The 57,671-nt window shown below is 49.1% G+C and carries 53 protein-coding genes (2 of these 53 cut by a window edge); 31 read left to right on the top strand and 22 right to left on the bottom strand.

The genetic code is table 11. The features are described from left to right. The 4 genes from EHO61_RS01690 to EHO61_RS01675 form a co-directional block, all read left to right on the top strand. Positions 1–847: the 3' portion of an imelysin family protein gene (locus EHO61_RS01690; RefSeq protein ID WP_246031951.1), read on the top strand. 230 nt of this gene lie to the left of the window's left edge; only the last 847 of its 1,077 coding nucleotides appear in the window; its start codon lies beyond the left edge, outside the window; it ends in the stop codon at positions 845–847. Next, positions 847–3,282, top strand: coding sequence for a TonB-dependent receptor family protein (locus EHO61_RS01685; protein WP_210415286.1), 2,436 nt, complete (start codon positions 847–849; stop codon positions 3,280–3,282). The genes EHO61_RS01690 and EHO61_RS01685 overlap by 1 nt, the downstream gene beginning before the upstream one ends. Before the next feature lie 124 nt (positions 3,283–3,406). Then, positions 3,407–5,917 (top strand): circularly permuted type 2 ATP-grasp protein, encoded by a 2,511-nt coding sequence (locus tag EHO61_RS01680; RefSeq protein WP_167884780.1) that lies wholly within the window; start codon positions 3,407–3,409, stop codon positions 5,915–5,917. Continuing rightward, positions 5,910–6,815: a transglutaminase family protein gene (locus EHO61_RS01675; protein ID WP_135811914.1), complete on the top strand. Its 906-nt coding sequence runs from the start codon at positions 5,910–5,912 to the stop codon at positions 6,813–6,815. Before EHO61_RS01680 ends, EHO61_RS01675 begins: the two co-directional genes overlap by 8 nt. A 97-nt stretch (positions 6,816–6,912) precedes the next feature. Here EHO61_RS01675 and EHO61_RS01670 read toward each other — a convergent pair whose 3' ends face one another. After that, positions 6,913–7,998, bottom strand: coding sequence for an acyl-CoA desaturase (locus EHO61_RS01670; protein WP_135811913.1), 1,086 nt, complete (start codon positions 7,996–7,998; stop codon positions 6,913–6,915). A gap of 218 nt (positions 7,999–8,216) precedes the next feature. Here EHO61_RS01670 and pyrE point away from each other — a divergent pair, with 218 nt between their 5' ends. Next, a complete protein-coding gene (gene pyrE, locus EHO61_RS01665) occupies positions 8,217–8,726 on the top strand; it encodes an orotate phosphoribosyltransferase (RefSeq protein ID WP_425460326.1) in 510 nt (169 codons plus the stop codon). A gap of 3 nt (positions 8,727–8,729) precedes the next feature. Continuing rightward, positions 8,730–9,440 (top strand): hypothetical protein, encoded by a 711-nt coding sequence (locus tag EHO61_RS01660; protein WP_135811911.1) that lies wholly within the window; start codon positions 8,730–8,732, stop codon positions 9,438–9,440. Here the strand turns inward: EHO61_RS01660 and EHO61_RS01655 are convergent. From EHO61_RS01655 to EHO61_RS01630, 6 genes are all read right to left on the bottom strand, one after another. After that, positions 9,437–10,387, bottom strand: a complete 951-nt coding sequence (locus tag EHO61_RS01655) for a hypothetical protein (protein ID WP_135811910.1) — start codon at positions 10,385–10,387, stop codon at positions 9,437–9,439. The genes EHO61_RS01660 and EHO61_RS01655 overlap by 4 nt on opposite strands. Positions 10,388–10,481: 94 nt before the next feature. Beyond that, positions 10,482–12,986: an FtsX-like permease family protein gene (locus EHO61_RS01650; RefSeq protein ID WP_135811909.1), complete on the bottom strand. Its 2,505-nt coding sequence runs from the start codon at positions 12,984–12,986 to the stop codon at positions 10,482–10,484. After that, the gene (locus tag EHO61_RS01645; RefSeq protein ID WP_135811908.1) at positions 12,983–13,681 is read right to left on the bottom strand and encodes an ABC transporter ATP-binding protein; all 699 of its coding nucleotides are present in this window, start codon (positions 13,679–13,681) and stop codon (positions 12,983–12,985) included. The genes EHO61_RS01650 and EHO61_RS01645 overlap by 4 nt, the downstream gene beginning before the upstream one ends. 101 nt (positions 13,682–13,782) lie before the next feature. Then, a complete protein-coding gene (locus EHO61_RS01640; RefSeq protein WP_135811907.1) occupies positions 13,783–14,901 on the bottom strand; it encodes a SpoIID/LytB domain-containing protein in 1,119 nt (372 codons plus the stop codon). A gap of 58 nt (positions 14,902–14,959) precedes the next feature. Beyond that, a complete protein-coding gene (locus tag EHO61_RS01635) occupies positions 14,960–16,336 on the bottom strand; it encodes a class I SAM-dependent RNA methyltransferase (protein WP_135811906.1) in 1,377 nt (458 codons plus the stop codon). After that, entirely contained in the window at positions 16,333–16,773 is a 441-nt protein-coding gene (locus EHO61_RS01630; protein ID WP_135811905.1) for a hypothetical protein, read from the bottom strand. The genes EHO61_RS01635 and EHO61_RS01630 overlap by 4 nt, the downstream gene beginning before the upstream one ends. 60 nt (positions 16,774–16,833) lie before the next feature. Here EHO61_RS01630 and EHO61_RS01625 point away from each other — a divergent pair, with 60 nt between their 5' ends. After that, on the top strand, positions 16,834–17,307 hold the full coding sequence (locus tag EHO61_RS01625; RefSeq protein WP_135811904.1) for a hypothetical protein: 474 nt from the start codon (positions 16,834–16,836) through the stop codon (positions 17,305–17,307). Between the two features lie 62 nt (positions 17,308–17,369). On the opposite strand, the gene EHO61_RS01620 is transcribed toward EHO61_RS01625, so the two are convergent. Together EHO61_RS01620 and EHO61_RS01615 are read right to left on the bottom strand one after the other, a co-directional pair. After that, positions 17,370–17,852, bottom strand: coding sequence for a DUF3015 family protein (locus tag EHO61_RS01620; protein ID WP_135811903.1), 483 nt, complete (start codon positions 17,850–17,852; stop codon positions 17,370–17,372). A 12-nt stretch (positions 17,853–17,864) separates the two neighbouring features. Further along, positions 17,865–18,359: a DUF3015 domain-containing protein gene (locus EHO61_RS01615; protein WP_135811902.1), complete on the bottom strand. Its 495-nt coding sequence runs from the start codon at positions 18,357–18,359 to the stop codon at positions 17,865–17,867. 252 nt (positions 18,360–18,611) lie between these two features. On the opposite strand from EHO61_RS01615, the gene EHO61_RS01610 reads away from it, so the two are divergent. The 4 genes from EHO61_RS01610 (at position 18,612) to EHO61_RS01595 (ending at position 22,717) form a co-directional block, all read left to right on the top strand. Beyond that, positions 18,612–19,115: a DUF3015 domain-containing protein gene (locus tag EHO61_RS01610; RefSeq protein ID WP_135811901.1), complete on the top strand. Its 504-nt coding sequence runs from the start codon at positions 18,612–18,614 to the stop codon at positions 19,113–19,115. 19 nt (positions 19,116–19,134) lie between these two features. Then, positions 19,135–19,626, top strand: a complete 492-nt coding sequence (locus EHO61_RS01605) for a DUF3015 domain-containing protein (protein WP_135811900.1) — start codon at positions 19,135–19,137, stop codon at positions 19,624–19,626. 231 nt (positions 19,627–19,857) lie between these two features. Next, entirely contained in the window at positions 19,858–21,873 is a 2,016-nt protein-coding gene (locus EHO61_RS01600) for an Lnb N-terminal periplasmic domain-containing protein (protein ID WP_246031950.1), read from the top strand. Continuing rightward, positions 21,836–22,717: an alpha/beta hydrolase gene (locus EHO61_RS01595; RefSeq protein WP_135811898.1), complete on the top strand. Its 882-nt coding sequence runs from the start codon at positions 21,836–21,838 to the stop codon at positions 22,715–22,717. Before EHO61_RS01600 ends, EHO61_RS01595 begins: the two co-directional genes overlap by 38 nt. Here EHO61_RS01595 and EHO61_RS01590 read toward each other — a convergent pair. Genes EHO61_RS01590 through EHO61_RS01580 form a run of 3 tightly spaced genes read right to left on the bottom strand, consistent with a single transcriptional unit; the run spans position 22,693 to position 25,006 of the window. Then, positions 22,693–23,226 (bottom strand): hypothetical protein, encoded by a 534-nt coding sequence (locus EHO61_RS01590; RefSeq protein ID WP_135811897.1) that lies wholly within the window; start codon positions 23,224–23,226, stop codon positions 22,693–22,695. The genes EHO61_RS01595 and EHO61_RS01590 overlap by 25 nt on opposite strands. Continuing rightward, entirely contained in the window at positions 23,227–23,868 is a 642-nt protein-coding gene (locus tag EHO61_RS01585; protein WP_135811896.1) for a hypothetical protein, read from the bottom strand. A gap of 31 nt (positions 23,869–23,899) precedes the next feature. After that, on the bottom strand, positions 23,900–25,006 hold the full coding sequence (locus EHO61_RS01580) for a tetratricopeptide repeat protein (RefSeq protein WP_342776029.1): 1,107 nt from the start codon (positions 25,004–25,006) through the stop codon (positions 23,900–23,902). Between the two features lie 208 nt (positions 25,007–25,214). On the opposite strand from EHO61_RS01580, the gene EHO61_RS01575 reads away from it, so the two are divergent. Together EHO61_RS01575 and EHO61_RS01570 are read left to right on the top strand one after the other, a co-directional pair. After that, on the top strand, positions 25,215–27,329 hold the full coding sequence (locus EHO61_RS01575; protein WP_135811894.1) for a sodium-translocating pyrophosphatase: 2,115 nt from the start codon (positions 25,215–25,217) through the stop codon (positions 27,327–27,329). 196 nt (positions 27,330–27,525) lie between these two features. Beyond that, on the top strand, positions 27,526–28,095 hold the full coding sequence (locus EHO61_RS01570; RefSeq protein WP_135811893.1) for a hypothetical protein: 570 nt from the start codon (positions 27,526–27,528) through the stop codon (positions 28,093–28,095). A gap of 49 nt (positions 28,096–28,144) precedes the next feature. Here the strand turns inward: EHO61_RS01570 and EHO61_RS01565 are convergent, their stop codons facing one another. Next, positions 28,145–29,434, bottom strand: a complete 1,290-nt coding sequence (locus tag EHO61_RS01565) for a hybrid sensor histidine kinase/response regulator (protein WP_135811892.1) — start codon at positions 29,432–29,434, stop codon at positions 28,145–28,147. Between the two features lie 241 nt (positions 29,435–29,675). Continuing rightward, positions 29,676–30,158 carry a GNAT family N-acetyltransferase gene (locus EHO61_RS01560; RefSeq protein WP_135811891.1) on the bottom strand — a complete coding sequence of 161 codons (483 nt, stop codon included), beginning with the start codon at positions 30,156–30,158 and terminating at the stop codon, positions 29,676–29,678. An 87-nt stretch (positions 30,159–30,245) separates the two neighbouring features. Between EHO61_RS01560 and EHO61_RS01555 the strand changes: the two genes are divergently transcribed. Continuing rightward, the gene (locus EHO61_RS01555) at positions 30,246–31,097 is read left to right on the top strand and encodes a zinc metalloprotease (protein ID WP_246031949.1); all 852 of its coding nucleotides are present in this window, start codon (positions 30,246–30,248) and stop codon (positions 31,095–31,097) included. Positions 31,098–31,112: 15 nt separating this feature from the next. Here EHO61_RS01555 and EHO61_RS01550 read toward each other — a convergent pair whose 3' ends face one another. Further along, positions 31,113–32,510, bottom strand: a complete 1,398-nt coding sequence (locus EHO61_RS01550; RefSeq protein WP_135811890.1) for a glycine--tRNA ligase — start codon at positions 32,508–32,510, stop codon at positions 31,113–31,115. A gap of 104 nt (positions 32,511–32,614) precedes the next feature. Here EHO61_RS01550 and EHO61_RS01545 point away from each other — a divergent pair, with 104 nt between their 5' ends. From EHO61_RS01545 to EHO61_RS01530, 4 genes are all read left to right on the top strand, one after another. Further along, positions 32,615–34,294, top strand: coding sequence for an energy transducer TonB (locus EHO61_RS01545; protein WP_135811889.1), 1,680 nt, complete (start codon positions 32,615–32,617; stop codon positions 34,292–34,294). Beyond that, the gene (locus EHO61_RS01540) at positions 34,291–35,064 is read left to right on the top strand and encodes a PrsW family glutamic-type intramembrane protease (RefSeq protein ID WP_135811888.1); all 774 of its coding nucleotides are present in this window, start codon (positions 34,291–34,293) and stop codon (positions 35,062–35,064) included. The genes EHO61_RS01545 and EHO61_RS01540 overlap by 4 nt, the downstream gene beginning before the upstream one ends. Further along, complete coding sequence (locus EHO61_RS01535) at positions 35,054–35,965, top strand: 50S ribosomal protein L11 methyltransferase (RefSeq protein ID WP_135811887.1); 912 nt, start codon at positions 35,054–35,056, stop codon at positions 35,963–35,965. The genes EHO61_RS01540 and EHO61_RS01535 overlap by 11 nt, the downstream gene beginning before the upstream one ends. An 81-nt stretch (positions 35,966–36,046) precedes the next feature. Then, positions 36,047–37,042, top strand: a complete 996-nt coding sequence (locus tag EHO61_RS01530; protein ID WP_135811886.1) for an adenosine kinase — start codon at positions 36,047–36,049, stop codon at positions 37,040–37,042. Positions 37,043–37,045: 3 nt separating this feature from the next. Here EHO61_RS01530 and EHO61_RS01525 read toward each other — a convergent pair whose 3' ends face one another. The 4 genes from EHO61_RS01525 to EHO61_RS01510 are packed head-to-tail and all read right to left on the bottom strand — an operon-like array spanning position 37,046 to position 40,930. Then, positions 37,046–38,347 (bottom strand): LIC11270 family surface protein, encoded by a 1,302-nt coding sequence (locus tag EHO61_RS01525; protein WP_135811885.1) that lies wholly within the window; start codon positions 38,345–38,347, stop codon positions 37,046–37,048. Then, positions 38,344–39,174, bottom strand: a complete 831-nt coding sequence (locus EHO61_RS01520) for a hypothetical protein (RefSeq protein ID WP_135811884.1) — start codon at positions 39,172–39,174, stop codon at positions 38,344–38,346. Before EHO61_RS01520 ends, EHO61_RS01525 begins: the two co-directional genes overlap by 4 nt. Further along, on the bottom strand, positions 39,168–40,004 hold the full coding sequence (gene truA, locus EHO61_RS01515; protein WP_135811883.1) for a tRNA pseudouridine(38-40) synthase TruA: 837 nt from the start codon (positions 40,002–40,004) through the stop codon (positions 39,168–39,170). Before truA ends, EHO61_RS01520 begins: the two co-directional genes overlap by 7 nt. 44 nt (positions 40,005–40,048) lie before the next feature. Next, complete coding sequence (locus EHO61_RS01510) at positions 40,049–40,930, bottom strand: DUF2225 domain-containing protein (RefSeq protein WP_135811882.1); 882 nt, start codon at positions 40,928–40,930, stop codon at positions 40,049–40,051. A gap of 137 nt (positions 40,931–41,067) precedes the next feature. On the opposite strand from EHO61_RS01510, the gene EHO61_RS01505 reads away from it, so the two are divergent. The 7 genes from EHO61_RS01505 (at position 41,068) to omp85 (EHO61_RS01475) (ending at position 49,115) form a co-directional block, all read left to right on the top strand. After that, positions 41,068–42,195: an LIC11274 family protein gene (locus tag EHO61_RS01505; protein ID WP_135811881.1), complete on the top strand. Its 1,128-nt coding sequence runs from the start codon at positions 41,068–41,070 to the stop codon at positions 42,193–42,195. 173 nt (positions 42,196–42,368) lie between these two features. Continuing rightward, positions 42,369–43,166 (top strand): lysophospholipid acyltransferase family protein, encoded by a 798-nt coding sequence (locus EHO61_RS01500; RefSeq protein ID WP_135811880.1) that lies wholly within the window; start codon positions 42,369–42,371, stop codon positions 43,164–43,166. Next, the gene (locus EHO61_RS01495) at positions 43,163–44,638 is read left to right on the top strand and encodes an acetyl-CoA carboxylase biotin carboxylase subunit (protein WP_135811879.1); all 1,476 of its coding nucleotides are present in this window, start codon (positions 43,163–43,165) and stop codon (positions 44,636–44,638) included. Before EHO61_RS01500 ends, EHO61_RS01495 begins: the two co-directional genes overlap by 4 nt. Next, a complete protein-coding gene (locus tag EHO61_RS01490; protein WP_135811878.1) occupies positions 44,620–45,123 on the top strand; it encodes an acyl-CoA carboxylase biotin carboxyl carrier protein subunit in 504 nt (167 codons plus the stop codon). The genes EHO61_RS01495 and EHO61_RS01490 overlap by 19 nt, the downstream gene beginning before the upstream one ends. Before the next feature lie 223 nt (positions 45,124–45,346). Beyond that, positions 45,347–46,867 (top strand): Omp85 family outer membrane protein, encoded by a 1,521-nt coding sequence (gene omp85, locus EHO61_RS01485; RefSeq protein WP_135811877.1) that lies wholly within the window; start codon positions 45,347–45,349, stop codon positions 46,865–46,867. Between the two features lie 13 nt (positions 46,868–46,880). Beyond that, entirely contained in the window at positions 46,881–47,570 is a 690-nt protein-coding gene (gene lsa25 / locus EHO61_RS01480) for a surface adhesin Lsa25 (protein ID WP_135811876.1), read from the top strand. A 21-nt stretch (positions 47,571–47,591) separates the two neighbouring features. Then, positions 47,592–49,115 carry an Omp85 family outer membrane protein gene (omp85, locus tag EHO61_RS01475; RefSeq protein WP_135811875.1) on the top strand — a complete coding sequence of 508 codons (1,524 nt, stop codon included), beginning with the start codon at positions 47,592–47,594 and terminating at the stop codon, positions 49,113–49,115. 6 nt (positions 49,116–49,121) lie between these two features. On the opposite strand, the gene nadB is transcribed toward omp85 (EHO61_RS01475), so the two are convergent. Then, complete coding sequence (gene nadB / locus EHO61_RS01470; RefSeq protein ID WP_135811874.1) at positions 49,122–50,723, bottom strand: L-aspartate oxidase; 1,602 nt, start codon at positions 50,721–50,723, stop codon at positions 49,122–49,124. 60 nt (positions 50,724–50,783) lie between these two features. Next, the gene (locus tag EHO61_RS01465) at positions 50,784–52,604 is read right to left on the bottom strand and encodes a S41 family peptidase (RefSeq protein ID WP_135811873.1); all 1,821 of its coding nucleotides are present in this window, start codon (positions 52,602–52,604) and stop codon (positions 50,784–50,786) included. Between the two features lie 123 nt (positions 52,605–52,727). On the opposite strand from EHO61_RS01465, the gene EHO61_RS01460 reads away from it, so the two are divergent. Beyond that, complete coding sequence (locus tag EHO61_RS01460) at positions 52,728–53,651, top strand: hypothetical protein (RefSeq protein WP_210415285.1); 924 nt, start codon at positions 52,728–52,730, stop codon at positions 53,649–53,651. Here the strand turns inward: EHO61_RS01460 and EHO61_RS01455 are convergent. Beyond that, positions 53,602–54,357 carry a pyridoxine 5'-phosphate synthase gene (locus EHO61_RS01455; RefSeq protein WP_135811872.1) on the bottom strand — a complete coding sequence of 252 codons (756 nt, stop codon included), beginning with the start codon at positions 54,355–54,357 and terminating at the stop codon, positions 53,602–53,604. The two genes, EHO61_RS01460 and EHO61_RS01455, sit on opposite strands and share 50 nt — an antisense overlap. A gap of 111 nt (positions 54,358–54,468) precedes the next feature. On the opposite strand from EHO61_RS01455, the gene EHO61_RS01450 reads away from it, so the two are divergent. The 5 genes in view from EHO61_RS01450 to EHO61_RS01430 are tightly spaced (at most 14 nt apart) and all read left to right on the top strand, a layout consistent with a single transcriptional unit that may run on beyond the window. Next, on the top strand, positions 54,469–54,915 hold the full coding sequence (locus EHO61_RS01450) for a TIGR02300 family protein (RefSeq protein WP_135811871.1): 447 nt from the start codon (positions 54,469–54,471) through the stop codon (positions 54,913–54,915). After that, positions 54,915–55,811, top strand: a complete 897-nt coding sequence (gene miaA / locus EHO61_RS01445; RefSeq protein ID WP_167884785.1) for a tRNA (adenosine(37)-N6)-dimethylallyltransferase MiaA — start codon at positions 54,915–54,917, stop codon at positions 55,809–55,811. The genes EHO61_RS01450 and miaA overlap by 1 nt, the downstream gene beginning before the upstream one ends. Before the next feature lie 14 nt (positions 55,812–55,825). Then, positions 55,826–56,077 (top strand): RNA chaperone Hfq, encoded by a 252-nt coding sequence (gene hfq, locus EHO61_RS01440; protein WP_010411443.1) that lies wholly within the window; start codon positions 55,826–55,828, stop codon positions 56,075–56,077. Then, positions 56,078–56,959 carry a hypothetical protein gene (locus EHO61_RS01435; protein ID WP_135811869.1) on the top strand — a complete coding sequence of 294 codons (882 nt, stop codon included), beginning with the start codon at positions 56,078–56,080 and terminating at the stop codon, positions 56,957–56,959. 2 nt (positions 56,960–56,961) lie between these two features. Beyond that, on the top strand, positions 56,962–57,671 hold the 5' portion of the coding sequence (locus EHO61_RS01430; RefSeq protein ID WP_135811868.1) for a mannose-1-phosphate guanylyltransferase. The gene runs 352 nt beyond the window's last position; only the first 710 of its 1,062 coding nucleotides appear in the window; its start codon is at positions 56,962–56,964; its stop codon lies beyond the right edge, outside the window.

The raw sequence follows: 57,671 nt of genomic DNA, 5'->3' as shown, positions 1-57,671 counted from the left end.
TTATCCGTTATTCGACGCCTGGCCGGGAGAAGCGATGAAGACCGTAAGTCCGGAATCTCCTCCCAGCGCGGGAGATATGGATAGTTTGGATTTCGATTATACCGGCACGTACGGTGCGTCCGTCGCGGGGGCGGCAAACTATCTGACTACTTTGGACAAGGATGCGAAGGGGCTGATCGCTATCGAATACGTGGCGTTTATCAAACCTGGGAGTTACGGCGCCAACCAGGAAGCCTGCAGCGATCTGACGAGCATTCGATTGAATCTTCTCCAAGCCCTTTTAGCGGATTATTCGGCAAACGCGACCGCACTCGCCAATGCATGGGATCCCGCGGGAACGACCCAGTACGGAGAGCAGCTGGCGACGGCGGGAAAGGGATCGACTACTTACTCTTATTCCGGAGCCGCTTTAAACGACGTATTTTCCGGTGCGTTACGCCAATTGAGCACGATGAAGGACGGTAAGTTGGAAAAACCGGCCGGTCTGTCCAGTGGCGGAAACGGCGTCATCAATTTAAGTCTTTCCGAATCAAGGCTCAGCGGTAACAGCGTCGTGAATCTTAGAAATAACCTTGCCAGCTTTAAGGCGGTGTATCTAGGCAACGGAGCCGTCGGACTTTCGGATTATATCAGATACTATTCCCCGTCGTTAGATACCAGGGCCAAGTCGGACATTACCCAACTGGAAACCGTCTTGAATTCCTTTTCCAGCATCAATTCCGCCAACATGTCCACCATCAGCCAATCGGTTTCATTGCTGAGCGATCTGTTGAACGTTTTGAACGTTCAGTTCCCGGCCGTTCTCGGAAACGGGCCCGTGAGTAGCAGCGGCGGAGACGGAGATTGATGGAGAAAAAATTCTATTTTTGGAATATTCTTTTTTTATTATGCGTAATTTTTTCCTCCGTTCCCTTGATGGGGCAACCGGAAAACAACGGGGGTGAGGCCGGAACGGAGAAGCCCAAAAACGGAAACGGGGGCGAGCCGAAGGAAGCGGATCAACCCGTCTCCAAAGAACAGGAAACGATCGCGGAGAAGAGACGCAAGTTTTTGGAAAGCGGACAGATCAACGTGATCGGCGCCAAAGACGACGATATGAAAAAGATTCCGGGCTCGGCCAACGTTGTCGGGAAAAAGATCCTGAAGGAAACGAACCCGATAGACTCTATGGAGGCCTTGCGTCGCGTTCCGGGCGCTACGATCCGGTACCAGGACGCCGTGGGATTGACTCCTAACATCGCTTTCCGCGGGGTAAGTAACGAAGAGTCCAGAAAGACTCTGATCCTCGAGGACGGGGTCTTTACGTCCTTGAGTCCCTACGGACAGCCGGAAAGTTATTTCATTCCTCAGATAGATAGAATGGAGCGTGTAGAGGTCGTAAAAGGTTCGGGTTCCATTCTGTTCGGGCCGACCACCTTGGGAGGGATCGTGAACTTCGTGACACGGAAACCTCCGGAAAAACCGACCTTGAATTTGAAGCTGATCGGCGGCACGAACGGATATGCCTCCAATCTTCTGCAATACGGAGGGACGGCCCAGAGTACGAATACCGCCTACGACGTTTCGTATCTGCACACCCAAGGAAACGGATTCCGGGATTACCAGGGATTCAACGTAAACGACTTCAACGTAAAATTGATGCAGAAGATCGGAGACAAGGATACCGTTTTTCTAAAATACCAGATGTACCAGCAGGACTCTCAGGCAACCTATCTGGGGTTGACCGAAGGGCTATACTGGAAAAACCCTAAGACGAATCCGGCTCGTTTCGACAGAAAGCATGTGGAAAGACAGGCCGCAGTGATCGGGCACGATCATTCTTTCAACGACAACTGGAAATTGATCACCCGTTCTTATTGGACCAACGTAGGCTTCCAGTTCAAGCAGGAATCCTATTCGTATAACAACGCGAACGAAATCGGATTGCCTACGCCTCCCACGAATAACGTGTTTGCGGTCTACGCTCCATCTCCTCTCGGAAACCGTCCCGGAGACGTGATCTATATGCAGAACACGACTCCGAATCGCCACCAATTCTTCCGGACGGGAGGGTTGGAGACGAAATTGGAAGGCAAATTCACTTTGCTCGGATTCGAAAACGAGATCTCCGTCGGAGCTCGGGCGCATTACGAAACCGTCAATGCGGCATACAATCAATTTCCGTATCCCACGATGGACCAGGGATTGACCACGCAGCAACAGACTCGGAACGCGAAGGCGTACGCGACCTATGTGCAGGATTCCATCAAGTTGACGGAAAGATTCAAAATGATTCCGGGAGTTCGATACGAATACATTTCCCAGGGAGTGTACACCCATCGTAAGTTCGCCACTTCGACCGACGTGGCCTACGGACTCGCATCCTCCGTGGGGCAGAATATATTGGTCAATCAGGCAAACGAAACGTACACGAAAGTGGTGCTTCCCGGATTCGGACTCACGTACGATCTTACGGAAAGATTCATGTGGTTCGCGGGAGCCCATACCGCTTTCTCTCCTCCGTCCTTTTCCACGATCCTGAATCCCTCCTTGGGATTGGGTTATAAGCTCAACGCGGAACGTTCCAATAATTACGAGACCGGGTTCCGGGGAAATATTACGAGATACTTCTATACTCAGGTCAGTACGTACGCTCTGTTTTTTTCCAATCAGATCGTGAATACGAACGAGGCGGGATCTTCCATCGGCGCCGTACCGATCAACGCGGGCAGGTCCGTTAACCGAGGCGTGGAAAGTAATTTCGTGTTCGACTTCGGAAAGTTCGCGGACTCGCGTTGGGAAGTTCCCTTAGAGGTGGCTTATTCCTATACTAGAGCGGTTTCCACCACTTACGTTCCCGTAGGGACCGTTCAGAATCCCGACGGTACCGTCAGCGTGACCAACCAGCCTTTGTTCAGCGTCAATTCGGCCGGCAATACGATCCGGGTAAACACAAACGGTAACTATCTTCCGTACGTTCCTATGCATACCTTTATCGGAGCGATCGGTTTTAAGAGTCCCCGCGGATTCTATGCCAGATTGGAATACCAATATTTCGATAAACAATACTCCGATCTTCAGAATACGAAAAACCAAAGTACCGACGGTAGCCAAGGAGTGGTTCCGAGCTACGGTATTTGGAATGCGGACTTCGGTTACGAGGCTCCGGGCGGCAGGTGGTCCGTTTTTATCAACGGAAAGAACCTGGAAGACCGTGTCTATATCTCCGGGCGGCTGCCTGTCGGAATCCAACAAGGGCCTTATCGTCAGATCAATATAGGTGCTACTCTGAAGCTGGACTAAAGTCCCCTCCGCTCCGTCAGTTTCGGCGGAGCGGAGATCGGTCCGAATTCGGCGTAAAAACGGCAGTTCTCCGTTCTAAAGGATGGAAAAAATCGGGACCGGAAGAGAAAATGACTTCCGGAAAATGGGCCAGCAAGCTTCCCAAAACGACGGCCTCTTGGCGGGATATTCCCCTTTGTCGGGCATTTTCGACGAGGTCTGCTCTCGCGCGGGAAACCCGAGGGATAAATACGATTTTCTGCTTCGCTCCTTCGAGCGCTTGGGACCGAGCGAGCTAAAGAGGAGAAAAGAAGACAGTCTCCGTATCTTAAGGGAAAACGGGGTCACTTACAACGTATACGGAGACGAGAGGGAACGTATCTGGTCCCTGGACCTGTTTCCTCTCCTGATGGAAAGCGAGGAATGGGACCAGGTGGAGAGAGGTCTCATCCAGAGGTCCGAATTGCTGGACGAAATCCTGAAGGATGTTTACGGCCCCCGAAAGCTCCTTTACGAGAAAAAAATTCCTCCGCAGTTGCTTTTCCATTCCGGCGGATTTCTAAGAGCTTGCGCTCCGATCTACGACGCCTCCACTTTTCGACTGGCGTTCGTGGCTACGGATATCAGTCGGGATGTTACGGGAAAATTCTTCGTGATCGGAGATCGGATCCAGGCGCCCTCCGGATCCGGATATGCCCTGGAAAATAGGATCGTACTTTCCCGCGTATTTCCTTCGGTTTACCGGGACTCCCAGGTGCACAGAGTCGCTCTCTATTTCAGATCCTTAAGAAAAACATTATATACTCTTTCCCCTTCCAAGGATAGGGATCCTTTGATCGTGTTGTTGACTCCCGGTCCGGGAAACGAAACCTATTTCGAGCACGCCTACTTGGCCGGATATTTGGGATTCGTACTGGCTCAGGCGGAAGATCTGACAGTGCGGGAAAACAAAGTATTTCTTAAAACCGTGGAAGGCCTCCAGCAAGTGGACGTCATTTTCCGTCGTGTGGACGATTGGTTCATGGATCCGTTGGAACTGAAAGGGGATTCCCTTTTGGGGGTCCCCGGAATACTCGGAGCCGTGCGTGCGGGAACGGTACTCGTCGCGAATCCTATCGGTTCCGGTTTTCTGGAAAATCGGGCCCTCCATGCGTACCTTTCCACGCTCTGCAAATTTTATCTGGGAGAGGAACTGATCATTCCGAATGTTCCCACTCATTGGATGGGAGATCCTGCCGCATTGGAAGAGGTGTTCAGCGAGCCGGAAAAATTCGTTCTCAAGCCGGCGGTCCGAAATCCTTTCGAACCATCCGTTTTTCTCTCCCTTCTTTCCAAGTCCGAGCGGGAAGAGTGGAGAAAGAAATTGCTCGCGAGACCGGAACGTTACGTCGCGCAGGAAATATTGAGCGGTTCCACTTGTCCCGTTTTTTCCGCCTCGGGAGAGCCCGTCTTAGGCAAGGCTGTGTTCCGTACGTTCACTTGCCTTTCCGAAAACGGGTATACCACCATGCCAGGGGGATTGGTTCGAGTCTCTCCGAAGCATGACGAACTGATCGTTACGAATCAAAGAGGCGCGGTTTCCAAGGATCTTTGGATCCTCTCTTCGGAAGAGAAAAAAGACGTGAGTCTGCTACCCGGACAAGTGGAGCATATTCCGTTGCGGCGAAAAGGTGGAGGAGTTCCGAGTCGGGTTGCCGACAATATGTTCTGGATGGGACGTTATGCGGAACGGGCCGAGAATACGGCGCGCCTCGTCCGGGAATGTCTGAACAAATTGCTGGAATCGGAGGAGTCGTACGAGCGGGAACAATCTTCCGTTCTTCTGGGAATCATATCCCGAGTGTCGTATAATAACGGAGGATTCGGCGAATTGTCCTCGAAGGAATCCTTGGAATTGACGCGGGATAAGATCTACGAAACGGTCGCCTCCCAGTATTCTTCCGGAAGCATACGGCATGATTTGGATTTCTTCATCCGTACCACTAAGGCCGTCCGAGACCGGATTTCCGACGATACCAGATATTTGATCTCTCAGATCGAAAGCGAATCCCCTCGGAATAATTCCTACGGGGAGATACTGGAGTATCTGCAAAAGTTGATCCATTTACTCGCTTCCCTGTCCGGACTCTCTTCCGAGAACATGAGCCGGGAGACGGGATACTATTTTCTGGATTTAGGAAAACGTCTGGAAAGAGCCCAATTCCTTTCCAGAATCATGCTTTCCTTGGTGGATCTGACCACTCTTTACAACAAGGGAGTGTTCGAAAGTCTTTTAAACGTAAACGATATCCGTATCACATACAGGAGAAGGTACAAGTACAGGATCGATGCGCAATCCGTGATCGACATTCTTCTCTTCGACGATACGAATCCCCGTTCTTTCGCATACCAACTCTCCAGAATTCAGGAAAACGCCCTGATGTTGCCCGGCTCCGGCGGGGAAAACCCGGACGAGGTCCGGATTTTCTACGAACTCGTCGCCCGATTTAAAGAGGAGGATGCGAAGCGACTATTCGAATACGCCGATCCGGCTGGCGGTTTGCGGCGCTGGAGCGGTGATATATTAGAACTTCTGAAAGCGACTTCCGACTCGCTGGCCAAAAAGTACTTCAGATATGTGGAAAATCAGTTTCGCTTGGGAGGTCCTTATGGCTGAGTATTCGGTGAGGCACCTGACTCATTATACCTACGAAAAACCGGTCTCCCATTGTTTGAATCTGGCGCACCTATGCCCCGATTCCGACGACAGGCAGACTTGTAGAGAACTCAGGATCACGGTGGAGCCCAAGCCTAAATTGACCGAGTTCCGGAGGGACTATTTCGGAAATACGGTGTATTCCTTTTCCGTAGAGGATCCTCACACGGCATTGTCCGTTCTCGCCGAGGCCAAGGTTCTCACCACTTCGTCCGGACAGGATTTCGGAAATTCCCCCACCGGATACGAGGTTCTGGATCGGCTCCGGAAACCTTCCTCGAATTCCGATCTTGAGGCGGTGGAATTTCTTGGGGATTCCCCGTTCGTTTCCCGCGCGGAAATATATTCTAAATTCTTAAAACATCTTTTTCCTATGGACGGGCCGTTTTTGGAGTCCTGCTTGGAATACGTGAGGCGTTTCCGCGAGGAATTCAAATTCAAGGCGGGGAGCACGACCATCTATACTCCGCTAGAGGAAGTATTGGAAAGTAGGGAAGGGGTTTGCCAGGATTTTACTCATTTGTCCTTGGCGGCTTTCCGCTCGATGGGATTTCCCTGTCGTTACGTATCGGGATACATAGAAACCTATCCTCCTCCGGGTAAACCTAAATTGAGGGGAAGCGATGCGACTCACGCTTGGATCTCCGTTTACTGCCCGGGTATCGGATGGCGCGATTTCGATCCCACGAACGGCAAGGGGATCACGGAGGAATACATTCATACTTCTATCGGAAGGGATTTTTCCGACGTTTCCCCTCTGCGCGGTATCCTGTTCGGAGGGGGAAAACACAAATTGAAGGTGGAAGTGGACGTCATCCCGTTAAACGAAGACTCCGGATCGTTTTCGGCGGACCGCTGAGGAAAGAGATCCATCCGGGCCGACTTTCGGAAAAAAGAAACCCTCCTTTTAAGGGGAGGGCAATGAATGGGTTCAGGTACTTTGACTGCTGTAAGTGTTACGCGGGGGCGAGATCTCCGGACACGAATCTATGCCAGGTTTTCAATGCGACTTTGAAATCCTGCTTTGCGTCCTTCATCGCTTTTTTGTCCACTTCGAGTTCTTCGGCCTTCAATGCCAGAAGCTTCTCCTGTCTTTCTTGGACCAATTGTCTGAGAGAGACCAATCTTTCCTCGAAGCCCTGGTTTAAAATCCTGGCTTGGGCCGCGAGTTTTTTGCGCAGACGCTTTTCATCCATGACCATTTTTTTTCTGAGGATCTGCTCTTCCGGAATCATCTTCAGGTCTTTTGCCAATCCGAAAGCGTAGAATATGTTGATCAGCCACTTGGTCGGATCGTAGTCGTGCCATCTGATTCCGTTGCGATAATCGGCTTGAAACTCATGGTGGTAGTTATGATATCCTTCGCCGAACGTAAATAAGGCGATGAACCAATTATCCTTAGCGGTATGCTTGTCGGAATAAGGCTGTGCGCCTTTGTAATGCGCCAAGGAATTGATGAAGAACGTAACATGATGGTTTACCGCGATTCTTAAACTCCCTGCGACCAAAAGACCGCCCAACCAATCTCCCCAAATACCGCAGACAAGCATCGGAAACAGGAAGCCCATGAAAATAGCCACGGGGTAGTAATAGTCGTGTTGGAATTTCACCAATTTATCTTCCCACAGGTCGTTTACATTGGTAGGTTCGCGGTAACTTCTGTCTTTAAAGAGCCAGAAAATGTGGGCGTGCCAGAAGCCTTTCGTAATGGAATACGGATCCTCGTCCTTGTCCACGTATCTATGGTGGATTCTATGATCGGAACTCCATTCGATCACGGATTGCTGGAAGGCCGCCGCGCCGAATAACAGATAAAAAAGTCGGACCGGTAGAGCGGCTTTGTACGCCCTATGCGAGAAGAGGCGGTGATAGCCTGCGGTAATGGATAGACCGGTCGCTCCGACCATAAAAAAGAAGGTCATCCATGTGTAAGTGGGAATTCCCCTGGTAAGAATTAGAGCCGCCGTTCCGACGATACCCACAATCGGGGTAACTATCAGAAAGATGGTCGTTTTCCATGCGATTTTTTTCGTTTGCTCCATATCAGTTAATCCTGTTCTGGTTTGTCTGATATGAGTCGAAAGCGTCCGTTAGGTTGCGGAAAAAGGATGATTTTTTCGTATTTTTTTCCGGCCTAGAAAAAGCGGTTTTTGCTTTTCCGGGGATCTCGATCATGGAAAAGAAATCTTGAGACGTCTCGGAGGATCCAAAATTGAGAGAGGAATTATTTCGACTCCTACAAAACCACGCCTATAGATTCATGGAAGAGCCTTTTACGCTAGCTAGCGGCAGAAAATCGAGGCACTACTTTAATTGTAAGGAAATCACGCTTCATCCGGAGCGGTTAGAGTTACTCTGTAAGTATTTAGTGGAGAAGCATATCCCCGATTCCGGGCTCTCCGGAAAGGAATCCTACGGTGGTCTGACCATGGGAGCCGATCCGATTTGTTACGGAATTTCGCTGGAGTTCCGCCATCAGGGACGAAACGTTTTTCCTCTGATCGTGAGAAAACAGGCCAAGGATCACGGAACGAAAAATCTGGTGGAAGGCGCGGTGAATGCGGTCAAGACCTGCGTGGTCGTGGATGATGTGGTGACCACCGGAGCCTCCACTTTGCAAGCGGTCAAAAGTTTGCGGGATGCAGGCTTGGAAGTTACGGCTTGTATCTGCATTGTGGATAGGGAAGAAGGTGGAAGAGACGCCATAGAAGCGGAAGGAATCCGGGTTTTTCCGATTTTTAAAAAATCCGAATTCGGTCATGTGGAGTAAGCCATGGCGAGTTATTCCTACGACGTTCCCGTTTTTAAGAAAAAACTGATCCAACGTACTTCCATGGTGGTGCTCGTCTTCGGGCTGTTTCTTGCCGTAAATTTTCGCCAGGTCGCGTCCGAAAGTAGGGAATCCTTCCTCACCATGTTTCTGGTGTTGGGAGGACTTTTGGTATTTCTCTTAGCAAAAAACTATTCCCGCCAGTTGAAAACCTTGCAAGGTTCCAAGGTGGAGTTGAGCGGAAACAGTCTGAAGCAATGGAATGCGCAAGGGCAATGCATGGAACTGGATCTTAGGGAAGTGAACGGAATCGAAAAGGATCGATTTCGAGGTTACGATCGCGTTCTCCTCGTCCTGAAGCAAGGGACGTACGTTCCGATTCTAAATCTGACGGACATGACGGAGTTTTTGGCGGAGCTGGAAAAGAAAACGGGAATGAAAGCGACCGTGTTCGAAGAGGATTCTAGGATCCTGACCTGGAAAACACCCTTCGCATTTGTACCCACTTTCGGTATCATATTGGCCTATTTCGTGGGGCCTTGGGGGTTTAAGCAGGATCTGATTTATATCGTGATGACCGCGAATTTGCTTCTCTTCCTGCTCTATTTGCCCAAGGATAGAATGAATACCGGCGGATCCGCAAGAAGAAGATACGTGTTTATCCTCGCGATTTTGTTGGTCGTTTTGACGGTCAGGTATTTCGGTCTGATCTAAAGGGAGCCGATGGATCCGGAATTCGTGATCCCTTTTAAAAGGTTCATCTTTTTTTGGGTGAGTCTCCGTAGGTCTACCATCTCCGTCATAAAGTTCGACAATAGAGGATCTAGGTGGGTTCTCCCTTCCATTTCCTGAAGGGTATCCCGAACGAATTTCAGGTCCTCGTACTCCGAAATCTTTCCAGTTTGTACGAGTTTTCGAACCGTATCGAATTCGTATTTGCGCAAATGGATCCGGATCAAAAACTCCGCGGAAAATTTGGAAGTAAGTCTGGACCAGGGGTTCTTCGGATTGATCAGAGCATCGTCGGCTTCGATCTTATCTACGGCTCTTTTTGTGCCGTACTTTGCGGAACCTCCCGAGGAAGGTCCGATCTCGAATTCCGGAATGTCTCTCGCGATCACCGTGGGAGTTCCGGAGTTTTCCAGTAGAGAAGAAAGGTTGTTTCTCTTGCGATTTTCTTCGTAATCGTTCGGATTCGCGGTCAATACCCTTTGGTATTCTTCCAGCATCACGGCTACGTTGACGTACCTGCCCAGGACGGTATTGTTGTGCTCCTTGATTTTAGGAAAAAGTTCCCGAGTGATCTGGAAGGGGGACTTCCGTTTGTAATACGTGGCTTCATAGGCCTTTTCCAGTTTTTTTTCCGCAAATACCTTGAGATCGTTTACGATTTTTGAATCCGCATAGATGTAGGCGTCCACACCCATATCCTGATTCCTGGAATCCTTGTGGGGGTCGGGAGTCACCACTTTGATGATGAAGATGTATTTGGATTCACGTAGCATTTCCAGGACTTCCCGGATTTGCATCGCGTCTCTGGACATAATGCTCATCATGTCCTTTAAAAACATGTCCGAATACGGAATGCGATCGTCTTCTTGAAGGTTGATCTTTTTTATTTCCTCGAGTATTTCCAGCGCGGTTTCAAGAGGGGTAGCCATCGATTTCTCAGCTTAATCCCGTCTGTTTTTCGATCAAGAGAGATTTCTGCCTTTTTTTCACACCTACGTTCGGAAACACGATCTTTCCGGTGATTCATTCCGGGCTCAGTTTGAAATGAAGGCGTCGTAAAAGGAATAGGGGATAAAAAGAAGCGAGCCAACCCAAAAGAGGGGCCAGGCATAAGATGAGGGCCGGCATCCAGAGTTGAAATGTAAACGTGAGGGTCCAGCCGAAAGCGTTGCGATTGATCACGTACAGGATGATCGGGGAGATCACCAAGGAGACGACGATCCCGGACAGGACTCCGAATACCGTCAGGAAGATCGCTTCCGATCTCAGAATGGATGCGAGCTGAGCGGAGGATGCGCCCAGGTATTTGAGCAGACCGAGAATTCTCTGTTTATCGTATAGGTTCTGAATAAGCGAGGACAATAGGGAAATAAGAGTGATGAGGAGTGCGGTCACTTTTAAAGAATCCAAAACGCGGAATACCTTGTTCACTTCATAAAGATACAAGGAGCGCAATTGCTTGGAGTCCAGAAGGGCAAGGTCCGAATATCTAGGATCCGACGAGAAAAGTTTCCGCAAGGATTCGGTCGCGATTTCCAGGCCTTTCTCGGATCTATATTCGTTTTTAAGAAACAACTTGATGGAGTTTAGAGAGCGGACTCCGAATAATTTTTCATACGAGTCTATGTCCATCATCACCGTACCGCGCTCTGAAAAGAAATGTTCTTTAACGCCTTTTACGACGAATTTTCTGGGTCCTTGGGGAGTTCCGGAAACGAGAGCGTCTCCTATCTTCAATCCGTGAAGATAAGCCATATTGGAGGAAATCAGAATATCGGTTTCCTCCTTCACGAATTTTTCGGGTCTCTCTCCGGTATTCGCGTATGCCTTGAAGTCGTAGGCGTGGACGGTGAATACTCCCTGATCCGTTTCAAATCTCGTATTCACCAGAAAGCCGTCAAGATAAGAAGTAATCCGTAGATCCGCTATTTTTGGGAGCAGATCTTTGGGGACGCCTCCATGAATCCCCGAATGAAAATAACGATTATTAATAATAGTAATGTCCGAAGGATATTCCGAATCCACCCAATCGTTCAAGGATCGTTTGTAACTGTCGGTCAACACGGTGAGGCATAACACCAACGATACGGAGAGCATTACGGTCGCCGATGTGAGAGTATTCCTCCCGGGATTTTCCTTCAATTCCTCCAGGCCGATTTTCAGGAAGGGAAAGGCTCTATCCCCTTTTTCGAGCATCAGAACCGATCTGGAGGTGATCGCTTTGATCCCGTACGGAAACATGAGAGTGATCCCGATCACGATTCCTCCTATACCGAGTAGTCCCGGCACGGGTAGTTTCCAGGGAGAAGGAAGATTCGAAATTCCGAATGAAACCAGAAACAGGACCGTTCCTGCGATCGCGAATTTTTTTCCGTTAAACGAATTTCCGCTCCGCTCGGATTCGCGTAGGATCGAAAGTGGAGGCACGCTTCCCGCGCGGAGAGAAGGAAGCAGTGCGGAAAAAACGGAACCCAGAATTCCTAGGATTAAGGCGGCGGCGTAATCCTTCCATGAAATGCTTTCGTACGTGGAGAGAAATTCCCGGTCCACCAAGGTGGACTCCGGCCGAAAAAAATCCAATCCTGCGAAGAAGGTTCCGACCGCTAATCCCAAAAAACTTCCGACGACGCCCAGTATCAGAGATTGGCTGAGAAAGAGAAGGACGGCTTTGCGGTGGTCCAATCCGAGGGTCCTCAGAATTCCCAACTCCTTTTCCCTGCTCAAGTAGAGTCCGGACATGGTATTCGAAACCATGAAGAATGCGATCAAGAGAGAGATGAAGGAGATCACCAATAGATTCAACTGGAAGGAGCGCAGCGCGTTCTCGGATTTCTCGCGAATTTCCTGCGAGGTTTCCACCTGGTACTTACCGCCTAAGTTCCTTGTCAGGACTTTCTTCAGAGTCGCCGCTTCGTTTTCCTGACAACGCAAAAGCAGGTAGTCGGGGCCTTTGTCGGATTCGATCCAAGGAGAAGCGAGTGCAAAATCCTCGAAGACCAGGTATCCACCGTCGGATCGGACCGGCACGTAGTCCTTGATTTCCCGGCTCTTTCCGTCGATGGAAAGTTGGAAGGGTTTTCCTCGGTATCGATTCCAAACCGCTTGGGACACGAACGTGGTATCCGAGGGCGAGCGAAGTTTCTCCGCGTCTTTCGTGGCGAGATTGCCGGGAGCTTCCTTCAAAAGATCCATGGCTAAATACACGATTCTAAGATTGTCGGAAGCGATCGCTTCCCTCTGGATGCGGGGGAGAATCTTCGTGATCTTTCGGAGTTCCGAATCGGAAAAAATTTCGGAAAGGGTTTCCCAGGGAATCCGTTCTCCCGCTTGAGAGGGACCCAGTTTCAGTTTATATTCCCCTTTAAAATAACCTAATGCAAAATCCACCAGGGAGTTTTCCGCCTTAAACGCGTTGGCGGAGGTGGAAAGGAACAATCCGACTCCCAAAGAAATTCCCAACAAGGCAAAGACCACTCTGGGAACGTGGGTCCGGAAATATTCGAATAAGAACAGTAGGTAAAGATTCACCGTACTTTTTCTTCCTCCCGGAAGATTCTTCCGTCCCTCATCTTCAGCTTTATTTTGCCTTTCGCCCCGATTTCCCTGTCGTGGGTCACTACGATGAGGGAGAATTTTTCCTTTTCCTGCAGTTCCAGCAAAAGATCCAAGACTTTGCCGGCGTGTAACGTGTCCAAATTTCCGGTAGGTTCGTCGGCAAGTACGATCCTAGGTTTTTTGCACAAAGCCCTGGCGATGGCGACTCTCTGCTGTTCTCCGCCGGAAAGTTCGTCCGGTTTATGCGTTTTCCGCTCCGCCAGACCCACTTTTAATAGGGATTCCTCCGCGATTTCCCGTGCTCGTTTTCTCCCCATGCCGGCAATGTACAAAGGCATGGCGACGTTTTCTATCGCGTTCAGATAGGGAAGTAGATGAAAGAATTGGAATATGATTCCCGTATCCGAACGCCTGTATTCGGTCAGTTCCGATTCGGAAAGGGAAGTCAGTTCTTTGCCGTTTACCCATACTTCTCCGGAATCCGCCGTATCTATTCCGGAAAGAATATTCAAAAAAGTTGATTTTCCCGAACCGGATGGACCCATGAGGGTTATGAAGGAATTCGGAAGTTCCACTTCGATTCCGTTCAGAACCGGGGTGATCAACTTTCCCGTTTTGTATTCTTTTTTAAGATCTCGGACCAGGATCCGATCGGACGGTTCGGGCATGCAGCTATTTTCTTCCCCGGCGTTCGAATGCAAGGAAAAGAAAGGGACCTGCGATCGTCGGTTTGATATCTAACGAATGATCCGCCGTTTTTCGGAAGAACCTACTTTATGATCCTTGCAAAATCGATTCCCTGGTAATAGTGTCGCAGGATTTCGGTGTACGTATAGTTCTGTTTCGCCATTCCGAAACTTCCCCATTGGCTTAGGCCTACTCCGTGTCCCGAGCCCATTCCCTTGATCAGGAAGCCTTCGTGGTCCCGTTTGATTCCGAATCTTAGGGATTTGACCGACGCGCCAAGAAGGCTACGGAATTCTTTCCCTTTGATCTTACTCGTCCCTCTTGAGCCCACTACTTCGATCAGGTCCACTCTGCCCGATGAGGTTCTGGAAAGCACTTGGATGGATTGGATCTGACCGACTCCTAAGGAAGCTAATGCTTGGTCCATCGTGTTGTGACTCAGTATGTCCTTCCACATGAAATTGTCTCCCGCATCGTCAAAGCGGGAGGACACGGATTCCAAGTACGGAATTTTTTTCCCGCCCCAAACCTGATCGGGGGTTTCCGTTCGTCCTCCGCTATTGGAGTGAAAGAACGTGTGGATCGGGTCCTCTTCATAGACGGCCAGAACTCCTTCTGTTTCCCTTACGGCTTTCGTGGTCTTCGGGTTTTCCTTATCCAGTCCTGCATACGCTTGGGAACTGACGGTGGCTTCGACGTCGTACAGGGAATCCTTTTTATTCAACATTTCCCGCACTGCGTAGGTCCTCGAGCAGATTGCTTGCGCTTTGAGAGCTTCCGTAGGCCATGTAGCGGGGACTTCGGAAGGAACGACCGCATACAGATATTCTTCCAGCGGTACTTGGTTCACGATCAGAACGGATCCGGAACGATCTGGTTGGAGTAGGATTTCTCCCCGATACCTTCTTCCTTTGTATTCCAATCCGGGATGTTCCGAGACGAATCGGATCGGAGCCTTGACTTTGCGCGCGTCCAAAGAGATGATATCGTAAGCGCGTTTGATCAGTAGGTTGTTTACGTCGTAAACGGAAATGGTTCCCTCCGCCTTCAGGAGCAGGTCCGATTCCGCTTTTCCTAAAAAGACACGGATCGTTTCTACGGACCTCATTTGGTGGGGTGGATTCCAGGGTTTGATGACGACGGTATTGCAACCGATCGCGGAAAGGAATGCCAGTGCGGAAAAGAAAATGCGGAATTTCATCTTTAGGAACCCCAAAAAACGTCTTTGGGTACAGTATCGAAGGATTTTTCCGATTCCTTCAGCGATTTTTGGGGACGAGTAAGGAGACCGCTTCTAGGTGGGGGGTCTGCGGAAACGGGTCGCAGAGGAGACAATCCGAAACTTCGTAGGAATCGGAAAGGATTCGGAGATCGCTCAGCATCTTTTCGGGATTGCAGGAAACATAAAAGAGCTGTTTTACCGGGTTTCGATTCAGAAAAGAGCAGAGTTCCGGGGAAAGTCCGCTTCTGGGCGGATCCGCGATCACCACGGATTCCGACCAAGGGAGGGAAGCGGCTTCCATCCTTTCTAGTCCCTTTTTATGGAACAAATCGAAGGCCAGCAATTCCGCATTCTTATTGGGAAATTCCTTAGCGATCGTTTCCGAACCCGAGGAAACGGAGGAAGGTACCACGTCCACCCCCAAGATACTTTTAAAACGTTCCCCGAATAGTACGGAAAAGAATCCGCTCCCGCAGAATAGGTCGACTAAGAAATCCGAATCCATGATTCTGGGTCGGATGAATTCCAGGATATTCAGGAATTCCCTCGGGTTCGGCTGAAAAAATCCGTCGAAAGGGATTTTAAACGTCCTTCCTAAAATCCTCTCTTCGAGGAAATCCCTTCCTTTGACTACGAGACTTTCTCCCGAAGCCGATACTTCTCCTTTTTTACGATTGAAGCAAAACACGACGTTTGCCGCTCCAGATATCCGACCCGCCGATTCCATCACTTCGTTTAACGATTCGCTTTTTCGGAAATCCTCCGTGAACGTGAATATCGTCATGGAATCTTCGGTAAAAGTCGATTTTCGCAGCGTGACGTATTTTAAAAACCCGGTTTCCCTTTTTCGGTCGTATTCTATCTCCGGAAACTCGTCTAGCAGGCGTTTGACGCGATCGAGTTCCGTGTTGGCCCATTCAGACTGGATCGGGCATTCGTTCAGAGGGATGATTCTCCTGAAATTCCCCGCCATTCTTAAGCCAACGACTTTTTGGGGAAATACGGCAAAGTCCATTCGATTTCTATAATGGTACTGCCGCTCCGCGGGGAGAGTCGAAAATTTCCGGATTCCCGAATCTTCCAATCCTCTGAGTATCGGTTCCGACTTCAGCGCGAACTGTCTCCCGTATTCCAAATGCTGGCCCGAACAGCCGCCGCATGATCCGAAATGCGGACAAGGCGGAGAAGACGTCCGGTTCTCCAGAAAATCCGCTTCCCATTTATAAAAGATCTTACGTTTTCCGAATTTATAAACCGTATAAACGTCTCCCGGTAGGGAGTACGGAATTTCGATGGATTTGTTTCCGAGTTTCGCTCTTCCCCTCAGGTTCGCGCCTATGGATTCGATCCGAACGACTCCTGCGGGTTCCGGATTCGGAGAGGAGGACCTATTCCGAAGCGGATCGGAATTCATCTGACCTCTATATTGTCCAGGCCTTGGTTCGCGAAGATTTCTTCGTACTTAGCTATGAAAGGGGCTTCCTTTTCTATTCTTTCCTCGATCGCCATTCCGGCGATTCCGTCTTCGCCGTATTCTAGAGCAAAGTCCCTTCTTGCCATTCTGTGTATCAACTCGTCCCAGAAGAGTTCGTTGTCGTAATCCGAGATGATGTCGAAGATATCGGTCTGGTCCTCGAATTTTCTAGTGGGATAATACACGTTGTCCGCAGCGTCGTAATCCACGAAATCCTGCTTTCCAAAATCCGCGGCAAAGGACAGGATGTATTGCTCGAGCTCCGAATACGCAGGCGCTTCTTCTCCACCTTCGTTGAAGGCGTTAATCATCCAGCTCGAAATGGCGACGGACTTAAGCAATGTTTCGTACTGCTCCGGAGTAAATTCAATTTTCATCGGAAAATCCTCGGTATGAGGGACAGTTTTAGGTAAGTACGGCTTGGGGCTACCAGATTTTTGAAGAATTTAAACGCGTTTCTTTTTCCTTGTCTGTTCTTGTTCGCGTTCTGTTCCTGCGCGAGCACGTCGAAATTCGAAAAATTGGAAGAGCCTTCTTCCGGAAAATCTCTTTTGTACGTGCTCCGACCGGCGCAAACCGCCTTATCCCTTTGGTCCTTTCCCGTCGAATTGTTTCGTTACGAAGGTCCGTTCCAGAACGGAAAACGAAGTTCCATCGCGAAACTTTCGATGGACTCCGCCGATTTTTTTTCGATGGAACTCCGACCGGGATTTTATTCCCTAGTTTGTCGCGATATGGATAAGATCTTTTACGCGAAGGAAGGCGGAAGAATCTTTTTACTGATCCAGTTGTTCCATCGAGGGACGTTTTCCGTACCCGGAATTTTTATCAAGAATGCGGAATCCGAAGAGTCGATTCGATTTTTGTTGGAAGGCGCTAGAATGAACCGGACGAATCCGATCGGAGAATAGCGGGATCGAGGAAGGATAAAAAAGACCCTCTCCGAAAAGGAAAAGGGTCTTTTTTCGTTCGATTAAATACCGCAGCTCGAAACGAGACGTGCGTCGGAGGAAACTTCGCTTCTCATTCTATCCAGAAACGAATCCGGAGTATTCGCTTCGAATAACGTCGCGAACTTTTCCTTGCCTACCCGGCCGAAGGCGGCCGAATCTTTGCATCCCATCAGAGAAGCAAGAGCTCCGACCCTTTCCCCGTTTCCGCGTGCGAATTCCTGCTCCAGTAAACGATAGTTTACGTGGACGAATATCTGCTGCTGTCTTTGTTTTTCGGACACTCCTGCAGTTTTGCAATTCAACGTTCCGGTCGAGATCCCGAACGTTTGGTTTCCGGAAAATCCGTTAACCGTGGCGGCGATGACTTGGTGTACTTTTTTGTTTTCCGCGATGACGACCGCTCCTAATCCGCAACCAGCAGCTCCGTAACCGTCTCTTGCGGAAATGATCGTAGGAAGTCCCGCCAATGCGACCAATAAAAATGCGATGAATATCTTCTTCATATTTTAATTTCCTTAAATTCCGCAGCTCCGAGCCAATAGCTCGTCATCTTTGATTTCGTTTTTCACCGCGGCTAATAAGGAGGAGGGGGTAGTCTCTTTACCGAATAACCGGGAATAGTTGGACTTGGTCAGCGCTCCGAATTGCGGGATCGTTTCGGTAGGGCATCCCAAAAGATGGGATAAGGTGCTCAATCTTTCCCCTTTTCCTGCGGACATTTCCGATTCGAGGAATTGGAAATTCTGAGCAATGAATATCTCCTGCGCTTTCTCGTTCTTAACGAGTCCGTCGGTCGTGCAATTCAACGAGCCTGTGGAAATTCCGAATGTCTGATTCCCGGACGTACCGTTGGTCGTCGCGGCAAACACCTGTACTATCGCGGTATTTTTTTCGAAAATCACCGAACCTAAACCGCATCCCGCGGCGCCGTATTCGGCGGACAAATGATTTGCTCCAGTCAGGAGTAATAAATAAGCGCCTAATCCGATCGAAATAAGCCTTTTATTCATATACGATCCTTCTCCTTTTTTAAAGAGGATCATCTGATCCCTTAAAAGAAAGGTGTCAACAAGAATAACCCTTCCAATATAGCTTATTTTTGTGCAATAAGACGGAATCCGAAGCAAATTAGAAATTCAGAAATCAAGGAATAGAAACTTTTATTGACAAACATGTTCGAAGTGAGTTTGGAAAAAATTCATTGACTAAGGTATTCGCATAAATACGGTTAAGGCCTTATTTTCCTTACAGGAGACAATAGAATGAAAAACCGATTATTAGCTGCTCTCACGGCTGCGGTTCTTTCCGGTGCGTTATTCGTATCGCCGAAAGTGGATGCAAAAGGCTACGGAATGGCGGGTTGTGGACTGGGTTCGATGATCATTAAGAGCAACGATATCCTTCAAATATTTGCTGCGACGACTAACGGTACTTCCGGTAACCAAACTTTCGGTATCACGACCGGAACTTCTAATTGTAGTTCCGACGGGATCGTAATGAAAGAGAAAGCCCAGGAGTTATTCGTAACCGTCAATTACGAAAGTTTGGAACAGGAAATGGCTCTTGGAAAAGGGGAAAAATTGGTCACGTTCGCACAGCTACTCGGATGTTCTTCCGACGCATCCTCCGCTCAACTCGGTAAAATGACCAAGGATAAGTATTCCTCTTTGGTACAATCCGATACGACTCCCGCGTTACTGTTGTCCGCGGTGAAATCAGAAATCCTTAAAAACGAAAGTTTGGCTAAAAGCTGCTCTTTGCTATAATTCGGGAGAATAAAGAATCATGAAAAAACTCATTCTTATATCATTAGCTTCCATTTTTGCGCTCTCTTTCGGAGTGACAAATCTTTCGGCCAAATATGGTGCGGCAGGATGCGGACTCGGCTCCCTAGTGATTTCCAGCGGAGGAATCGTACAGATCTTTGCTGCTACCACGAACGGTACTTCCGGAAGCCAAACCTTCGGTATCACTACCGGTACTTCCAACTGTTCGAAAGACGGAATCGTTCAGACGGAAAAAGCCCAAGAGATTTTCGTTCACATGAATTACGAAACTCTGGAACAGGAAATCGCGAAAGGACAGGGAGAAAGACTTACGAGCCTAGCTTCCCTTTTCGGATGCCCGAAAGATTCTAAACGTTTTCATGAAGTTGCAAAGGAGAACTATTCCAAGATCTTTACCGCAGCTTCTCTGAAAAACCCTAGTATCGTTCTTTCCAACCTGCGCGACCAGGTAGGAAGCGACGTCGAACTTAAAAATTCCTGCAAAATCTGAAAATCGTGTTTGCATAGGAATTCCTTCGAAAATACCCTGGGGCCCGATGATCCCCCGGGTATTTTTTTTGTGACGAAAGTCAAATTCCTCGGATTCTTCCCGCTTTTATTCCTAATCTTATTTTTCTTTTGGATAAATCTCTCGGCGGATTCGGAAACTTCCCCTTCCGGGCCGACTCCCGATTCAGGCTCCGAAGCAACGGAGAAGGAAGAAGAGAATGCGACTTCTCAAATGCCTAGCCCCGAGGAGGAATTGAAGAGGAACTATTTTTACGGAACCTTCGATCCTGAAACTGCGGAACAAAAGAACTATCTCAACGAGCTTTTACAGGGAATGGAGAATGAAAGGTTGTATCTGGATCCGCATTGGTTCCGGATGCAAAGATACAAAAAGGGATTTTTCGGCGGTGTGGAGAGCGAGGCGGACAGTCTTTTGTATTTTCTTTCCCCGGACGGCAAATCGGATCCGAAGGCGGAAATGAAGGCGACACTCCACGCCTTTTTCGGCCCGGAGTCGGATCGGATAGAATTGATGCACCCCCAGTGCATATACCCGGAGAGGTATTTTTGGCTGAAAGAAAAGCTTCATTTCGATCAAAAGTTATTAAAAGAAATCGAATGTACCCGCTTCGCGACTTGGAGGGATTCCTTGGATCCCAAAAGCGTTACCGTCGTTTTTTCCTCCTATTATATGCAGTCTCCGGCCTCGGTTTTAGGCCATACGCTTTTTAAGGTCGACTCCGCAAAAAACGCGGATTCGGAATTACTCGACTACGGGGTGAATTACGCTGCGAATACGGACGATCACAACCCCTTTACGTACACGATCCGCGGATTGACCGGAGGGTATCCCGGTACTTTCGCGATCTTCCCTTATTACTTAAAGGTAAACGAATACAACGACATGGAGAGCCGCGATCTCTGGGAATACAAGTTGGCTTTGAGTAAGGAGGAAAGGGATAGATTCCTGAGGCATCTTTGGGAAATGGGTCGGAATTATTTCGACTATTTTTTCTTCACTCAGAATTGTTCTTTCCACATGTTGGGGCTGTTGGACGTGGCCAGGCCGGATTTAAATCTGACGCAAAAAGCGAATTGGATCGTTTCCCCTCCCGACACGGTGAAACTCTATCTTTCCGTTCCCGGATTGGTCGTCGAACGGAAATACAGGCCTTCCCTGTATTCGAAAATAAAACAAAAACTGATTCTGATGACCGCCGAGGAACAGGAACTTTATTGGTCTCTTTTGGACGCTCCGGAAGTTCGGGACTTTTCCGGGCTTCCCGATCTGGATATCCGCTCTTCTCTAGTGCTGGACGCTCTTCTGGATTCCTATCGGTACCGGAAATCGAGGGATAAAAGTTCGGACGCGGAGCAGATGAAATATAAAAAATATCTACTGCTTCGTAGCAAGACCCAGGATCAGGTACAGATAGACGAAAGCATGCAGGTGACGACTCCTCCGGAGGAATCGCATTCCTTGAGCAGAGTGGCCGTCGGTTTCGGCGCGTCCAATCTAGGCGGGTTTACGGAATTGAAATATAGGATCGCGTATCACGACTTTCTAAACACGGATAAGGGCCATGTTCCGAATTCGGAGGTTCAGTTTTTGAATTTGACCGTCAGGAAATACGAGGGAAGTACCGCGGAATTTACCTCTATGAATATTCTGCGTCTCATGTCGCTTTCCCCCTATAATCCGATTTCCAAACAATTCTCGTACGGGGTGGATCTAGGCACGGACACTGTGATGGTGGAAAAGGAAAAATTTCAGAAGAATTTGGATTCGAATCGGCTCGGTGCCGTTTTTCCGTCCGACCCTGTGATCCAGTCGGCCAATCTAAATCTAGTCCAACAAGGGGATCGAGAAGGCAGGCAGTTCATTCGGAAACAAGCAGGTAATTTGGAGGTTCTGTACGGATATTCTTTCCAGGACGAATTTTCCGGTAAAAAGGCTCCTTTCCTAGTTTCCTTCTTGGGCGGTCTCAAGGCGCAGCCCGGAGCATTTTTCGAAGGAGGGGTTCGATACGGACCGGAAGCGGTGCTGAACGTATTAAAGGAATTGGGCGCCTGGAAATTCCAGTTGTACGGTTCCTACCAGTATTTTAGGGGAAGCGGAAACGAAGATAACTATTCCGGAAATCTTAGGATCCGTTATTTATTCAATAAGGAAAACGAGTTGCGGCTGGAGCTGAACTCGATGAGACACTATGACGAAGTTCTATTATCGTATAATCTACTTTTTTAAACGACTTCCTCGTTTCTTTCCGATCCTACTGTTCGGTTGCACGAGCCTCTATTATCATCCGACCAAGATGGAATACTTTACTCCGGAAAAATTCGGCTTTAAGGCAGAGAGTTTGTTTTTGGATACGAAGGACGGGGTAAAACTGCATCTCTGGAAGATCCATTCGCAGAACTCGGACGCATCCAAATCACCTAGAGGAATCATACTTCAGTTCCACGGAAACGGGGAAAATATGAGTACCCATTTCATCTCCCTGGTTTGGCTGGTCCACTACGGTTATGAATTGTACACGTACGATTATAGAGGTTACGGAGCTTCGGGCGGAGAGCCCGATCCGGAAAGTCTGTACGAAGATAGTTTGCTGGTCTTGGAGCAAGTGCATTCCTATGCGCGTTCCATAGACAAAAAATTGATCGTGTATGGACAGAGTTTAGGCGGAGCGGTGGCAATGCGCGCCGTTCCGGATATGAAGGCAAAAGATCACTTAAGTTTAGTGGTGGCCGACGGAACTTTCTCCTCATATCGGGATGTGGCGGTTCAGATCGGTAACAAGACGCTGTTTCCGCCGATGGGCTACCTGCTCGGACCCTTCTTTAGCGATACGATGAGCCCCAAAAATTTCATCTCTAAGATCTCTCCGATTCCCCTTTTAGTCGTTCATGGGACTGAGGATCCTGTGGTCCCGTTTTCCAACGGAAAAGAGGTGTTTCGTCTTGCGGCGGAACCGAAATTGTTTTGGGAAATACGAGGCGGCGGTCACGTGGACTGGATGCAATTGGGAAGGAGCGAGGGGGCGAAGAATTTCGTCAAATTACTGAATCAATTCCTTTCCCCTTCCGGATAGAATTTCGCGGTTTCTCTGAACAATTTTTCGTTTTCCAACAACGCTTCCAGAGCGGTCGCCTGATCCACTTCTTTCAGAAAATATTCCGGTCTTGAAATCTCGTCCTTATTGAAGATTAGAAATTCCAGAAATACGATTCCATCCTTTTTCAATAGTACGATTTTTTCCGCGGAGGGATCCGAGCGAAGGGAGATTTTATAGAATCCTTCCGAAAAATTCCCCGTCCAAAAGGTGCCGTTGGATAGGGATACCGACGCCACCTTTCGGGGTTCCTTCTCCTCCCTGAAATGGCGGCGGTACTTGTAGATATCCAGATCGTAATTCCATACGGCCATGGACGTTCCTACGGGGCGGATCAGATAGAGAATCGTGGAGGAAGGGAGGGGAGTCTCCAGAGAGGTAAATCTCTCCCGAGCAGTGCAGCCCAAAACGGAAAGGACGGAAAGAAGGCAGAAGATAGAGACAATTCTCTTACTCGAAAAAGACGCGGTTCCAACAGGATTCTCCAACTAACGATCCCCCTTCGGGAGAAGGATTCTAGTCAGCTCCGAATTATACAATCCTAATATATATTTTTCCTCTCCCGCTTCGGCCAGTCCGTAGGCGAATACTTCGAACAGAAAGGCCGCTCCGAATCCGTAGCTTCCGTCGGAAATATCGTCGCAGGCCTTCAGGCCGGCCGGTTTCGTTTCCGGCATCCGTAAGCTAAGATACGGAAAGTCTGCCGGACATTCCACGTGCGAATACCTTTTGCCGTCGGCGTGTCTGGCTTCATGAACCAACACTAAGGCCTGTTCGATCTTGGAAAGTAGAAAGAAACTTTTTCCTAGGACGATCGTTTCTCCGTCATGGTAGGCCAAATACGGATCTGTGCGCCCGATTTTAAAAAAGCGGATCCGATTGCCGAACCAGAAGTCCAGTTTTTGTCCAGAAAACGGAAAGCCGAATCTCTCTTCGAATCGGGAGGTTTTTAGATAGAAATCGCGATCGACCGCGAGTCGCTTAGGTTCTAAGGATCGGATGAAGGTACGCAAACTTTCGATCCTCGCCGATTCGATCCGATCCGGATCTCTAGGAATCCAGCGGGAAAGAAAATCGCAGGGAAAAAGCGGCAAAGCGAATACAAGGATGAGAATAAGCAGTCGGAGCATTGCGAGGATTTCTTTAAGTCGAACGAGATTCTTATTTTTCGGAGGACGCGTTTTCCAGATAAAGTTCGAAACTTCGATCCAAATAATACGGACCGGCAAATCTGGACAGATCCTTTTCCCGTTCTGCGGAACGGAGGCTTAGGTAGCGTTCCCGCCAATTTTCCGCCGTTTCCGCACGAAGGGAGTTTTCTCGGTTCTTCCAATCGGACAAGGCAAACGCCAAAATTTCCCAATTGAACCTAGTTTGCTTTAGCAAGGATTCCCATTCCTCGGGGTCGAGTTTCCTTTTCTTGAATATCACTTCCTCCAGAATGTCCACGGCCAATTGGTCTATCACGGATCCGTTTTGCTGGTAGATTCTCCGGATCGGAATCAAATAATCCTTTTCCGGGACCCGATCGCTTTGCAGCGCGAGAAGTAGGGAACGTCTAGCGGAAGCACAGGAATCCACGTATTTTTTTTGGTCCAAATATTCCATGGAAAGAATGTGATGAAAGATCGGATTTTCCCGGAAGATCAGGGCTCTTTCGATCAGACTTTTTTCCGGAGATCCTTGGTCTTTTCCTTTATAGGCCAAGATGCAGATCCTGTGCAAATCTTCGTTTCGGGGAAAGTAAGGAAGGAATTTACGGCAACGGTCCGTCGCTTCCGAATTCTTTTTCGAAGCCTGTAGGTTTCCGATCTCCTGCAGGATCGCTTTTTCATCGGAGCTATAAACATGACTCGATTCCAACAAACTCAATGCATTTTTGTAATATTCGAGATTACCGGTGCGCGAGGCCCAGAGCAATGCTCGGTAACGGAGATCCCTGTCTTCGGGACGTTTTGTCAGTAATACGCGGGCCGTCTCCAAAGCTTTGTCGGGAATTCGGAGTTCGTCGTACAGATCCGTCATCTCTCTCAACAAACCTTCTTGGTCCGGCTGCATTTGGAGGCTGGTTCTAAAATGGCGCAACGCCTCTAAATTTTCGCCTCGGCCTTGGAAGACTTTGCCCAGAACCCAGTAATATCTAAAGTCCCGAGGTTTTCCGGATTCATCGGCGATGGCTAGTTTTTCCATCGCCTGTTCGTACCTTCCTCTCCGGACCTCCTCGGCGGCTTGCTCCAGGAGTTCTTCCCAAGAAAAGGTTGAATTCAAGGCCAGGACGGATTTTATAGTGCAAATAACTAGAAAGAAACAAATGGAAAATGTGCGTCGCATTAGAGGGATCCGCCTTTTGACGGAATTTCTCCGTTCACTGCCGGACGCGAAACTCCGTAAATCCGGCCTTCCGTGATCGAAAATATGCTCATTCCCATCTTTTTAAACCATCGGACATTTTGAAAAAAACAAGAGGTTTCTCTGAATGAATTCGGTAACGATTATTTTGTCTTTGGCTGTCCTGGCCATTTTGACCGCGGTTGTATATGCCTTGAAGGTCACCAGGATTACCATCGGAACCGAGGGCGGTAAAGACCAGGAATCCAAAAAACTGGTCGAAATCTCCTCCGCCATTTCCGAAGGCGCTATGGCCTTCCTGGTGCGGGAATACAAAACCATTTCCCTTTTTATCGGCTTTATGGCCCTGCTGATTTTCTTTCTTTTGGATAATCCGGAATCGGCTGATTTTAACGACGGTTTGTTTACCGCGATCGCGTTCGTTTCCGGCGCATTGATTTCCTGTCTCTCCGGATTTATCGGGATGAAAATCGCTACGGCCGGAAACGTGCGGACCGCTCAAGCCGCCAAGACCTCCATGGCTAAAGCTTTCCGGGTCGCTTTCGATTCCGGAGCCGTAATGGGGTTCGGCCTAGTAGGGTTGGCCGTCCTCGGGATGATCGGACTCTTTCTATTGTATACCGGACTCTTTCCGAACGTAAGCAAACTGTATCTGATGGAAGCTCTCGCGGGATTCGGTCTCGGCGGTTCTGCCGTGGCTCTTTTCGGTCGGGTAGGCGGCGGGATTTATACGAAAGCCGCGGACGTGGGTGCCGACCTTGTCGGAAAAGTGGAAAAAGGGATTCCGGAAGATGATCCTCGAAATCCTGCTACGATTGCGGATAACGTAGGAGACAACGTAGGAGACGTGGCCGGGATGGGAGCCGATCTTTTCGGATCCTGTGCGGAAGCGACCTGTGCGGCTTTAGTGATCGGAGCGACCGCTGCCGGTCTTTCCGGAAACGTAGATGCTCTTCTTTATCCTTTGCTGATTTCCGCATTCGGAATTCCGGCATCCCTTTTGACTTCGTTTATCGCCAGCGTTAAGGAAGGCGGAAACGTGGAAAAGGTGCTGAAGATCCAACTTTGGATTTCCACTCTTTTAGTCGCGGCGGTTATGTATTTCGTCACCGACGTTTATATGACGGACTCCTTCGAGATCGCGGGAAAAACGATCACCAAGTGGAACGTATACGTCTCCTTGATCGTAGGCCTTTTTTCGGGAATGTTCATCGGTTTGATCACCGAATACTATACTTCCCATTCCTATAAGCCGGTTCGCGAAGTCGTGGACGCATCTAAAACGGGAGCGGCGACGAACATCATCTACGGATTGGCTCTGGGCTACCAAAGTTCCGTGGTGCCCGTGATCCTTTTGGTAATCAGCATTGTGACCGCGAACCTTCTCGCTGGAATGTACGGAATCGCTATCGCGGCTCTGGGAATGATTTCCACCATCGCTATCGGTCTTACGATAGACGCTTACGGTCCCGTTTCGGATAACGCAGGCGGGATCGCAGAGATGGCGGAACTCGGAAAAGAGGTTCGGAATCGTACGGATACCTTGGACGCTGCTGGAAACACCACTGCGGCGATCGGAAAAGGTTTCGCTATCGGTTCCGCCGCTCTGACTTCTCTGGCCTTATTCGCGGCCTTTATCACCAGAACCGGCACGACGGGGTTGGATATCCTGAATGCGGAAGTATTCGGCGGGTTGATGTTCGGAGCTATGCTTCCTTTCGTATTCACCGCGATGACGATGAAGTCCGTCGGAAAAGCAGCCGTAGACATGGTCGAAGAGGTTCGTAAGCAGTTCCGCGAAATTCCGGGTATCATGGAAGGAAAAGCGAAACCGAATTACAAAAGATGCGTGGACATTTCCACGTCTGCCGCACTCCGGGAAATGATTCTCCCCGGACTTTTGGTTCTTTTGACCCCCATCGTAGTGGGATATCTTTTCGGAATTAAGTCTCTTGCGGGAGTGCTCGCCGGAGCCTTGGTCGCCGGGGTGGTGCTCGCGATTTCCTCCGCAAATTCCGGAGGAGGCTGGGACAACGCCAAGAAATATATCGAAAAAGCTGTCGGAGGAAAAGGTTCCGAGCAGCATAAAGCAGCGGTCGTGGGAGACACCGTGGGGGATCCCTTAAAGGATACTTCCGGTCCTTCGATCAACATTCTGATCAAATTGATGGCCATTACGAGTCTCGTGTTTGCGGAATTCTTTGTCCAACAAGGCGGACTGCTGCTCCGACTCTTCCATTGATCGAACGGATGATCCGATAAAAGGTCTCCCGAAAGGGAGGTAAAGGGGACCGGAAACGGTCCCTTTTTTTATTTCTGAAGTTTCCTTCGTATCCTTGGAAATTTATTGACTCGCAAATAGCGGTAAAGAAGGATTTTATTTGAATCTATTTTCATTTTGTGTACAATCTTTCCGGGACAGAGCAACAGGGAAAAAAATGAGGAATCCAAGGTCCGTTCAAAAAATCCGGCACTCGCTTTCGACAGGATTCTGTTTGGCTTCCGCCTTATTCCTGTTTCACTGCGGAGCCTTTTTGATGACGGATTCGAAGAACCTTTTTCCGAATTCCTCGAATACGGATAAGAACACTGCAAGCCTCTTGGCTCTTATCCCTTCCGGTCCGAACGGAGGTTCCTTTTCCTTCGCGAACGTTCCTTCCGGGTTGGTCTCCCAGGTAAGCGCGAGTTATACGTTCAATTATCAGATCGTGGCCTCGAATGTGGCCCCCGCTAGTAATATAACGATTACGATCCAGAAAAGCTGCCCGGCCCTGGCTGCGCCCGACTCCTTTCATTTTCCCGGATCGAATCCGACCTCGAACACTTATACTCTGAATTACCCCGGAGATTTTTCGAACGGGAGTTCCAACATTTCCATATCCGTTTCGAATTTCGGATACGTCGACACCTGCATCTACTCCCATACCGTCAGCGCGTCCAATAACTCGGCGCTTCCCGTCGGAACCAGTCTGGGCTCGGTAACTCTAAGCTATTTCGATAGCGGTTGATGCGTTTTGAGTCCTGCAGGTCTCGAAGGAACGGATTTTGTGTCGCCTCTTACCCGTTTAAGGGCAAAAAGAGTTCCGAGATGACGGACATTTTGACCGTATCGGAAGTATGGTCCTTCGCATTGTGGATGAAGAACATTCCGTTATGTTTATGTGCGATATGATCTACGGCAGTCAATCCTAGTCCGAAGCCGAATCTTTCCAGATCGGCAGCGTCTTCCACCGGAGGCAATACTCGGAAGAAGGGTTGAACCACTAAGTCCTCGTATTTTTCCTCTATTCCTCGGGACGAGTGATCCACTAGGTTCTTGACCGCGATGCAAAAATAGCCTTGTACGACGCTCGAGTATACGTCGATTCTCGTTCCTAACGAGCAGTATTTGGAGGCGTTCAGTAGAATTTCTTCGATCGCCATCAATAGGGATCCTCTTTCCACTTCCAACGAAGGGTTGCTTTTCAGCTCCGAAAAGGAAAACGTAAGATTTCTGGATTGAAGGATCGGAGAAAGCGCTTTCGCTTTTTCCTTGATCTGGTCGATCAGATCCCCGGCGGACATGGGCTCCAATTTCGCGTCGCGATTCACGATGTCCAGGAGGTCGGAAATCCCGGTCAGTATGTTTTTGGCGGCCTGTTGGTTCGAATAAATCATATCCATGATTTCTTTACTAACCACGTATCCTTCGTCCGATTCTTTTTGCGAAAGTTTCAATATATCTAATAGAGTGATCAGGGCTCCGATCCCGGATCCTTGGGACAGCGAAGTCTTCAAAGAATAAAGGGAGGAAATTTCCCAGGACTCCTTCGTGGATTTTCTTTGGGCTTCCTTGAACGTCAGCCATTCCAATTGTTCACGCAATTGCTTGCTTCCTATATCGTCTATTTCCTTTTCCGTTTTGAGCGTCCGGATCCGATCCGCGGCCTTCTTGATGGATTTGAAGAAGGAATCGGGGTGGATGGGTTTGATCAGATAATCGAATACGCCCAATTTCATCACGTCTATGACGGCTTGGGATTCGTCGATCGCGGTCTCTATGATAATGCAAGCATCAGGTTGGATTTCCTTGAGTTTTTGCGTAAAAGTCCTTCCGTCCATGATCGGCATCATCAGATCCACGATGAACAGGGAATACAGTTTTGCCTGGGCTTTTTTTAAACCGTCCTCTCCGTTGGCGGCGAATTCGCACTTTAAGCCTAGGCGCTTGCAGTAAGAAGCATACAGCATCGAAATCTCTTCGGAGTCTTCGATGATTAGAATGGGTTCTTCCAGAAGGGTATTGATGCTGCTCGGCGTGATCCTTTCCTGTCCTGCTACGCTGCCTTGCGCGACGCTTTCTTCCATTGATTTTCCCCCGGGCTGGTTTAGAAGACGCTATTAAGGAAAGAATTATACAAAATATTCGAAATATAGAAAATACGAAATTTATTATTTTACGATTTTATTTTGGAGTGACGGGATTCCGTGATTTTCGGAAATTCGATCGAAAAAGGAAAGCGTGAGAATTTCCGATTTTAGCTATCCGGTTTGTTCGAAATCCGGTAAAAAATGCGTCATTCGATTCCTAGAATGTCCGGAGCCTTTACTATACCAGTTTGCGGAAACGCACGTAAAAGGGATCGAATCCCATCGCCTTCCAAAACGCGACAGCGTTTTCGTTTTCGGCGACGGCCCGCAATTCCACGGCTCGGATTCCGTTGTCTTTTGCCCATTGGAACGCGACTTCAACTAAGGGCTTCATGAATCCCGATTTTCTTTTTCCCTGTTTCGTGACGGTAAGGTCTATGAAAAGATTCCTCTCTTCCTCCAAGTAGGGCTTGTCTTCCACTCTCGCGATCAGAACGGACACGAGTTCTTCCCCCAGGAATCCGCCTAAGAACACAATCTTATCCGTACCTCGGATCTTCAGATAAACGTCCACCATTTTGGCCGCTGCTCTGGGGCGGACGTGAAATACTCCGTCTAATTTTAATTTGTTGAGCATCCGGAAAAACTGGTTCACGAGTTCGATCACCGCTTTTCTGTGCTCCGGTCCGATCTGTCGTACGGTAAAATCTTTCGGAATCATTAAGTCTCGTCGGAAGAAAAAGAAATTGATTTAGGATCACTTTTTAACCATATCGAGGGAGTGAAAGCGGAAATGCGTCGGATATGGATGCAAAAACCGTGGAAACCGGCTGTTGTGGTATTCGGAATGAAAGGGATAAAATCGCGTTTCGCAGTTTTTTCGGGTTTTCTCCTGCTTTTCGCAGGCTGCCAAAATCACGAATCGACTCTTCCGATCGCTTTGTTGGATTTTATCGCTCTCGATTATGTGATCTCATTGGATCCGGACAGGTCCGCCGTTTACTTTTCCTCCGTGCGAAGCGTGGGAATGGAAGTGGCTTACGAATCCGGAGCCGCGCCGGAAGAAGGCTTTATTTCCGCTTCTACTTCGCTTCCCGTATGGGAAGTGACCCGTCGCAATGTACAAAACGTTTTCGACGGCAGGGGATACACCGTATCGGTTTCCGTTCCGTCGGGCAGCCTCGAAGAAATGGAGGAAATTCCGAGCCAAGGAAAATCCCTTTGGAGCGCCGCGGATTTGGCGGCTCTCGCTTCGACGTACCGGAAAAAGAAATCGGATTTTCAAAATGCGAATTTCTTTATAGCCTTCGTGAAAGGTAGGATGGCGAACAGTAGCGTCGTCGCGATCACGATTTCCGGAATCTTTAACCTAGGCGCCCCCGCAATATTCGTTTTTAAGGATGCGATCAATGCCTTCCCGCTTCAGTACAGAAAGTCGGCGGAACAATCCACCGTGGTACACGAGTTAGGGCATGCCTTCGGTTTGGTAAATAACGGAATCCCTCTGGCTTCCGGCCATCAGGATTCCTCGCATGGAGCCCATTGTACGAACATCAAATGCACAATGTACTACTCCATCCAATTGGGAAACTTCAATCCGCAAAACCCTTTGGTCTTCGGGGACGAATGTATCCAGGATGTCCGAAATTTTCGCCCTTGAACCGAAGGTTATTTTCTACAATATCTTATCCGCAAAGAAGGATTTTAAGCCGGCGATAGGCAATCTTTCCTGAGACATGCTATCCCTTTCCCGTACGGTCACGGTCTTGTCCGAAAGAGATTCGTAATCCACGGTCACACAGTACGGTGTTCCGATTTCATCCTGGCGTCGGTATCTTTTTCCGATCGCGCCTCCGTCGTCGTACTCCATATTTCCCAAAGCCGAAAGTTCGCCGAAGATGGACCGGGACAATTCGGGGAGTCCGTCCTTTTTCATCAGGGGGAATACTCCCACTTTGACAGGAGCGATCTTTGGCGAAAAACGAAGGACGGTTCGGACTTCTCCGTCAGCCAAGGTCTCTTCCGCATACGCGTCCGTAACGGTGGCTAAAAACAGTCGATTCAATCCGAGAGCGGGCTCCACTACGTAAGGAACGTATTTTTTATTTGCCGCTTGGTCCTGGTATTTCAGGTCTTCTCCGGAAAACTTTTCATGCTGAGAAAGATCGTAGTTCGTTCTGGAGGCGATTCCCCAAAGTTCTCCCCATCCGAATCCGTATTTGTATTCTATGTCGGAAGTGGCTTCGCTATAAAACGAGAGTTCTTCTTTTTCGTGCTCTCGGATTTTTAGGTTTTCCTTTTTTAACCCGACCTGTTCGGTCAAGAAACGAAGACAATATTCCACCCAGTGTGCAAACCATTCCTTTTGTGTGCCCGGTTCGCAGAAATATTCCATTTCCATCTGCTCGAATTCGCGGGTTCGGAACACGAATTGTCTAGCCATGATTTCGTTCCGGAAAGACTTTCCGATTTGCGCGATTCCGAACGGGATTTTTCTTCTGGTGGTCGAGACGACGTTCTTGAAATTGATGAAGATCCCTTGAGCCGTTTCCGGGCGAAGATAAATATCCTGCGCATCCTCCGCAGAGGCTCCGTGCGAGGTCTTGAACATGAGGTTGAAGTCGCGGGCTTCGGTAAAGGTACCTCTGTTTCCGCAAGTGGGGCAGGGAAAATTTCCTTCCTGAATTACCCGGTTCATTTCCTGTAAAGAGAGTCCGGTGGCGGCGCCTTCTCCTTTTTGGTCTTCCAAAAATTTGTCGGCACGGATCCGCGCCTTACAATTTCTACAGTCGATGAGAGGATCGTTAAAGTTGGAAACGTGTCCCGAGGCTTCCCAAACCTTCGGATTTAGGAGGATGGAAGAATCCAGTCCTACCACGTCTTCCCTCAGGTGTACGAAATGTTTCCACCAAAGTCTCTTCAGATTGTGAAGAAGTTCGGCTCCATAAGGACCATAGTCGAACGTATTCGATAGTCCTCCGTAAATTTCCGAGCCGGGATAAACGAAACCCCGTCTTTTACAAATGGATACGATGTCTTTTAACGAGGAATCGAGTGTTTCTTTCTTCTCCATGCTCCAAGAATTCCCGAATCCTTGTCGTGATAAAGTATTAAATTCCGGAGACGCCTCCAATTCTTGTTTGCTTTGCGGGACTAGGAGGATCCAATGGGCGGAGGATGTTCGAGACCACACAATCCCGCAGACGACGGATACTGGATTGGGGGATCAATTTTCTTTCTTGGATTTCCCCTTTTGTCGGATTCGGTATCTTTTTTCCGTTAGGAGTGCTTTTTGCATTTCCTACAGGTCGTAATGTCCGAAGGAACGCGTTTTCTTCCCTCATCCTTCAGGTTGCCATTTTAGGTCTACTCTATCCTTTGGAGATTCTGCAACTGTTCTCCACCAAGGCGGAGCAGTGGATTTCCGTTTTTGTCCTGGTAAATCCGGAAGTTTCCGGTCTGCACGGTTGGTTTTTATTGCCGATTTTCTTCGTGATCGGTCTTATCTTTCTCATCCTTCAGGCAAGATTCGTAAAAGCGCATTTGCGCTCGGGAGAAAAGCGGCCTCTGATTCTTGCTCCCGTTTTTCTTCTACTGTCCTTGTTCTGCGTGCTGATTCTGACCCATCATCTCGCGTTCGAGGACGAATTCCGGGTTAAGATGGCTCCGTTCGTCGTCTTGTCGGAAAGCATCTGGATTTTTTTCCCTTGGCTCATCGCGATCGCGGGGATGATCTCCGGGGGAAAGCAGATTTTTTTATTCCGCCGCCCCTGGGCTTGGTTCTCCAAACAGGTTTTCGTTTCTAGGGCGGATGAATCGGGGGATTCGAACTCTTCCGTAAAGAAAAGGAAATATGCGATCCTTCGTGACGCTTTGATTCCGGGCTGGGGACATATCTATTCCGGAAACCTTTGGAGGGGATTCCCCATTCTCTTCGTCTTCCTTTTGCTCCTGTTATTTTTTGCGACTTTCTTTTTCTCCTGGATCGAACCCGCTTTCGGAATCCGGTACCTGGCCTCCTTGGGATTAAAACCCGGAATCCCGGATAAGAAGTTTTTCGAAGTGGCATCCTCTTTTATTCCTTGGGCGGTCGCATTTTTGCTTTTGGTCTCCATCGGCGTGTTTTCCCACTGGCTACTCCGTAAATCTTTCCGGAGAAGTATGCATTGGAGAGGGCTTCGTCCCGGATTTGCGAATAACGTGGCGCTGAGCATCCTGATCCATCTGGTGCTCCTTTCTTTGGTCCTAATCATTCCGGCAATGATCAACCGAAAGTCGGAAAAGGAAAAATCCAAACCGGACGGGCATTACACTCCGGAAAACACGATGGAATACTATTTCATCGATCCGAACGTTCCAGACGAAGTGCAGGGACTGAACGGAGGAGTGATCACGGGAACGGATACCCCGAATAAGAACGAAGGGGAGAAGATCCCGAACGAAAAACCGTCCGATGAAGGACGGGTCAAGGGAGACGTTCGGCGGATCCGCGGGAAAAAACTTCCACCCACATATTCCAATTATATCTCCGCAAAAATGAGGGCTTTCGAATCCTTTATGGAGTATTGGAAGACCGCTCCTCAGAACTATTCCTGCGTGGTCGCATACACAATCACTCCGGAAGGAGACGTGGTGGATATAGAGTTGGTGGAGAATTCCTCTTACCCGGAACAGGACCGCAGGACTTTGGAATTGATCGAAAACCTTTCACCCATGATGCCTCCTCCCGGAACGAAAGGGTATGTGCGGGTTACCGAACTTTTCTGGAACGGAACCATCAACCCGGAAAGTATGCCTACAAAACTGCAGAGCGATCTGGTTCAGATGTTCGACGGTAGATACATGGAGGAATTGTGAGCGTAGAATTACTTTCCCTCCTGAGCGTTTTTCCTTGGGCTTTCGTTCTGGTCTATATTCATCCCAAAATTTCCGTACAGAAATTATTTCTCACCGTTGTCGGCGCAGTTCTTTTAGGATGGCTTTCCACTGAACTCGTATTGCAATTAAATTCCTGGTTTTGGCCGAACGTTCCCGTACCCGGAAAGAAAACTTCCAGTTCCATCCTGTCCCAGACGCTACACATCGCTTTCGTACAGGCAGGGATGATGGAAGAGGCGTGCAAGTCCGCTTTAATATTAATTTTTTCTTATATAATTTCCTTCGATCGCAAGACGAAGCGTTTTTTGCCCGAAGTATTCCTGATCGGAGGTTTTGTGGCGCTCGGATTTGCCGGAGTGGAAAATTACCATTATATCAAATCCGCGAACGAACACGATCGGGTCGCCACCTTTATCGCGAGAACGTTAAAGTCCACGAACGCACACCTGTTGATCAATCTTTGCTTTTCCCTATTTTTATTTAAGAGCAATTTCAAGGAAAGGGGAGAAAAGGCAAAGTATCTAGGATACGCCTTCGTTCTGGCGGTAGTACAGCACGGGCTCTTCGACTTTTTCGTGCTTCCGAACGGTCGTTTCGGTTCCTGGATCGCGACGGCGTTGTTCGTCGGAATCTGGGTTTGGATCGTAAGAGATCGCAGGAAATTTTTGGTTCCCTTGGACGCCGAAATCATACGGGAAGGGGAGTCTTCTCTTCCCAATCTTTCTCCGGGACGGTCGGGTGAAGTATAAGGAAATCAAGGTATCCATACCCAAGGAATTTGCGGAGGAATTTTCCTCCCTTTTGGAGGAATGGCAGGTCGCGGGTTTTTATGAAATCCTATTCGATCGGGAAGAACCCAGAAAATCCGGAGAAGCGATCATTTCGGATAACACTCCGATCCGAGTGTATTTGGCGGAGGATGACTCGGCTTCCGAAGCTAAGATCTGGGTCTATCTAAAGGCGAAGGCACCGGAAGATTCCTTTGCGGAATCCAGATGGATCGAAACCAAGGAATACGAGGAAGCGTACAAGGAATTCTATAAGCCTTTTTCGATCGGAGTTTTTTGGGTGGTTCCGACTTGGGAAAAGGAATCCTGGGAGCAGGCAAAGACGAATCCTGCGGAGGGAGTTCCGATCTATATCAATCCGGGATTGGCCTTCGGAACCGGGCACCATGAAACGACACGGCTCGTTCTGTCCAGATTGGGAAGTCTGGAGATTCCCGGAAAAAAGGTCGTAGATATCGGGGCGGGTTCTGGGATTTTATCGGTCGCCGCCTCCAAGCTCGGAGCCTCCGAAATTCTAGCGGTGGACATAGATCCGAATGCGGTGCGCTCTTCTCTATTCAACCGCGACGAGAACGGAATTCCGGAAACGAAACTGAGGGTGGAAGAAGGGGGATTCGATCATCCTCTCGTCGTAGAGGGTCGATTCGATCTATGTATCGCCAATATCACGTTTGCGGTTTTAAGGGCAAATATGGATAAGATTGCGGCGCTAAATACGGACCATTTTCTTTTCAGCGGAGTGATCACGGAGAGGAAAGCGGAATTCCTAGAATTGCTTTCTCATATCGTGGGAGGCGGCTTGTTGTTCGAGACTTCCTGGAACGGTTGGGAATTGGTGGAATGGAAGAGGGGAGCCGCGTAAGATCGTCCTGCGGTCGGAGAGTCGGATCTTCGTCGCAACTAAATTCCGTTTTTATAATATTTATCTGATCTGGAGATTGAAATGAGGCATTACGACGTATTCGGAGTGGGAAACGCCCTTGTGGACATCCTCGTACTAACCGAGGATTCCTTCCTAAAAAAAATGGGCTGGACCAAAGGAATCATGACCTTGGTGGATTCGGAAACGCAGGGTACGGTTCTGACCGCTTTGGAAGGGCATAAGAAGGAGTTGAGATCCGGAGGGAGCGCGGCGAATACCATGATCGCGCTAGCGAATTCAGGAGGAACCGGGACTTATACCGGAAAAGTGAGTTCCGACACCTACGGAGAATTTTATAAAAAGGATATGGAAAATGCGGGGATCCTATTCGAAGTTCCCCCGGTATCGGAAGGGCATACCGGAACCTGCGTGATCCTAACCACTCCCGACGCGGAGCGTACGATGCTGACTCACCTGGGCATTTCCTCCACTCTGACGGTCGCGGATATAGACTTGGAGAGATTGAAGGCCTCCTCTTATGCATACTTGGAAGGATATCTCTGGGATATTCCTTCCACCAAGCAGGCCTGCGTCCTAACAATGGAAGAAGCCAGAAAATCGGGCGTAAAAGTCGCCTTCACTTACAGCGATCCTTTTTGCGTTCATCGCTCCAGAGAGGATTTCATACGTTTGACCAAGGATTATTGCGATTTCGTTTTTTGTAATGTGGAAGAGGCAAAGGCCTTGGCCGGAACGGAATCCAAGGAAGACGCGATAAAATTCGTGTCTTCCCTTTGTCCGACTGTCTTCATGACCGACAGTTCCAACGGAGCATTCGTGTCGGAAAAAGGGAATATCCGTCATGTTACCGGATTCTCCGTTCAAAAGCTTCTGGATACGACCGGGGCCGGGGATAGTTTTGCGGCGGGGGCACTTTACGGCTTAGCGCAGGGATTTTCCCTGGAAAGATCGACAAAATGGGGAAACTACGTGGCCTCACGGATCGTTCAGGAAATCGGCCCTAGGTTAAGCGTTCGGTTAATGGGTCGTCAGGAAGAGATTTTAGGAAAGGCCTGAAATTTAAGGACAGCTCAGGGAAACCGCCATAGAGTTTCCGTTTCCGTTTTCGGGAACGGAAAAATTGATCTGGCGTACGATCGTATCCGGAAATCCGTCCAAGACTCCGTCCGTCACATTTGTGGTGTCCTGTAGACATACCAATTGGTATTGTCCCGGCATGATGTATTTGATCGGAGTGGCGCCGGATAGGGCGGGGGATGCGATCAACGGAAGTTTGGAAAGAAGGTTGATTTCCGTATCCCTAAAAATTCCGTAATAATGCACTTTGGATCCGCTGCCTCCGTAAATGAGCAGCTTGGAAGCGGAACTCGGATAGATCGTACGGGAACGGAGGAGCAGGTTTCCTCCTATATCTATTTGTCCCTGATGGTCGTATTTCCAGTCGCTGATTCCCACCATCGTCTGGGCGGTCGTCACTCCGTCCGCCGCGAAAATGGAATGAACCATTAAGTTTTCCTTAAGATTCATCCGGACTTCGAGAATATACGGTTCGTATCCGGAACGGAATTCCATATCTCCGTTTCCGATCGGACCTCCCTCGTCCGGTCCCATAGAATAGAGGACGGGGAATATCAGAGGAGTAGTCGCATAATTTACCGTCCCGGGAACATAGGCATTGTAGGGTACGATATTGAATCCGTTGATTCCGTAGTTGTCAAAGAAAGTGATGGTGGTCAGATCCACGCCGGGAAGAACTCCCCAACCGGTGACTAGGTTACGCAAAAAAACACCGGTATAATAGTATTGGCTCGGATAGAACCAATCCACACCTTGGGTCGGGTCGTTGGAAGGATATTGTGCCCCTTCTCCGTCAAAAAGCTGCTGCATCTTGACGAATCCGTTTTGCTGCTGGCATGTATTCGAGTTCAGAGTATAGGCCGTCGTACAGTACACTTCCCGGTTCGGCGCTATAAAATCCCAGAAGGATTTGGATTTGGCCGCGGTCGTGATCTGAGACAGATTTCCCAATCCGTCCTTGTACTTAGAGGAAATCCGAATCTCTCCGACGTCCAGATAGATCGGCAGGTTTGCTGCGGAAGGAATCCCACTTAGGTTGAGGGTCGGGTCGCCCACTCCCGTAGCTCCCTGGTTGTCTAAGTAAAGTGCACCGGTGCCGTTATTGTAATCCGTAAAATTCAACGGATTGTCGGTGGCGTACGTCGCTTTTAATAAAAGAAGCATTCTCTGGTTAAATAGAGTGCTGATGACCGGATCGCTGGTTTGGTGTCCGTGCCAAGCGCCCACACGGCAGCCGATCCAAAGCGGAAATAGAAGTAAGATACCGTAAACGTTTCGAATCATAGGAACATACTCAGCATTAACCCGAAGTTGAAAAATTCCGTATTTACCCTATTATAGTTGGCCGGGTTGCTCAATCTATAATCTTCCGTGGGGCCGATATAATTATTGTACTTTGCGGCGCTGGGAGGTTCGAGATCCGTTTCGAGGATCTTATAATAATCCACCCGGATTCCGATTCTGACTTTTTTTCCCGCGATGAAGCTGGCTTCAAAACCTGCGTAAATGGTTTTGTCCCAGCGGGACGTATTCGCGGGTCTGGCTACTACGAAGGATTCTCCTCCTCCCGCTTTTACCAAGAAATTGATGGGGATCTCGAAGGGAAGTTTGTATACCAGCGCCCCGTACGTGGGAATCGTAGTCAGGGCCCTTTCGGAGCGGGAAAGATAGTTCGCGTAGGAAGCTCCGAATTCCAAATAAAAAATCCAAGGCCAAGGAACACGTAAAAACAAACCGGCGCCCAAAGTGGTATTCAAAACGGATTGGGAAACGCTCCCCGGAAATGGATTCGAAGCCCCCATCCAAAAGCCGATTTCCGCTTTTCTATTATCGAAGAAGCTAGGTTTGTCCGCTCCTTCTTCTTCCTCGTCCTCTTCCCCCGTCGGCTCGTTTCGGTTGGAACGGACTAGTCCGGAAGAAGGAAGGCTTCCCCCCTGGGCGACAAGCTCCCCGTTCCGAAAGGAGTTGCCTACTTTCGGCAAATTCCAAGTGCCAGGTACGGAGGCCCCTCCCAAATAATTCAGGGCTCGTTTGCCGAGTTGGTCGGGAACGGCTAGGATTCCGGACCAAGGGAAGGCCAAAAAGGCAAGAGGAAGGAATCGCTTTACCAAGGAATTCCTCCGAACGTGTCCCGCTCCTCGTACAAGGAATCGATTTGCGGAAAAGAATCGTAATACGCTCGCAGAAAGTAGAGGCCGTAAGCCGGAAGAGTCATTCCGGCGATGGTACGATTTTTAGAGGATAAGATTTCCAATATATTCGTCTCTTTCCGCTTGCCTATGGCGATTTCAAATAAAGTGCCGGTAAGGATTCGAATCATGTTATGTAGGAAACCGTTTGCCTTGATACGCAATCGAAACAATCCGGGTTCTTCCCGATTTTCCTTCAGGCTTGCATCATAGATGACCCGTACCGTGCTTTTTCGGTTCCTCATGGAATTGGCTTTTGCCAAACTCCGAAAATCATGTTCGCCTTTTAATAGTTCCAGTTCTTGCCGTAAGCGGGAAACGTCAATCCGATGTTGGGACCAAAAGGCGCGGTTTTTCCAAACCGGTTGCGGAAAACGGGAATTCAACAGCAAGTACTCGTACTCTCTTGCGGTACAGGAAAATTGGGAATGGAAGGATTCCGGAACGGAGCGGATTCCTTGGACGGAAAGACCGCGGTCTGTAAGTGCATTGATTCCGAGTAAAAAACGGGAAGGCTCGGAAATCGGAAATTTTGTCCGGAAGTTCACGATCATTCCCTTCCCGTGCACTCCGGTGTCCGTACGTCCTGCGCCGTAGATCCGAACGGGTTCCCGCAACAGGACGGAGAGCGCTTTTTCGATTTCCTCTTGGACGGTGGGGGATTGTCTCTGGCTTTGGTAACCGTAAAAACAACCCCCGTCGTATTCCACCAGGAGGGCATAATTTTCCTTCGCGGCTTCCTCCTTCGTCATGGATTACTGCCCCGAAAAGAATAGAAGGTGGAAGAAGAAGAGGGTTATTTTTCCCCTCCCATCTCGTCGATGATCTTATTGTAACTATCGTAGAGCTCTTTGGCCATATCGATGATGACGGATGGTTTGGATTTCGAAGCCTTTCCTGAACCGTACAAGCGGGACAGGGTCCGTTTGGCGCGGACTAGTAGATTCAATTTGGATTGCGGGTCCGAAGCCAGCTCATCCTTGAATTTCATGGTAAGGTATGCGGAAAGATAAATCACACCGTCAAAGCCCCAGTTCTTGTCGGTATCCGGCCCGAGAAGGTACGAGGCAGCATCCACAGGCTCGGAACCGGATTGCATGATTTCCATGGTATCCGTATACCAGCCCGCCGATTTTTGGTAGAGAAGGTCCCGGATCTTATCGAAGCCGATTTCCGGAAATTCCGTATGCAGATCGTCGAAGTACCAGGCCCCACGGATGGCACAGACCGCTTTTTTGGGGGTGGGAGCCACGGTTCCCTTTCGGACTTGGTAGCATTCGATGGCCAACAAATAGGAAGCGGACCCTAAAACTAGGTTCCTATCCTGGTAAAAGTCCAAGGGACCCAAAATGAGTTCCATATTCTTTCTACGATTGTCTACGCTTTCCCGCAATTTTCCGTTTTCTTCCGCATCCAGGATGGACCAGTCTTTGGGAAACGCGGTGTATAGGCACCGAGGACATACGGAGAGAATATAATCGTTCGGATTGACTCGGCCGAATTTCTTGTTTTTTTCGTAGAGACGGCGCAATTCCTGGGTTAAACGTCCGGCAATAAGTCGGCCTCCCCCCTGGAACATACTCTCCCTTTGGTGAACCTCGCTACAGACAGGGCATACCGTGTCTTCTTTGTTCCGAAAGGAGATCTTCTTACCTTGTGCGAGTGCTGTTGCCGTCATTTGTAGGAGAATTTCCGGAAAAATCCCTCCGGAAGCGTCAATTCTCACCGTATTCTAACCGATAGACTAAGAAGAAAAGCACGATTTTCGGGTTGAACCCGGTCTCCGATGGGAGATAGTAAAGAAAAGGTCCGCCAATGAAGAAACTTCTCGTTTTCACGATCGCGATGTTTGTCGCGCCCGCAATCCTCCACGGCGAAGCCGTATCGATGAAGGCATATAAGAAACGGGTCGAACTACTAACGTATTTACGGGAGATAGAGCCGATCGTAAAAAATTACCCCGGAGACCCTAAAAACGCGCAGAACCAGCAGGGCCAACAACCTACAGCCGGGGCTCAGCAACAGGGAGACGGGGATCGCCTTGCGAAATACAAGGAATTAAAACGACTCTATCAGGAAGGATTGCTGTATTTCTTCGAAGGAAATCATGTGAATTCCTACAGACGTTTCCTGGAAGCCCAACTCGGGATGGAAATTCTTCTGGAGGAGATTTCCCAGACATACGTGGAGCGCACGGAAGAGATCCTGAAGACGGCCCTAGAAAAAAAGAATCCTAGCAATCCGCAAGACAGGGCCTTGGTGGATATTGCCGTGGAATACGGAACGGGAAGTTACGCTAGGGCGGACATTAAGGAAAATCGCGAGGCTCCTTTTTTCAGAAGGATGTACAACCCGCGCGAGTATCATTACGTTACCAGCAAGTATGTCATTGAAAAGAATATGGAGTTGGGATACCACTTCCTAGGCGAAGCCAAGGAAACCAGAAACAATGCTCTCAAGATAGAGAAGCATCTGGAAAAACACCAGAAGCTGCAGCCTGTACACCGGAAATTCCGGATCGAACAGTATCTTGCGGCAATCAACCTCTGCAGGGACGCGAGAGCGAATGCGATCAACATATTCAAACTGAAATACCCGTACGACAATTATTTCATCCAAAGATCGGACGCTAAGTCGGAAGAGCTTCGGAACGAATACGGAGAAATCACTCCTGCGGAAGTGGTTTCCATCGAGGGGATCACGTACGACTTCACGCAGAACCCTCTGGTCCGTTTGGATGCAAGAATGAGCCCCGTCTTCGACAAGCGGATTCCCGACGAATACCGTCGCGATGCGGTGGACGTACTCGGTCGGGTATTTGACGACGAGATCGCGAACCGATTGTACCTCAAGTGGGACTTCGAAAAGAGGAAGGCACTCTTAGGGGATAAAGTTCCTCCGAACAAGACAAAAGCGAACCAGGCAGCCGGCCAAAACAAATGATTTTCTAGAGTCCTTTCCTTCTCTTTCCGGAGGAAAGGACTTCGCTGAATGGCGTTCGTTAAGCAACGTATCGGATCGAATATTACGATTTCGGATCCGAACCGATCCCCGGAATTTTCGGACGTTCATAAAGTACTTTTCACGCGGCGTCCGTTCCGAGAGCATAGCCTTGCATGAATCCATTCAAGTTTATGGAAAGTCGGCTGGGTCGATTCTCTAAGGAATACAGGAAACTGGTTGTCCGCACTTACGTGATCACCGTTCGGTTGGTACTGACCACCGCTTTCCCTTCCATGATCAAAGGAATCTTTTACTCTTTATCCGGAAATCGTTCCAAGCAATATGCATCGTTCCTAAAAGGATCCAAGACCTGGGGCGCAGCGGTGCGTAAGATGACTAACACGAACCTGATTTTTACGAATGAAATTCCGATTCCGGAAACCGGGCATATGATTTTTTTGAATCATGTGAACGAGATCGATTTTCCCTATGATTGTCTAGTCGTAAACAAACCCTATCTTGCAAACCAGGTGATCAAGAAGACCCTGGTCGCGTATTGGTGGATGAAAGCGATGGGATCCCAGGTATTCGAATCCTCCAAGGCGACGACCATCGCGGTTTCGGTGCGAAACCTATTGAAAGGTTTGAACACAACCTCCTATATCGTTTATCCCGAAGGACACAATTCGTATTCGGAGGAGATCCAACCGCTTCTGAAAGGAATGGTCAAGATCGCTTTCGAAAATAAGATACCTGTTGTGATGGTGCTGAAATCCGGCATTACTCGTTACCAGACCGATCCGAAGAACGTGACAGTAGGATACAAATACGTGGGGAGATTCGATCCTACTGAATTCCAGACTTGGGAGGCCTTTCGCGATTCCTTACAGGAAATCATGGTTCGGGAAAAAGACGCACTGGACAAGCAGATCGGAACCGTCCGTCAACCAGAGACGGTAAAGGTGAAGTGATTCGTACCCTACTCATCGCCAACCGAGGGGAAATTTCGCTTCGAATCCAACGAACCTGCAAACGGTTGGGAATCCGAACCGTGGCGGTCTATTCCGATGCGGACAGAAATTCTCCCTTCGTGAAAAACGCGGATCTTTCCTATTACATCGGAGAGTCCGAGCCTTCCAAATCCTATCTTTCCATTCCTTCGATTTTAAAGGCGGTTCGTGAAACCGGGACGGACGCAGTGCACCCCGGCTACGGATTCCTTTCCGAAAAAACCGAATTTGCCCAGGCTCTCGCGGCAGCCGGGATCCTGTTTCTGGGTCCCCGGCCCGAAAGCGTGGATTTGATGGGAGACAAGATACGATCCCGGGAAGCAATGATCGCAGCCGGAGTTCCGGTAGTGCCGGGGACGGACGGAAATACGCAAGATCCCAAAACTTTGTTAAACGAAGCAAAGAAGATCGGCTTCCCCGTGATGATCAAAGCGAGCGCGGGAGGTGGAGGCAAGGGCATGAAGAGGGTATATTCCGAAGAGGAATTTCTTTCTTCCTTGGAGTCGGCCCAAAGGGAAGCTTCCAATGCATTCGGAGACTCCCGTGTCTTTTTGGAAAAATACGTATCCAACCCTAGGCATATAGAAGTGCAGGTGTTCGGAGATTCCAAGGGGAAGGTGATCCATCTCTTCGAAAGGGAATGCTCCATCCAGAGAAGGCACCAAAAGGTGATCGAAGAGTCGCCCGCCCCGAATCTGGATCCGAAACTGCGGGAGGAGATTTGTGCCGTGGCCGTGAAGGCGGCTTCTTCCATCGGGTATCTCGGGGCCGGAACGGTGGAATTTATTCTAGGGGAAGACGGATCGTTCTACTTTTTGGAAATGAATACCCGCCTTCAAGTGGAGCACCCGGTCACCGAAATCGTGACCGGAATCGATTTGGTAGAATGGCAGATCCGTATTTCGGAGGGTAAAACCTTGGTTGAACTCTTGGCGGGTTCGTCGGTCAAGCAGTCCGGGCACGCGGTAGAAGCCAGACTGTACGCTGAGGATCCGGAAAACGAATTTCTTCCTTCTATCGGAAAAATCGAATATGCCTCGTTTCCGGAGATCCAAAACGTACGAGTGGATAGCGGAGTGGAGACCGGCTCCGAGGTTTCCCTTTACTACGATCCCATGTTGGCAAAGATCATCGGCAACGGAAAAACGAGGGAAGAGGCGCGTAAAAATCTGATCCAGGCGTTGGAAAATACGGTCGTTTTCGGGCCGACTACGAACGCTTCGTACTTAAAGGGAATTCTTTCCCATCCCGAATTTGCCAAGGGAAACACGAACACTCACTTCTTAGAACGGCATCAGATCTCCGTCGGCGGAGAAGGGGAGGAAAAGGACGCGCTGGCAAAAGTCGCCTCTCTATTGTTCGGAAGGCGGAAAAAAGCGCCTTCGATTTGGGAAGCGATCGGGACGAAGGATCTATGGGAAGTTCGGAAATGAGCAGTTTGTACAGACTTCGCTGGAAAGATCGGGAATTCCTGTTGGATCTGGGAGAGGGAACCGCATCCGCAAGACTCTTGGATTCGGAGACGGGAAATTGGGAATCCGTATTGACCCATTCCGTTTGGACCTTGGAAAAGGACGGACATTACTCCCTCCCCGACGGGTCCATCGCTCTGTTTTCCGGAGGAAGGATCTTCATTCATACGAGAGGAAGGAGTTTTCAATTCCTTCTGAAAGGCAGAGAAGGTGTTAACTCCGACTCCGCTCAAAGGGAAATTAAGAGCCCTATGCCCGGCAAAGTCATTAAAGTAGAAGTTGCGCCCGGAGATGCTGTCCGGAAAGGACAGACTCTTGCCGTGGTCGAAGCGATGAAGATGGAGCATGCTTTAAAGGCGGGATCGGATTCCCAGGTGGAAGAGGTTCGGGTTTTGCCGGGAGACTTGGTCTTACAAGATCAAATAATTCTAATACTCCAAAACTGAAGTAAGTACATCGCCGAAGATCCAAGAAAGACCGGAGGGCTTCCTTCCGGAATTTTTATTCCAAGATTACAATTCTATTTCGAACAATTGTTTTGTTTTAGGCCCAAGATCTTACGTCCATTTTTCCAACCTCGTCGATCGTCTGCTTTTCCTGGAATAAATTTGACAGGGTCTAGGAGGCCTCTATAACTTGCGAAATCGTATTTAATTCCCCGAGCGTTGAATGAAGAATTTCCCGATCCGTCTTATCTTTACAGGGCTTGTTGCCGTCTTTCTCTATGAACCGATCTCTGCTCAGGAAATCATCACCGGTTGTGAAAAACCGGAACCTCGAAAAGATCTTCCCTTTCCGATCAGCCAACAGAGACAACTTTGTAAAAAAGACCTGTTAAAGAAAAAGGAAGGTTGGTTTCCCACGGGTCTTCCTCTCTTAAATTCGGATCCGAACACGGGTGTCGGATACGGGGTTCGGGTTTTCGCGTACAATAACGGGACCAAGGATGATCCGTTCTTCGAATATACCCCGTACAAATTCCGGATATACGCGCAGTATTTCAATACTTCGAAGAATAGACAGTACCAGGATATCGCTTTCGATGCCCCTTTCGTTTTCGGCACCCAATGGAGGTTGAGAGGAGAAGGAGTGTATGACGCGAATCCGAATACTCTGTATTTCGGAATCGGACAATCGTCTCTCCAGACATTGAGCTATACGGATAGGAACCAGCCCGGAGCTCCCGTGACCACGAACGCGACGTTTTCGGACCAGCAGAAAAACTTGGCCTATACAAGACCAGGAGGTCCCGGAGATCCGGTCGCTTTAGGTGGGGGGACATACAGCGGTTTCCCCAGTGCGAACGGATTTCAGGTAACGGACTCGCAATACAATCGATACAATATCATCTCTCCTACGGCGAATCTCAGTGCGGAGCATTCCTATTTCGGCGGAACGGTGCGTTTGGTAGCGGGTCTTCGCATGTCCCAAAACATCGTTCGGACGTTTGACGGAACCATGAGCAAAGGTCTGGATCCTGTTCTGGATGGACAGGTCATTAACTCGGCCGGAAACGCATTTAACCAAACGACCAAGTTGACCCAGGATTATAATGCGGGAAAAATTCTAGGGTATCATGGAGGAAACGTGAACTCTCTCCGCTTGGGGCTTGTGTACGATACTCGGGATTTGGAACCGGATCCGAACCAAGGGATGTTTCTAGAGGCCACGTACGAGAAGGCCTCTAAGGCGATGGGATCGGGCTACGATTTCTCCAAATATTTCGCTCAAGGTAAGTTCTTTTTCAGCCCGTTTCCGAAGATATTCGATAAGTTGGTTTTAGCGGGAAGAGCGGGGTTTTCCCTCACTTCGGGAGACGCTCCGTTCTTCGAATATAGGAACATGTGGGGAACGGAAGGTGTGATCTCCGGATTGGGAGGTCGGACGACTTTGCGCGGTTACAAACAGGACCGGTTCGTGGGTCGGTCCATGGGTTGGGGTAACGTCGAGGTTCGTTGGAGGTTCACCCAATTTACGGTTTTGGGGCAACACTTCGCGCTGATGCTCGTACCGTTCTTCGACTTCGGAAGAATTTGGGACGACGAACATAAGGCGGGCTTAAAGGATTATAAATATTCCAAAGGGGTCGGTTTCCGTGTGGCATGGAACCAAACTACGGTTATCATTTTGGATTACGCAGTATCTAGGGAAGACAAGCAGCTCTTCATCAACTTTAACCACGCATTCTAACGAAGAGGTCGCCATGAAAAAATTCGAACGTTTCCATTTATCTTACCAAGCGGCGCTTCTGATCCTCTCTTTGGGGTTGTCCGTGATCGGATGCGAGGAAAAACCGGCAAAAAACACTCTGGGATTCCAGAACGAGGACGCTAGTCTGCTGATCGCGGGCGCGATCTTTTTCAGCGCTTTCCATTCCAACGGAGACGGAACCATTACGAATTCCGCAACCGGTTTGACTTGGAAAGTTTGTTCCCAAGGCCAGACTTACGTGAATACGTCCGGCGGCTATTCCTGCGAAGGAGGAGGCATTTCGAATTCCGGATTCGGTGCCGCCCAATACCAATATTGCAATCAGAATTCCAGCGCCTGCAATACCGTTTCCACTCCCCAAACTCTTACGAACGTTTCCCAAATCGGTGTAGGAGGTTCTTCGGAAGCTTTTAACAACTGTTCTTCGGACAGGACCGCCGGAAAAACGGATTGGAGAGTTGCCACTTACGGAGAGTTGAAAGCTCTCGGTTCCTCGGGTAGAAACGAAATGCTCCTCAAATTTCCGGATACGATCGAGGATTATTACTGGAGTTCCTGGGCCAACGAGCAGGATTCCTCGGGACAGACGGCGAGAGCGGTCAGCTTCGCACAGAATCAGTTCGGCACAGATTTTATGGCGTCCAAAACTAGCCGATATTATATCCGTTGCGTCAGGCCCTGATCTCGCAAGCGGCTTGTAGCCATGAAAATTGGTAGGATCCAATTTCTTTATATTCTAATATTCGCATTTACTGCCGAATCGATCCGCTCCGAAGCCCCTCCTCCCTCCGGGGGTTGCGAAAAATCCGCTCCTAGGACGAACCTTCCTTTTCCCATGGATCCTACCAAGCAGCTTTGCAAAAAGGATCTGGATCAAAAAAAGGAGGGCTGGTATCCGACAGGATTGCCGCTTATCAATTCGGATCCGAACGAAGGGATCGGATACGGAGTCCGAGCCTACGCTTACAACAACGGCAAAAAAACGGATCCGTTATTCGATTATACTCCCTACCGGCTGCGTTTCTTTGCCCAGTATTTCGACACGAATAAAAACGCGCAGTACCATCAGCTTAGTCTGGATATGCCGTTCATCGCTAATACGCAATGGAGGCTGAGGGCTGACGCCTTTATGACCATCACGCCTACCACCTTGTATTTCGGAATCGGGGAAGATTCCATGAAAAACCTGAGTTATCGGGATAGAAACCAACCGGGCGGCAGCTTATACACAAATACGACCTACCAAAACCAGGCGGACAATTTGGATTATTGGCGTCCCGGAGGACCGCAGGATCCGGTGCGCTACAACGGTAACACCTATACCGGTATTCCTAGCCAACCCGGGTTCGTGGTTACGGACCGGATGTACAATCGGTATGAAATCCAGACTCCGATGATCAATCTAAGCACGGAGAGATCATACGTAGGCGGAACGGTGAGATTGGTCGCAGGGATCAAGGCCTCGAATAATATCGTCCATACCTTCGACGGAAAATTCGTGCAAGGTCATGATCCGGTTTTGGGCGGAGATCCGTTCAAAACCGGCGCCAAGGTTCCGAACGGGACGACCAGACTGACCCAGGACCAGCAGGCGGGAAAAATCCTAGGATACGGGGGAGGATATGTGAACTCGGTCCGGATCGGACTCGTGTACGATACCCGCGACTTCGAACCGGACCCGAACAGCGGGATGTTTGTCGAAGGAACGTACGAAAAGTCCAGCAAGGCCATCGGCTCCGATTTCGATTTCCAGAAATTCTTTACTCAGGGTAAATTCTTTTATAGTCCTTTTCCGAAAGTTTTCGACAAGTTGGTCTTAGCGAGCCGATTCGGTATGGGGTTGACGGACGGGAATACTCCGTTTTTCGAATATAGAAACCTTTGGGGAACCGAGGGCGTCATAGGCGGATTAGGAGGGTTGCGTACGCTCAGGGGATACAAGCAGGATCGGTTCGTCGGAAGAGCGATGGGATGGGGAAACCTGGAAGTACGATGGAAATTCGCGGAAGCTTCCGTGGGCGGGGAATATTTCGCGTTCAATATCGTTCCGTTTTTCGATTTTGGGCGGGTTTGGGACGACGAGCATAAGGTCGGAACCCAAGGTTATAAGTATTCCAGGGGATTAGGGCTTCGGATCGCTTGGAACCAAGCGACGATTATCATGATCGATTATGCGAAATCGCGAGAAGACGAACAGTTATTCGTAAATTTCAGCCACGTATTTTAGGGACCGTCATCCTCTGAGGACGTTATCGTTCACCAATACCGTATCATGTCTGGAGGGCGCCCTGTTTTCCGGATAATCCGTGGAATAGTGAAGCCCTCTGCTCTCCTTTCTGGAAAGGGCCGCACGGATAATGAGTTCTCCGACTAAAACGAGATTTCTGAGTTCCAGCAGAGGCGCGGTTATGATCGTGCGTTTGTAGTAGTCTCTCACTTCGGAAAAGATGAGGTCCATCCGTCGCAACGCGCGTTCCAAGCGAAGATCGGAACGCACTATTCCCACGTAGTTCGACATCGTATTTTTGATCTCCACTAAATCGTGGGAAATCAATACCCATTCCTCGGTATTGACCAGGCCTTCCTTATTCCACGGAGGGATTTGGTCGTGCTCCGGCAGGAATTCGGGAGGGTTATATTTTACATCCAAGGCGATCCGATTGGAAAAGACCAAACATTCCAGAAGGCTGTTGGAAGCGAGGCGGTTGCCTCCATGCACGCCCGTGCAGGCTACTTCTCCCGCCGCATAAAGATTGGAAATATTCGTTTTTCCCTGGAGGTCCGTCGCCACGCCTCCGCACATAAAATGCGCTGCGGGCACTACGGGAATCGGCTGCAAGGTGATGTCGATCCCGAGTTCCAGGCATTTTTCGTAAATGGAAGGGAAGGCCGCCTTGATCTCGTCCGCGGGTTTGTGAGAAATGTCCAGCCAAACGTGCGAGGCTCCCGAACGCTTCATTTCCGCGTCGATCGCGCGCGCGACGATATCCCTGGTGGCGAGGTCGGCCATCGGGTGGTATTTTTTCATGAACGGTTCTCCGTCCATGCTGAGCAATACCGCTCCTTTGCCTCGGACCGCTTCCGAGATCAAAAAGGATTCCCCTTTTTCGTGATAGAGGGAAGTCGGATGGAATTGATAAAATTCCATATTCTTAATCACGGCACCGGCACGGTACGCGCAGGCCACTCCGTCCCCGGTAGCGATCTTAGGGTTCGTCGTGTGGGAATACACTTGTCCCGCTCCGCCGCTTGCGAGCACGGTTCTCTTTGCCAGGATAGGAACCACCTCCCCCGTATGATTGGACAGCACGTAGGCGCCGAAGCAGATCAGCCCTTTTCTTTTTAGATGGTGCGGAGTGATTAAATCTACAAGAGTATGATATTCTAATATTTTAATATTCGGATTTCTTTTTACGATTTCAAGCAGAGTCTTTTCGATTTCCCGTCCTGTCCTGTCGTGCGCGTGAACGATCCGATTCGTGCCGTGACCCCCTTCCCGATGTAGGTCGAACGCTCCCTGGGAATCCAGGTTGAACGGAACCCCGTATTCGAGAAGTTCCTTTACGAGAGCCGGACCTTCCTGGACCAAGATCCTTACGGCTTCCGGATCGCAGAGTCCCGCTCCCGATTCCAAAGTATCGCGTACATGATCCTCGAACTTATCTCCTTCTGCGAATACGGACGCAATGCCCCCTTGCGCGTAGTTCGTGTTGGATTCGTAATCCGATTTTTTGGTGATGATGGTTACGTCGCCGTAAGGAACCAGCTTTAAGGCTTGGAAAAGTCCGGTAATGCCGCTCCCGATGATCAGAAAGTCGGTCCGAATTCTTGGCATGATGTAAGTCCCCGGAAATGCCCGCGATCGATCAGGAGATCGCGGGCTTTTCGACTCTGTTTATTTGCGTTTGGCGCCCGTATTGATGAGAGCTTCCACGTAATCGATGGAGCGGATCAACTGGTAATCCGGTTTGATCGGATCGTTCTTGTGTTCCTGGATGAATTTGTCCGCTTTTCCGTTCGCTTTCACCCAAGTATCCAATTTCTTTACGTCGAAATGGCTTTTCTCCTCCGCTGCGGAAGGAAGCTCAGGCAAATGGTTCCACATGTTTTCTTCCCTGTAGTGGAAAGGAAAGCTACCGTCTTCTTCTCCGGAAACTTCCACATCCGGTTTTACGCCTACGACTTGTATGGTGTTTCCGGAAGGGGAATAGTATCTAGATTGGGTTAGTTTGATATAGTAAGCTCCGTTTCCGGGAAGTTCCTGCAGTTTTTGAACCGTAGCTTTACCGAAAGAGCGTTCTCCCAAAATCAACCCTCTACCGTGGTGCTTCAATGCGGAAGCTACGATTTCGGATGCGGATGCGGATTTCGCGTTGATTAATACGGCTACGGGAAGATCCGTCAAGTCCCGGTTTCTGGCATTCGAATCTTCCGGGCTGCGGTTCGGACTCTTAACGGAAACGATTAATCCGTTCGTAATGAACATGTCCGCCAGATCTATCGCCAAGTCCAGATATCCGCCCGGGTTATTTCTAAGATCGAGTACGAGCGCTTTTAATTTCGTGCCCTTAGCTTGCGCCTGTTTTTCCAATTCCCGGAAGTGTTGCACAAACTCCTTATCTACGGAAGGATCCGATTTTACGAATCCGGTCAATTTGATATAACCGATGTACGCATGGCCGTCGAGGAGCTTGCTCGCGATATTTTTGATTTCGATGGTATCACGAACCACGTCTATATTCAAGGTTCCGGCAACGCCTTTTCGACGGATCGTCAGGCTGACTTTGGATCCTTTCTTTCCTTTGATGCGTTCCACGACTTTGTCCAAGATCATTCCTTTGACTGACTTTCCATCCACAGCAAGGATAACGTCGCCGGCGCGCACTCCGGCGTTGACTGCCGGTCTTCCTTCCAGCGGGTTCTCCACTACTACTTCCTTGTTTCCGCCTCCGCTCAGGATGGCCCCGATTCCTTCGAAACTTCCGTCCTCTATCTTGGCCATGGATTCTTCCCAAACGGCCTTCAGAAACACTTGGCTATGAGGATCCAATGAGGAAAGGTATCCGTTCGCAGCGGCGAGATATACGTCCTTGATGGAAAACGGTTCCTTGTCCTTATTTTCCTCAGAACCGAACGGATCTTTTAGGGGAGAAGTGGTATAATTTTGCAGATTCTTTTCCACAAAAGCGAGAACCCGATCGAAGTCCTTTTTGGAGAAGTTGGTCTGTTCCCATTTTGCGGAAAGTACCGCTTTGCGGACCTTCTCCCTTTCCACCAATTTGATGATTTCTTCTCCCGACAATTTGGGTTTGTTCGCTTCTTCCTTCAGTTTTCGATCCCTGATTTTTTCCACTTCCTTGTAATCAGGATCGAGTAATAGAAACTTATCTTCGGCGGAGAGCTTGAACGTCTTTCCCGGAAAAATATCGTCGGGTTCCTCGTATTTTTCCCTGTCTTTGAAATAACTTTCGGGATACATATACAAAGGATGAGGAAGGGAAAAAAGGGCAAAGACGGCCGCATCCTTGTAGGCGCGGTTTTTATCGATGTTTTTATCGATGTAGTTCCGATCAACAGTCTTGACCACACTGTCGAAATCCTTGAGAGTAAAATCCGCGGTGGTCTTGGTATGTCCCGAGGAAGGCTCGCAAAAAAAGATGCTCGTACAAAGTACGACGGAGACAAAGGAGAAAGAGAGGGATCTCAGGCTTTTCAATTCGGTTCCTCTTGCCGGTCGAGTTGTTTTCGATCATTTTCCACCTCGTAAAGGGTCTGTCAATCCATTCCCCCGAAAAGGCGTTCCCTTCGTTTCCGGGAGAAATAAAATCGACAAAAGCAAATGACCTTGTTTCTCGTTTTTCTGAACTTATTTTTCCTGTTTTTGGGAACCCTCGGTTGCTCGTCCGTATCCGTTCCCGGAGGAGGCCGCTTCGGAGCCGAACTGATCCAGGAACAGGCCATTCTGGATTTTTACGGAACGGAGGAAGAGAGAGCGCAATCCTTAAAACTTTTAAGATCCGCTTGTAGGTCCCTTCGCCCGGATAGAGGTTTGGCTTGCTACAATCTTTCGGTGCTGTACCAATCGATGGGGGAGAAGGAACTCGCGGCCGAATACTCCCAAAGGGCAAAAACGTCGGATCCGAAGGATCCTTTGTACGCGGAATCTGTTTTTCAGAATTCCCTTTCGGATTTCAAGCCGGCTTCGGAAAACGATAGATTGGACGAGGGGGAGCAGGCGCTCAAAAAAGCCATCCAAGCCTGTAAAGAGGGGAAAAAAGCCGAGGCGTCCGGCTGGATTTCCCCCTTGGTTTCTTCCGGAGAGATTTCCAAGGAGACTTTGTCCCACGGAATATTTCAGGAATGCGGAATCGACTCCTCAGTCCTTGCGACGGCAAAACCGAATTCCCTTAAACCTTCGTTAGAATATTATAAAACCCTGGAAAAAAACCATCCGTACCGGAAAGTCTGGGATCTATCCGGAGAGTTCGGGAGAAATCCCAAGACACCGTCGGAAAATCCGGTGACACGGTCTTGGAAGGAATTTCGGATTTCCGTATCTGCTAAGGATCTTCCGGGTGCCAAAAAGCATCTGTCCGCGTTTCGGAAAAGTCTGGAAGATCTTTCCAAGGATGGTCAGACCTCCAAACAGTTGGCTCTCCAACTAAAGAAAGCCGCCTTTTTACTCCTGTCCGAAGACTCCGCCTATGTTCGTTTTAAGGATTTGGCGAAAGAGCTTTCAGATAAGCCCGGATCGAATCCTTGATTCCAACCTCCAGCGCATAGGAAATCAGCCTATGTCCGATGGAGACTTCCTGCAATCCGGGTAGTTTGGAAAAAACGGACAGATTGAATTGGTCCAAGTCGTGTCCCGCATTGATGCCGATCCCTTTTCCGACAAGGGACTCCGCCGCTACTTTGTAGAGTTCGAAGCTTTTTTTTCCCTTTTCGGGAGAGGAGTCGTAGGCTTCCGCGTAAGGTCCTGTATAGAATTCCACGCGATGCGCTTCCGTAGATTGAACGTACTTTAGATTTTCTAGATCCGTTTCCACGAAGAGGGAAACGCGGATACCGGCTTTCCGAAAGGCTTTTATATAGGGCGAAAGGGATTCCCCCTCCGTTTTGAGATTGAATCCGTGGTCGGACGTGATTTCCCCGGGGGTAACGGGAACTAACGTCACCTGGTCCGGACCGGCTTCCAGGACGAGATCCAAAAATCGGGGAGAGGGCTCTCCTTCTATATTATATTCTACTTTAGTATTTCCGGAAACGTCGTATTCCTGTAGAAAATTCTTCAGCGCAAAAACATCGGATTTTCGAATATGTCGCTCATCTTCCCTGGGGTGGACGGTGATTCCGTGAGCGCCCGCTCCCAATACCAATTTTGCGAAATGGAGCAGGTCAGGGTGATTTCCCCCCCGGGAATTACGTAAGGTCGCGATTTTATTTATGTTCACGCTAAGATGGATCATTTGCTTACTTTCGCGTCCTATATTGAAAATTCGACGGGAATTCGGAAAGTAGATTTCCAGCAGGTTTTGTGCTTGAATCCGGTTTTCGGTATTCCAGGATGGTCAATTCCAATGGCAACCGCTAAGAAAACGGCTAAGAAAAAACCGGCTCCGAAAAAGAAAATTCCGGTCAAAAAAACGGCCCCTAAAAAGAAGGCCGTAGCGAAAAAAAAGGAAATCGTAGTTTCCGCTAAGCCTGTTGCCGGTTCTTCCTCTCTCAGAAAATTCGCGGGGAGTAAAAATGCCTTAAGTCCGTTGGGTAAAAAGTTCACCTGCCATACTTGCGGGACGAAATTTTACGATTTGAATAAGGAAGAAAAGCTTTGCCCGAAATGCGGTGCAGACCAAAACAAGAAGCCGGTAGTCAAGAGTCGCTCGGCCCGTCCTAGGATCGAAGAAGAGGAATTCCTGGAAGATAATATCGCCGAGGAAGATGCGGAAGTGGGCTTCGAGGACGAAGAAACCATTGTGGAAGAACCTCTGGAAGAAGAGGAGGACGAAGAAGAGGAGGAGGAATAATTCGTACCGCTTCTCCTATCGTCATACTCGCGGCTCCTACAGGAGCAGGCAAAACCGCTCTGGTGAGGGAACTGGATCCCGCCAGATTCGAGATTCTTTCCTTTGATTCCAGGCAAATCTACCAAGAACTCCCGATCGGAACGGCCGCCCCGTCTCCCGAAGACCGAAATCGCATCCGACACCATTTAGTGGAAATAATTCCCCCGTCGGAATCCGTGGATGCGGCAAAATATTCCGCACTCGCCGAAAACGCTTTGGATGCAATCTTGTCCCGGGGAAAAATTCCCGTTTTGACTGCGGGAACCGGATTCTATTTGAATGCGTTTTTATTCGGAATGTATCCCGTTCCCAAGGTGACGCCGGAGGTAAGAGACCGGGTGGAAAGAATGAACCTGGAGGAGAAAATCGCTCTTCTCCGGGAAATGGATCCGATCGCTTTCGAAAAAATTTCTCCCAACGACGAATATCGTTACGGCAGGGCACTCGAAGTGAATCTAATGGGAGTCAGATGGTCCGAATTGAAAGTAGAGGAAGGTAGCGGCGCCCTAATAACTAGAAATTTGAATATTTTAGCGGGCTATTTTTTGGATTTGGATCGCAGAGAACTGTATGAAAGAATCGACGAGAGGGCGAGAAAAATGATTTCGGAGGGCTTGGCGGAAGAAGCCGGCTCGGTTGCGGAGCGGTACGGGGAAGATTGCCCGGGTCTCTCCTCATTAGGTTATAATTTCGCGCTTGAAAATATTAAAGGAAAGTCCAATCTTGAGACATTCTTCGGGGATCTAAGCCAATCCCATAGGAATTATGCGAAGCGACAGATCACCTGGTTTCGAAAGAGATCCTTTTTGATTCCGGTGAACCCGACCCAAGCGTACGAAAATATACAAAATATATAAAACGGATAAAACCTATGTCTGCGAAAAATAATATCCAGGACCAACTTTTAAATACCGCGAGAAAGGAAAAGTTAGAGCTTACCATTTATCTTTTGAACGGAGTTCCGTTAAAGGGCAAGGTCGTAAGTTTCGATAATTTCACGATCATCCTGGAACAGGAAAACAAGCAGAGTTTAGTTTACAAGCACGCGATTTCCACCATCATTCCTTCGAAAGTGATCAAACTGTATACAGAGGAAGCCGCGAAGGAAACTCCTTCCGCCTAAATGATTCGATGGTTCGGTAGGATCTTTTTCCTTCTCCTCGTTTTAGCGGGCGCGTTTTGTCTCGCCTATCCGCTGTATGTGCTGGGAGAAGGAGAGTCCTTGGTAACCTGGTCCTCCGATTCGCGACTTCTTTCCTTCATTCGAGGGCCCGGGTTCGCTTATGAGCCTAGGGTATTTCTATTTTGGGACCATTCGGTTTCCAGAGAGGATCTTCGGGGTCTGTCCCAAGAAGTTCGGATAGAATATGATCTGGCTTCCGGATTGTTTCCCAAGGACTCCGAGGAAGGAAGTATCCTGGCCAGATTCGAGGTCAATTTTTCCCTGGAGGGAGAACATTCTAAAAAATGGTTCTCTTCCGGAGGCAAGGCGGAGTCGGCGAGACGGAAATTTTTGGCAGGAATCTTTCTGTCCCAGCTCAGAGCGAGAATCGAGGACGAAAAGAACCCGAATCTGACCAAAGAGGGCCTTTCCGCCTTTTTCAGAAAGGATTCCTGGCCCGGGATCGCGAATTCCTTTCCTTGGTTGACACTGGAGTCCGTACGGATATTGGAATTGAGAGTCCCCGATCCGATCGTAATTAATAATTTATTCCGAAATCCGAATTACCTTTTGGCTAAAAAGCAGGAGAAGCTGGAATCCCTCAAAAAGGCGGAATTGTTTCTGGTTCAGGAGGAGGCAAAATTGTCTGCCGCCAAGAATCGCTGGGAAGCATACAGGGATTTTTTAAAAAAGAATCCCGAAATGAAAGAGTTTGTCCTGTACGAGAGCCTCGGAGATAAGGTCGAAGTAATCCTCCTTCCTACGGAATCCATTTTAGGGGATCCGAAGGCTTTGGGGAAAAAGAAACAACAAAACGCTCGAAAACCCAAAGAAGTGGAGTAGAGATGAGCCAAGAAAAACCCGTAGTATTGATTATGGCGGGGGGAAAAGGGGAGAGGTTTTGGCCTCGCTCCAGGATCTCGACGCCGAAGCAGCTTCAGAAAGTATATTCAAAAAACACGTTATTAAAAGAAACCCTAAACCGGGCCTTGAACATCACGAGTCCGGATCGGATCTTTATCGGCACGAACGCTACTCTGAAAAAAGCCATTCTTGCTCAAGAGAGGAATTTCCCCGAAAAGAATTTCATCATCGAACCAGAAGGTAAAAATACCGCGCCGATCATCGCCTTGGCCTCTCTTTATTTTCGCGAGATGTTCGGAGATCCGATACAGGTCGTCCTTTCCGCCGACGCCTGGATCAGCTCCGATAAGGAATTCACGAAGACGATACAAAAGGCCCTGACAGAAACGAAAGAGCACCTGGTTCTCTTAGGCATCAAGCCGAATCGTCCGGAGGTAGGGTACGGATATATAGCGGCGGGAAAGCCGACTAAGAACGGATTTGAAGTGAAGTCCTTCTTCGAAAAGCCGGACGTAAAGACGGCGATGAAGTACATTAAGAAATCCAATTTCTATTGGAATCCTGGAATCTTTCTTTGGCGTACCAGTCTGATTCTGGAGGAATTCGCTTCCTATTCCCCTAAGATCCTTAAACCGTTGCAGGACAGATTTCCGTTTAAGAAGGCGGGAGAGCTGGGGGAGGCGTTCCGGTT

The sequence above is a fragment of the Leptospira fluminis genome (genome assembly GCF_004771275.1).
Taxonomy (GTDB): domain Bacteria; phylum Spirochaetota; class Leptospiria; order Leptospirales; family Leptospiraceae; genus Leptospira_B; species Leptospira_B fluminis.
The sequence above is the reverse complement of the archived record's forward strand: the minus strand, read 5'-3'. Positions and strand labels throughout refer to the sequence as shown.

Bases quoted from the DNA above. Each gene is read 5' to 3' on its own strand.
- EHO61_RS01620 (WP_135811903.1), bottom strand. From the start codon at position 17,852: ATGAAGAAGATATTCATCGCATTTTTATTGGTCGCATTGGCGGGACTT.
- EHO61_RS01630 (WP_135811905.1), bottom strand. From the start codon at position 16,773: ATGAAAATTGAATTTACTCCGGAGCAGTACGAAACATTGCTTAAGTCC.
- EHO61_RS01505 (WP_135811881.1), top strand. From the start codon at position 41,068: ATGAAGAAACTTCTCGTTTTCACGATCGCGATGTTTGTCGCGCCCGCA.
- EHO61_RS01585 (WP_135811896.1), bottom strand. From the start codon at position 23,868: ATGCTCCGACTGCTTATTCTCATCCTTGTATTCGCTTTGCCGCTTTTT.
- EHO61_RS01615 (WP_135811902.1), bottom strand. From the start codon at position 18,359: ATGAATAAAAGGCTTATTTCGATCGGATTAGGCGCTTATTTATTACTC.
- EHO61_RS01435 (WP_135811869.1), top strand. From the start codon at position 56,078: ATGATTCGATGGTTCGGTAGGATCTTTTTCCTTCTCCTCGTTTTAGCG.
- EHO61_RS01455 (WP_135811872.1), bottom strand. From the start codon at position 54,357: ATGATCCATCTTAGCGTGAACATAAATAAAATCGCGACCTTACGTAAT.
- omp85 (WP_135811875.1), top strand. From the start codon at position 47,592: ATGAAAATTGGTAGGATCCAATTTCTTTATATTCTAATATTCGCATTT.
- EHO61_RS01640 (WP_135811907.1), bottom strand. From the start codon at position 14,901: ATGAAATTCCGCATTTTCTTTTCCGCACTGGCATTCCTTTCCGCGATC.
- EHO61_RS01560 (WP_135811891.1), bottom strand. From the start codon at position 30,158: ATGATTCCGAAAGATTTTACCGTACGACAGATCGGACCGGAGCACAGA.
- EHO61_RS01565 (WP_135811892.1), bottom strand. From the start codon at position 29,434: ATGGAAGAAAGCGTCGCGCAAGGCAGCGTAGCAGGACAGGAAAGGATC.
- EHO61_RS01500 (WP_135811880.1), top strand. From the start codon at position 42,369: ATGAATCCATTCAAGTTTATGGAAAGTCGGCTGGGTCGATTCTCTAAG.
- omp85 (WP_135811877.1), top strand. From the start codon at position 45,347: ATGAAGAATTTCCCGATCCGTCTTATCTTTACAGGGCTTGTTGCCGTC.
- EHO61_RS01655 (WP_135811910.1), bottom strand. From the start codon at position 10,387: ATGGCTACCCCTCTTGAAACCGCGCTGGAAATACTCGAGGAAATAAAA.
- EHO61_RS01510 (WP_135811882.1), bottom strand. From the start codon at position 40,930: ATGACGGCAACAGCACTCGCACAAGGTAAGAAGATCTCCTTTCGGAAC.
- hfq (WP_010411443.1), top strand. From the start codon at position 55,826: ATGTCTGCGAAAAATAATATCCAGGACCAACTTTTAAATACCGCGAGA.
- EHO61_RS01575 (WP_135811894.1), top strand. From the start codon at position 25,215: ATGAATTCGGTAACGATTATTTTGTCTTTGGCTGTCCTGGCCATTTTG.
- EHO61_RS01525 (WP_135811885.1), bottom strand. From the start codon at position 38,347: ATGATTCGAAACGTTTACGGTATCTTACTTCTATTTCCGCTTTGGATC.
- EHO61_RS01660 (WP_135811911.1), top strand. From the start codon at position 8,730: ATGGCGAGTTATTCCTACGACGTTCCCGTTTTTAAGAAAAAACTGATC.
- nadB (WP_135811874.1), bottom strand. From the start codon at position 50,723: ATGCCAAGAATTCGGACCGACTTTCTGATCATCGGGAGCGGCATTACC.
- EHO61_RS01685 (WP_210415286.1), top strand. From the start codon at position 847: ATGGAGAAAAAATTCTATTTTTGGAATATTCTTTTTTTATTATGCGTA.
- EHO61_RS01645 (WP_135811908.1), bottom strand. From the start codon at position 13,681: ATGCCCGAACCGTCCGATCGGATCCTGGTCCGAGATCTTAAAAAAGAA.
- lsa25 (WP_135811876.1), top strand. From the start codon at position 46,881: ATGAAAAAATTCGAACGTTTCCATTTATCTTACCAAGCGGCGCTTCTG.
- pyrE (WP_425460326.1), top strand. From the start codon at position 8,217: ATGGAAGAGCCTTTTACGCTAGCTAGCGGCAGAAAATCGAGGCACTAC.
- EHO61_RS01600 (WP_246031950.1), top strand. From the start codon at position 19,858: ATGCCTAGCCCCGAGGAGGAATTGAAGAGGAACTATTTTTACGGAACC.
- EHO61_RS01605 (WP_135811900.1), top strand. From the start codon at position 19,135: ATGAAAAAACTCATTCTTATATCATTAGCTTCCATTTTTGCGCTCTCT.
- EHO61_RS01450 (WP_135811871.1), top strand. From the start codon at position 54,469: ATGGCAACCGCTAAGAAAACGGCTAAGAAAAAACCGGCTCCGAAAAAG.
- EHO61_RS01595 (WP_135811898.1), top strand. From the start codon at position 21,836: ATGACGAAGTTCTATTATCGTATAATCTACTTTTTTAAACGACTTCCT.
- EHO61_RS01530 (WP_135811886.1), top strand. From the start codon at position 36,047: ATGAGGCATTACGACGTATTCGGAGTGGGAAACGCCCTTGTGGACATC.
- EHO61_RS01460 (WP_210415285.1), top strand. From the start codon at position 52,728: ATGACCTTGTTTCTCGTTTTTCTGAACTTATTTTTCCTGTTTTTGGGA.
- EHO61_RS01610 (WP_135811901.1), top strand. From the start codon at position 18,612: ATGAAAAACCGATTATTAGCTGCTCTCACGGCTGCGGTTCTTTCCGGT.
- EHO61_RS01675 (WP_135811914.1), top strand. From the start codon at position 5,910: ATGGCTGAGTATTCGGTGAGGCACCTGACTCATTATACCTACGAAAAA.
- EHO61_RS01555 (WP_246031949.1), top strand. From the start codon at position 30,246: ATGCAAAAACCGTGGAAACCGGCTGTTGTGGTATTCGGAATGAAAGGG.
- EHO61_RS01490 (WP_135811878.1), top strand. From the start codon at position 44,620: ATGGGAAGTTCGGAAATGAGCAGTTTGTACAGACTTCGCTGGAAAGAT.
- EHO61_RS01570 (WP_135811893.1), top strand. From the start codon at position 27,526: ATGAGGAATCCAAGGTCCGTTCAAAAAATCCGGCACTCGCTTTCGACA.
- EHO61_RS01545 (WP_135811889.1), top strand. From the start codon at position 32,615: ATGTTCGAGACCACACAATCCCGCAGACGACGGATACTGGATTGGGGG.
- EHO61_RS01550 (WP_135811890.1), bottom strand. From the start codon at position 32,510: ATGGAGAAGAAAGAAACACTCGATTCCTCGTTAAAAGACATCGTATCC.
- EHO61_RS01635 (WP_135811906.1), bottom strand. From the start codon at position 16,336: ATGAATTCCGATCCGCTTCGGAATAGGTCCTCCTCTCCGAATCCGGAA.
- EHO61_RS01680 (WP_167884780.1), top strand. From the start codon at position 3,407: ATGGGCCAGCAAGCTTCCCAAAACGACGGCCTCTTGGCGGGATATTCC.
- truA (WP_135811883.1), bottom strand. From the start codon at position 40,004: ATGACGAAGGAGGAAGCCGCGAAGGAAAATTATGCCCTCCTGGTGGAA.
- EHO61_RS01670 (WP_135811913.1), bottom strand. From the start codon at position 7,998: ATGGAGCAAACGAAAAAAATCGCATGGAAAACGACCATCTTTCTGATA.